General features: G+C 47.8%; 35 protein-coding genes and 1 riboswitch. Of the genes, 6 read left to right on the top strand and 29 right to left on the bottom strand.

Going from position 1 to position 41,431, the window contains the following annotated elements:
- Positions 1-207 precede the first annotated feature (207 nt).
- The 9 genes from GPL15_RS14885 to GPL15_RS14845 form a co-directional block, all read right to left on the bottom strand.
- Positions 208-960, bottom strand: coding sequence for a CpsB/CapC family capsule biosynthesis tyrosine phosphatase (locus GPL15_RS14885; protein WP_215699473.1), 753 nt, complete (start codon positions 958-960; stop codon positions 208-210).
- 184 nt (positions 961-1,144) lie between these two features.
- Positions 1,145-1,351 carry a helix-turn-helix transcriptional regulator gene (locus GPL15_RS14880; protein ID WP_215699472.1) on the bottom strand — a complete coding sequence of 69 codons (207 nt, stop codon included), beginning with the start codon at positions 1,349-1,351 and terminating at the stop codon, positions 1,145-1,147.
- Positions 1,352-1,637: 286 nt separating this feature from the next.
- Entirely contained in the window at positions 1,638-2,498 is an 861-nt protein-coding gene (locus GPL15_RS14875) for a tyrosine-type recombinase/integrase (RefSeq protein WP_215699471.1), read from the bottom strand.
- A 301-nt stretch (positions 2,499-2,799) separates the two neighbouring features.
- The gene (locus tag GPL15_RS14870) at positions 2,800-3,864 is read right to left on the bottom strand and encodes a TRAP transporter substrate-binding protein (protein ID WP_215699470.1); all 1,065 of its coding nucleotides are present in this window, start codon (positions 3,862-3,864) and stop codon (positions 2,800-2,802) included.
- A gap of 76 nt (positions 3,865-3,940) precedes the next feature.
- A complete protein-coding gene (locus tag GPL15_RS14865) occupies positions 3,941-4,630 on the bottom strand; it encodes a radical SAM protein (RefSeq protein WP_215699469.1) in 690 nt (229 codons plus the stop codon).
- Positions 4,617-5,192 carry an ECF transporter S component gene (locus GPL15_RS14860; protein ID WP_252198432.1) on the bottom strand — a complete coding sequence of 192 codons (576 nt, stop codon included), beginning with the start codon at positions 5,190-5,192 and terminating at the stop codon, positions 4,617-4,619. Before GPL15_RS14860 ends, GPL15_RS14865 begins: the two co-directional genes overlap by 14 nt.
- Positions 5,182-6,180, bottom strand: coding sequence for a nucleoside hydrolase (locus tag GPL15_RS14855; RefSeq protein WP_215699467.1), 999 nt, complete (start codon positions 6,178-6,180; stop codon positions 5,182-5,184). The genes GPL15_RS14860 and GPL15_RS14855 overlap by 11 nt, the downstream gene beginning before the upstream one ends.
- A 247-nt stretch (positions 6,181-6,427) precedes the next feature.
- A riboswitch (PreQ1 riboswitch) is annotated at positions 6,428-6,472 on the bottom strand.
- A gap of 180 nt (positions 6,473-6,652) precedes the next feature.
- Positions 6,653-7,528, bottom strand: a complete 876-nt coding sequence (locus tag GPL15_RS14850; RefSeq protein ID WP_215699466.1) for a methionyl aminopeptidase — start codon at positions 7,526-7,528, stop codon at positions 6,653-6,655.
- On the bottom strand, positions 7,503-8,915 hold the full coding sequence (locus tag GPL15_RS14845) for an MATE family efflux transporter (protein ID WP_215699465.1): 1,413 nt from the start codon (positions 8,913-8,915) through the stop codon (positions 7,503-7,505). Before GPL15_RS14845 ends, GPL15_RS14850 begins: the two co-directional genes overlap by 26 nt.
- Positions 8,916-9,326: 411 nt before the next feature.
- Here GPL15_RS14845 and GPL15_RS14840 point away from each other — a divergent pair, with 411 nt between their 5' ends.
- Positions 9,327-10,214: a LysR family transcriptional regulator gene (locus GPL15_RS14840; protein WP_215699464.1), complete on the top strand. Its 888-nt coding sequence runs from the start codon at positions 9,327-9,329 to the stop codon at positions 10,212-10,214.
- Between the two features lie 17 nt (positions 10,215-10,231).
- Here GPL15_RS14840 and putP read toward each other — a convergent pair whose 3' ends face one another.
- Positions 10,232-11,782 carry a sodium/proline symporter PutP gene (gene putP / locus GPL15_RS14835; RefSeq protein ID WP_215699463.1) on the bottom strand — a complete coding sequence of 517 codons (1,551 nt, stop codon included), beginning with the start codon at positions 11,780-11,782 and terminating at the stop codon, positions 10,232-10,234.
- Between the two features lie 168 nt (positions 11,783-11,950).
- Here putP and glgX point away from each other — a divergent pair, with 168 nt between their 5' ends.
- Positions 11,951-14,041: a glycogen debranching protein GlgX gene (gene glgX / locus GPL15_RS14830; protein WP_215699462.1), complete on the top strand. Its 2,091-nt coding sequence runs from the start codon at positions 11,951-11,953 to the stop codon at positions 14,039-14,041.
- Here the strand turns inward: glgX and GPL15_RS14825 are convergent.
- Both GPL15_RS14825 and GPL15_RS14820 read right to left on the bottom strand, forming a co-directional pair.
- On the bottom strand, positions 14,016-14,375 hold the full coding sequence (locus GPL15_RS14825; RefSeq protein ID WP_215699461.1) for a hypothetical protein: 360 nt from the start codon (positions 14,373-14,375) through the stop codon (positions 14,016-14,018). The genes glgX and GPL15_RS14825 overlap by 26 nt on opposite strands.
- 25 nt (positions 14,376-14,400) lie before the next feature.
- Positions 14,401-14,964, bottom strand: coding sequence for a UbiX family flavin prenyltransferase (locus tag GPL15_RS14820; protein ID WP_215699460.1), 564 nt, complete (start codon positions 14,962-14,964; stop codon positions 14,401-14,403).
- A gap of 118 nt (positions 14,965-15,082) precedes the next feature.
- On the opposite strand from GPL15_RS14820, the gene GPL15_RS14815 reads away from it, so the two are divergent.
- Positions 15,083-15,961, top strand: a complete 879-nt coding sequence (locus GPL15_RS14815; protein WP_215699459.1) for a LysR family transcriptional regulator — start codon at positions 15,083-15,085, stop codon at positions 15,959-15,961.
- 1 nt (position 15,962) lies between these two features.
- Here the strand turns inward: GPL15_RS14815 and GPL15_RS14810 are convergent, their stop codons facing one another.
- The 6 genes from GPL15_RS14810 to GPL15_RS14785 form a co-directional block, all read right to left on the bottom strand.
- Positions 15,963-17,423 (bottom strand): UbiD family decarboxylase, encoded by a 1,461-nt coding sequence (locus GPL15_RS14810; RefSeq protein ID WP_215699458.1) that lies wholly within the window; start codon positions 17,421-17,423, stop codon positions 15,963-15,965.
- A gap of 105 nt (positions 17,424-17,528) precedes the next feature.
- The gene (locus tag GPL15_RS14805; RefSeq protein WP_215699457.1) at positions 17,529-19,058 is read right to left on the bottom strand and encodes a response regulator; all 1,530 of its coding nucleotides are present in this window, start codon (positions 19,056-19,058) and stop codon (positions 17,529-17,531) included.
- Positions 19,033-20,823 (bottom strand): histidine kinase, encoded by a 1,791-nt coding sequence (locus tag GPL15_RS14800; RefSeq protein WP_215699456.1) that lies wholly within the window; start codon positions 20,821-20,823, stop codon positions 19,033-19,035. Before GPL15_RS14800 ends, GPL15_RS14805 begins: the two co-directional genes overlap by 26 nt.
- Before the next feature lie 148 nt (positions 20,824-20,971).
- Positions 20,972-21,817 (bottom strand): carbohydrate ABC transporter permease, encoded by an 846-nt coding sequence (locus GPL15_RS14795; RefSeq protein WP_215699455.1) that lies wholly within the window; start codon positions 21,815-21,817, stop codon positions 20,972-20,974.
- Complete coding sequence (locus GPL15_RS14790) at positions 21,817-22,722, bottom strand: sugar ABC transporter permease (RefSeq protein ID WP_215699454.1); 906 nt, start codon at positions 22,720-22,722, stop codon at positions 21,817-21,819. The genes GPL15_RS14795 and GPL15_RS14790 overlap by 1 nt, the downstream gene beginning before the upstream one ends.
- A gap of 73 nt (positions 22,723-22,795) precedes the next feature.
- A complete protein-coding gene (locus GPL15_RS14785; protein ID WP_215699453.1) occupies positions 22,796-24,235 on the bottom strand; it encodes a sugar ABC transporter substrate-binding protein in 1,440 nt (479 codons plus the stop codon).
- Positions 24,236-24,506: 271 nt separating this feature from the next.
- On the opposite strand from GPL15_RS14785, the gene GPL15_RS14780 reads away from it, so the two are divergent.
- Complete coding sequence (locus GPL15_RS14780) at positions 24,507-25,781, top strand: glycoside hydrolase family 28 protein (RefSeq protein WP_215699452.1); 1,275 nt, start codon at positions 24,507-24,509, stop codon at positions 25,779-25,781.
- 356 nt (positions 25,782-26,137) lie between these two features.
- Here the strand turns inward: GPL15_RS14780 and rd are convergent, their stop codons facing one another.
- The 7 genes from rd to GPL15_RS14745 form a co-directional block, all read right to left on the bottom strand.
- Entirely contained in the window at positions 26,138-26,299 is a 162-nt protein-coding gene (gene rd / locus GPL15_RS14775; RefSeq protein ID WP_215699451.1) for a rubredoxin, read from the bottom strand.
- A 232-nt stretch (positions 26,300-26,531) separates the two neighbouring features.
- A complete protein-coding gene (locus GPL15_RS14770; RefSeq protein WP_346344984.1) occupies positions 26,532-27,518 on the bottom strand; it encodes a patatin-like phospholipase family protein in 987 nt (328 codons plus the stop codon).
- Between the two features lie 170 nt (positions 27,519-27,688).
- Positions 27,689-29,725 (bottom strand): PTS sugar transporter subunit IIA, encoded by a 2,037-nt coding sequence (locus GPL15_RS14765; RefSeq protein ID WP_215699450.1) that lies wholly within the window; start codon positions 29,723-29,725, stop codon positions 27,689-27,691.
- A 125-nt stretch (positions 29,726-29,850) separates the two neighbouring features.
- A complete protein-coding gene (locus GPL15_RS14760; RefSeq protein WP_215699449.1) occupies positions 29,851-30,159 on the bottom strand; it encodes a PTS fructose-like transporter subunit IIB in 309 nt (102 codons plus the stop codon).
- A gap of 36 nt (positions 30,160-30,195) precedes the next feature.
- Positions 30,196-31,263 carry a PTS fructose transporter subunit EIIC gene (locus GPL15_RS14755; protein ID WP_215699448.1) on the bottom strand — a complete coding sequence of 356 codons (1,068 nt, stop codon included), beginning with the start codon at positions 31,261-31,263 and terminating at the stop codon, positions 30,196-30,198.
- A gap of 5 nt (positions 31,264-31,268) precedes the next feature.
- Complete coding sequence (locus GPL15_RS14750; RefSeq protein WP_215699447.1) at positions 31,269-31,721, bottom strand: fructose PTS transporter subunit IIA; 453 nt, start codon at positions 31,719-31,721, stop codon at positions 31,269-31,271.
- A 335-nt stretch (positions 31,722-32,056) separates the two neighbouring features.
- Positions 32,057-33,598, bottom strand: a complete 1,542-nt coding sequence (locus GPL15_RS14745) for a metallophosphoesterase (RefSeq protein ID WP_215699446.1) — start codon at positions 33,596-33,598, stop codon at positions 32,057-32,059.
- Between the two features lie 371 nt (positions 33,599-33,969).
- Here GPL15_RS14745 and GPL15_RS14740 point away from each other — a divergent pair, with 371 nt between their 5' ends.
- Complete coding sequence (locus GPL15_RS14740; RefSeq protein ID WP_215699445.1) at positions 33,970-34,806, top strand: Rpn family recombination-promoting nuclease/putative transposase; 837 nt, start codon at positions 33,970-33,972, stop codon at positions 34,804-34,806.
- Positions 34,807-35,076: 270 nt separating this feature from the next.
- On the opposite strand, the gene GPL15_RS14735 is transcribed toward GPL15_RS14740, so the two are convergent.
- The 4 genes from GPL15_RS14735 to GPL15_RS14720 form a co-directional block, all read right to left on the bottom strand.
- Entirely contained in the window at positions 35,077-36,366 is a 1,290-nt protein-coding gene (locus GPL15_RS14735) for a galactokinase family protein (RefSeq protein WP_215699444.1), read from the bottom strand.
- 441 nt (positions 36,367-36,807) lie between these two features.
- Entirely contained in the window at positions 36,808-37,083 is a 276-nt protein-coding gene (locus GPL15_RS14730; RefSeq protein WP_215699443.1) for a 4Fe-4S binding protein, read from the bottom strand.
- On the bottom strand, positions 37,070-39,022 hold the full coding sequence (locus GPL15_RS14725; protein WP_215699442.1) for an FAD-dependent oxidoreductase: 1,953 nt from the start codon (positions 39,020-39,022) through the stop codon (positions 37,070-37,072). Before GPL15_RS14725 ends, GPL15_RS14730 begins: the two co-directional genes overlap by 14 nt.
- Positions 39,023-39,045: 23 nt before the next feature.
- Positions 39,046-40,461 (bottom strand): sodium:solute symporter family protein, encoded by a 1,416-nt coding sequence (locus GPL15_RS14720; protein ID WP_215699441.1) that lies wholly within the window; start codon positions 40,459-40,461, stop codon positions 39,046-39,048.
- Between the two features lie 195 nt (positions 40,462-40,656).
- Between GPL15_RS14720 and GPL15_RS14715 the strand changes: the two genes are divergently transcribed.
- On the top strand, positions 40,657-41,301 hold the full coding sequence (locus tag GPL15_RS14715; protein WP_215699440.1) for a GntR family transcriptional regulator: 645 nt from the start codon (positions 40,657-40,659) through the stop codon (positions 41,299-41,301).
- Positions 41,302-41,431 lie beyond the last annotated feature (130 nt).

Below are 41,431 nucleotides of genomic sequence, written 5' to 3'. Positions count from 1 at the left end.
TTTTGAATTCAAACAGAAGTTCCCGTAAGTCAATTTCAATTTCGTCCTGATCCTCGTCAAATCTCTTTTCCATAAATGTTCTAGTTCCTTTACTCAGTTTCTCTCTATTTTCCGCTGCCGGAGGCCGTTCTCTCCAGAGCGTGGCGGGAATGAATTTTACGACACGCTCTTATCTGCTGTAGTTTGTCCCGGCCGTTTATCTTTTTCTCAGCTCCCACACCCGGCCATGCTCCCATCTCCGGCATCCCCAATCAGGATCTCCAGCGGGTTTCTCAGCATTATATGCTCTGCCTCTTCTTCTCCGCATTTCTTATAAATCCATTCCACTGCCTTCCCAGTCTCCGGCGGCCGGAAATCCACCCGGTGCATGTCGGTCCCCAGAAACTGGATATTTCCTTCCTGGACCATCCTCCTGCACCACAGGTTCTCCCGCACATGCCGGATCCCACCGGCCAGACTGCCAAAGTTCATCTGCATATACGCCCCGGATTTTCTCAGTTCCTCAATCCTTCCCGGCGTTCTCAGGCACTGGTACCTCTCGATATGGGCCAGCACCGGACGGCAGCGCATCAGGGCCATCTGTCTCACCGCCTGATACACCGTCTCATAGGAAACATCCGTCTGGAATTCCATCAACAGGCAGTCGGAGCCTGCCATGGGCACCGTTTTCCCGGCCGCAACCGCATCAAAGATCCCGTTAAAGTAGATCAGCTCCTGCCCGGCATAGATATTCATATCCGGAAACAGCTTGTCCGCTTCCCTCTGTACCTTCTGCGCCAGCTCCATAATCCCGTCCGGATCCACGTAATGCTTCCCCCTGTGGTAATGCGGGGTGGCTATGATCGTCCGGATCCCCTGCCCATACGCCTGTTTCATCAATTCCCTGGTCTCCCACATGCGCCTGGCCCCATCGTCAATGCCCGGCAGGATATGGGAATGCACGTCGATAATCGGTTCCATGGCCCTTTCCTTTCTGTTTTTGTTCTTACTTCCATTCACTGCAGAGCGTCTGGAATTTCTGTTTAAAACTCTTTGTGGCGGAATCACTCCAGTCTCCCTCCAAAGTAACCAAAGTAACGTTTCCCCGCGGCTTTATTCCGCAGCAGCCCCCGTCCTTCCCGTCACGCAAAAAAGGGAAGCGGATTTACCGTACTTCCTCCACTTCTATCCCCAGCTCTCTGGCAATCAGCTCCATGGTCCTGCTGCTGCTGTTCCTTCCAAATATCACATCGCTGATGGTGGAATTGGAATATCCCAGTTTTTTTGCCAGCTCCTTATTTGACATGTTCCGTTCAATTAATGCGATTTTTACCCTTACCCCAAAATTCGTACATTTCTTTAAATCTGCCATCCCGGCACCCCCGTTTTCCTCTTGTTCCTTTCTGTTCCGGACCGGCCGTCACAAAATTACGTCCTCTCCGGCACAAAAATAACCACATAATCTGAATTATGTGGTAATATCGATGGACACTGACAGATTTTCCAGGAAAAAATAACGGTAGAAGAGAACCTTTTACCGCTTCTTTTGGTGTCAAAATATAATTTTTTAATAAATTTACGATTCTACTTGAAATTTCTGGGAAAAGATAGCATAATAGCTAGTAGGAAAATACAGATCCATTACTACATAATTCAGATTATGTCCTTATTTTTCGGTCATTTTGACAGACAAGTCCTAACTTCGACAGGATTCTCTTATGTTCCCAGCCGCTTGAAACCGTATAGATTCTCGTCGTATCCACGCTGGTATGCCCCAGAATATCCGCCAGACGGAGCAGATCCTTTTCAATCCCGTAAAATGTAAACGCAAACAGATGCCTCAGATTATGAGGATACACTTTTTTCCGGTCCACTTTTGCATCGTCACACAGTGATTTCATCATGCTCCAGATGTTGCTCCGGTCCAGAGGACGGCCGCTTTTTGTGACAAATACCGGGCCCCGTTCAATCCCGGCCTCACGGCAGTACTGTTTCAGCACCGTAACCAGTTCCGCAGGAAGAAACACGATTCTGGACTTTCCCTTATTGTAAATCCTCAGGCAGCCTTCTCTCAGCGCCTCCACGGTGATAAACCGGTGCTCGCTCACCCGGATCCCGGTGCTGCAGATCGCCTGCATTAACACGCAGATTCTCTGGTTTTTCTTGTGTTTCGCAGCCCCCAGCAGCCGGAAATACTCCTCCCTTGACAGCTCCCGTTCCTGCTGGCAGAACAGTTTTTTCTGAACCCGCACCTGCTTTACCCTGCACTCCCCCGCTCCCGCAAACTCTAAAAAATGATTGACCGCAGCCAGGATCGAGTTCACGCTGGCCGCCTTATAATGGTCCGTCAGCTCCTGTTTAAACCTGATCATTTTCTCTTTGTTGATCTCTAAATCTTCTGAAAGATATAAAAACAGCTTTTTCAAATCCCGGATATATTTTTCGATTGTCGCGCCGCTGCGTTCCTGCTCGTAGAGATAACGCTCAAAGGCAGGAATCATTTCCACATTTAATATCATTTTGCCCACTCCTTGCTTTTTCGTAATATTATGGTTTTCCTTTCAAAATATCCTATTTCGAAGAAAAAAACAAGGTTAATAAAAGACTGAATTTATAAACTTATATTCAATATGATCAGCTGCTGCCCCGCCCATATCTTGATCCGCGGTAAGTTATGGGCATGAGCGCCGTTTTAACCGTTAGAAAATCAGAAAAAGCTGACGGCAATTATATATCTGCCATCAGCTTATCTTTCACATAATCATTCCATAAACATAATAGTTCAGACGGATTATTTTCTTAACCGAAAACTATCCGCTCTCATTTACCGGCTTCTATGACCGCTTCCACAATGTCCATATCGCCGCCGCAGTATTCTTCATACATAGGTTTAACAGCTTCCCGGAATCTTTCCTTCTCTTCCGGGGTCAGTTCTGTGATCTCACAGCCGGAAGAACGCACAATTTCTTCCGACGCTTTTTCCCGTTCAGCCCAAAGCGCCTTCTCGTATTCTGCGGATTCCTTCGCACATTCCCTGATCATTGCCTGATCCTCTTCAGACAGTTTGTCCCATGTATGCCGTGATACCAACTGCAGCTCAGGAATGCGGCTGTGTTCATCAATTGTAATATATCCGGCCACTTCATAATGACCGGCGGATTCATAAGAAGGCCAGTTATTTTCAGCTCCGTCTATCGCTCCCGTCTGAAGCGCGGAATAAACTTCCCCATAAGCCATGGGAGTTGGAACGGCTTCCAGATATTTAATCATTCCCTTCATCATTTCCGATTCCTGAACCCGGATCTTTAATCCCTTTAAATCTTCCGGTTTTTCGATCGGGCGGACGGAATTATAGAAATTCCTCGCGCCTGCGTCATACCAGGATAAAGCAACCAGGTCCGAACCATCCAATGAATCCATAAATTCTTCGCCGATTTCCCCGTTCAAAACAGCCCACATATGATCTGCGTCCCGGTATAAGTATGGAAGCTGCAGCACACTCAGTTTGGGCACAAACTCAGCCAAAGCGGTCAGGGACACCCGGGTAAAGTCAACGCCGCCGAACTGAAGCTGCTCACAGACCGATTTCTCATCCCCCAATACGCCGTTTGCCTGCACTCTGATCTGAATCCTTCCATTGGTCTTTTCATTGATCAGTTCCGCAAATTTATAAGCGCCCTGAGTGGTCGGATAATCCTCCGCCTGGTTTTCAGCATAGGTGAATACGAACTCCGGAATTCCGGAATTCGCCCCCGCAGCTTCGGCCTCTGCCGCCGCTTTCCCGCCATTTTCCGTTTCAGCCCGCTTTCCCGCCCCCGCACAGCCTGACAGGGCTCCCGCTATGGCTATACATAATGCTGTTTTTATTGCAATCTTCTTTCTCATATAGCGTTCCCTCTTCACAGAGCCTGTTCTTTCATCCCGCCTCCTGCTTACGTCCAGTATACCATAACGCACAGGATCAGTCACCTACGCCGAAGTCCGTATTTTCATATAATACTTCCACTGCCGGATCATCCTTCAGCCAGCCGTACTCTTTTACAAACCATTTTACTAATTCCGGATCCTGTTTAACCGGGGTGGTATTATTGGTAAACACATTTATGGTTCCCAATTTAAAATGTTTTTTTACCATCCGGATGTCATAATCGATCATCTCTTTTGTCTGCCCCTTGATCCCCACCATGATGCATGGAGAATCAAAATACCGGGCCACCTCCTCAGGAGATCGGAAATCCGCATGTTTATTCAGCACTTTTTCCCTGAATTCCTCGTTAAAGGTTTCCACCCCAATCTTAAATGTAATGGGCACCCCCATATATTCCTTCATCCATTCCAGTTTCTTCCTATAAATCCAATGGCTCTCAAAAAACAGCCTCTCTATCTTTTTTTCCTTAATGATCTCCCTGATTTCCGCCAGCGTAGCCCTGGGAAGCTCAAAACAGCTTCCCGAATTGATCACTTCCAAAACTTTGGTTTCTCCGGTGACCCGGGACAGGATCTGTGAATTTAAGGAAACCATTTCCTCCTCATTTTTCGAGTTGTCGCCGATATAATCGCAGAATGTGCATTTCCCCCATACACAGGGGAATGCCTTTAACAATACGATTTCCCTCGGATTTTTATCAGCAATCACATTATACCGTTCCACGGGTACGCCCTCCTCTCAGATACATCTTCATGTCGCTGGTCATACAGGAAAGCAATACCAGCACGATTGACACAGAAATAAACCGGTCCGCGTATTCCGTTATAATCTGTACCGCGAATGCGCTGGCCACCATTCCCAATCCCAGATGTTTCAGCCCCTGTACAATGATAGAGGACCCGGAAGAGGTAACGCCGCCAAAAACATAAGCGGATATAAAGGAACTGACCAGAGTTCCAGGAAAAGTAATTGCCGCAGTTCCAAACAGCACCTTTATTCCATGAAAAACAGGGGTTTTAAACAGAATCCCAGCCATAATCCCGGTAATCATGCCCGCAGGCATAAAATAAAGGGCATACACATCCGATGTGATTCCGCTGATAAATGCCCCTCCGGCTCCTGCCGCCAATCCATACCACGGGCCGAAAAGAGCTCCCGCCAGTACTGTTCCAATGCTGTCCAGATAAACAGGCAGCTTCAGGCAAAGGGCAATATAGGCGCCTATAATGTTGAGGGCGATGCAGAATGCCGTAACCGACAGGCGCATAACACGATTATTTCTCATAGTCCGCCTCCTCCGAAACCATAATCTGATCCAGTACCTTCCGTATTTCATCACAATTTCCGCCGAAAATCCGGTTCAGAAACATGACCATGAACTCTTTTGCGTTCACTCCTGTCAAGATATGGCTGTTAGGGCTCTTATGCCAGAAATCCATTCCATCCACCACGGTCTGCCCGATACAGATGCCCTTAGTTTCTACCGCCGTATAAGCGTCAAACCCACTGCACAAATCTGGCTTTATGAAATAGGCTGCCGCCAGGGGATCATTGATCACACATCCGATGACCCCTTCATATTTCCAATGAAAATCAAAATAAAAACGGGTTACCGCCTCAATCAGCTCTCCTTTTTTCTTATCCAGGATCTTCATATATTCCAGAATATTTGGAGTCAGCACGATTTTTCTGGTCACATCAAGGCCCACCATATGAATCTTTGTGCCTAGATTTTTATATACATACTCAGCCGCGTCCGGATCACACCAATAATTATATTCGGCTACAGGGGAACAATTCCCATGGCTTTTATAGCTTCCTCCCATAGAAACAAATGTGTCAATCCGTTCAAATGCCGCCGGATCTTTCATAAGCGCTTTCGCAATATTCGTCAACGGCCCGATGGCGATTATGGATAACTGTTCTTCCGTCCTCAGTGTTTCCAAGATGAAATCCACAGCGCCATCCTTCCACTCCGCCTCTGTCACCGTTTCAAGCCCGGACTCTCCAAGTCCGTCCATTCCATGAGTGTCCTGGGCGCTGACATATTCCCGGACCAAAGGCATTGCTTCCCCGCAGTATACCGGAATATCCAGCCGGTCCATAAATTTCAGCAGCTTCAGCGCATTTTCCGCACCCATATGAGGCGGTACATTGCCGCATACTGTGGTGATTCCCACCACATCCAGTTCCGGTGACGAGAGGGCCATCATGAGGGCCAGGCTGTCGTCAATTCCCGGATCACAGTCGATTAGTATCTTTCTTTTTCGCATTGTTTCTCTCCTTTTCCTCTTAAAATTCAATCCGCCGCAGCGGACCTGCACGGATGCATCGCCCAAAAACGCCTTCCGCATCCGTCGAAGACTTGATTAAGAAAAGAAAAACAGAAAAAAGCCGCATCCTCTAAGGATGCGGCAATAAAAACACACCTTATTTCCAAGGCATGCCTATTTTTCTGCATACACAAAAACAGAATGTATACAAGGTAGTCGATACTGTATACACTGTTCATCTGCGTTTCAATCCTTAGTTTTTTATACTGGGAAGTTTTCGAACCAGTCCAGGAAATAAAAGTGCGGTGGCGAAAATAATTTTCAAACACGCCCTATCCCTGATTTCCAATGCAGAAAAAGTATATCAAAATTTATTCTGTTTTGCAAGCCGAACTGCCTTCAAGCGGAAAATCCAGCCCAGATATCCATTGTGAATTTTACTGGCAAATTCACAATGCATATAACAGCCCTTTTAATAAGCCAAAATCTCATACCCGTCTTCCGTAACCGCCACAGTCACTTCCCACTGGGCGGACATGGAATCGTCTTCCGTATAAACCGTCCATCCGTTGCCGTCATCCACAAATACCTCTTCCGATCCCATATTGATCATCGGCTCAATGGTAAATACCATGCCCGGCACCAGGAGCATCTCAGTTCCCCTGGCCGTCACATAGCTCACATAGGGTTCTTCATGGAACTCCAGCCCCACCCCATGGCCGCCGATATCAACCACAACGGAATAACCGTTTTTAACCGCATGTTCATGAACCGCCTGGCCCATGTCGCCTAAAAATCCCCACGGTTTCACTTCTTTTAACCCCAGTTCCACACACTCTTTTGTCACATCCACCAGTTTCTGCACTTCCGGCTCAACCTGGCCGATACAGAACATTCTGGACGAATCTGAATAATACCCCTTATATATAGTAGAAACATCTATATTGACAATATCCCCGTCCTCCAAAACATCTTCTTCCGACGGAATTCCGTGGCATACCTGGTTGTTAATTGAAGTACAGACGCTTTTTGGAAACCCTTCAAAATTGAGGGGCGCCGGAATTCCTCCCAGCTCTGTGGTCTTCTCATACACCATCCGGTCAATCTCTTCTGTGGTTATCCCTGCCTTTATATTGGCCGCCACGTAATCCAGCACAGCGATGTTGATCTTTCCGCTTTCCCGGATTCCGTCAATCTGCTCTTTTGTTTTAATGATCCTGTGAGGCGGCACAATATGTCCCTGCCTCTTATAATCCTTAATTTTTTCATCAAATTCAGCGTGGCATGTTTTGTATTTCTTTCCGCTGCCACACCAGCACTTATCATTCCGTCCTAATACTTTCAGCATAGTTTCCTCTCTTTTCATTCGATACTACTATAGTATCACGTTTCTCTTCAATTGCAACCATGCTTTTTCTCATCCATTTACCCTTTTTATAGAAGCCGAATGACAGAATCGTTCCAATAACCCAGCCAATTGGCCATGACATCCAGATTCCATTGGTTCCAAAAGGTATCATCAACGCATAGGCCAGAATCACCCTCAGGATCAGATCGCTGAATGTGGATATCATGAATTCCTTCATGGCTTCTGATCCTCTCAGCACCCCGTCTGCCAGCAGTTTAATAGATATCACAAAATAAAACGGAGATACAATTCTGAGAAAGGCGGAACCTGTTTCCATAGCAAGCTGGCTGTCCTGGTTCATGAACAGCCCCAGCATTTCCCTGCTGAACACGAAAAATGCAGCGAAAAATGGAACCGCAATGATATATGCCAGCTTCATTCCGGCCCCCAATCCCTTTTTCACCCGGTCATAACGGCCTGCCCCTATATTCTGGGCGGTGAAACTGGACACGCCGTTTCCCAGAGTTGTAAAGCTGGTAATTGTAAATGTATTCAGTTTCGCAGACGCAGAATAACCGGCAATAACAGAAGATCCGCAGGAATTTACCAAACTCTGCACAAAGATATTTCCCACTGAAATGAAGCTCTGCTGCAAAATGCTTGGAACTGCGATAAAACTGATCTTCTTCAGCATCAAGGCTGAAAAAAGCGGAACCGCGCCTTCCGTTTTCACGGTTTTTAAACGGCTTCTCAAAGTTATCAGTGCCAGCACACAGGCAGCTCCCTGAGCCACAAAGGTGGCCCAGGCCACGCCTGCAACTCCCCAGTGAAATACCGCTACAAACAGGGTATCCAGCACGATATTTCCAACGGAAGAACCGATCAGGAAATAGAGCGGGGTCCTGGAATCTCCCAGAGATGTAAAAATACCGGTCGCCACATTATACAAAAACAGGAACAGAAATCCTCCTATATAAATCCTGAGATAAAGGTCTCCGTCCGCAAATATATTCTCAGGAGTGTTAATCATACCCATCAATCCCCTGCTGCCCAAAAGCCCGGCCACAGAAATCACCGCCGACAGAACCAGGGAGGCAATCATCGTAGTGGAAACAGCCGTTTTCATCTGCTCATACTGTTTGGCGCCAAACAACTGTGAGATCACAACCGAACACCCAATATTGCTCCCCACCGCCACCGCCATAAAAATCATGGTAATCGGATAAGAAGCCCCCACCGCCGCCAATGCGTCCTCACCTGCAAACTTTCCCGCAATTACACTGTCGGCAATATTGTAAAGCTGCTGGAAAATGACGCTGATGAACAATGGAATGGTAAACTGCCACAATACTTTTTGAGGATTCCCCTCCGTAAGATCTTTTATCATATTTCCTCTTTTCCGCCGCCTGAAGGCGGCATTTAATACTGATGAGTTTGGAATGCTTTTTCCAAACTCTATGAGTGAAAGAACGCTCTTTCTTTCACTTTTTCCTCTTTTCCGCCGCCTGAAGGCGGCATTTAATACTGAGGAGTTTGGAATGCTTTTTCCAAACTCTATGAGTGAAAGAACGCTTTTTCTTTCACTTTTTCCTCTTTTCCGCCGCCTGAAGGCGGCATTTAAACCCATAATCCTAAATTGCTTTTTGTTCCGAAATGGATTATACTATGGATAAGTCAATAAATAAAATCAATGGTTTCTATACAGTCCATAGATATTATAAATGATATTTACTGAATTCCCCTATCGCAGACACCAAGAGCCTGAACGATAAATAGTTCCAATCAAAAAGGAGTTCCCATGGCCGTTAACTTCGAACTGTACCGCACCTTCTACTTTGCAGCCAAACACAAAAACCTCACCACCGCTGCCAAGGCCCTTTATGTGACCCAGCCTACCGTAACCCATGCAATCCAGCTCTTAGAACGGGAACTGGGATGCGTCTTATTCCAGAGATCTCAAAAAGGGGTAACTCTGACACCGGAAGCGCAGATGCTGTTTGACCACGTTTCCATCGCCTACGAACATTTAATGGAAGCGGAAGAACATTTGAACTCACTGAAAGAGCTGTCCACAGGCACGGTCTCCATCGGCGCCAGTGAAACCACACTGCATCACTACCTGATCCCCTATCTGGTGCGTTACCGGAAAACATTTCCCCAGATCCGCCTGAAAATCTCCAATTCCAACACGCCGGAAACGTTAAACGCCATACGATCCGGAAACCTGGATCTGGCCGTTTTAGTCATGCAGAAGGGCTGCCTGAATCCCGATCTGAACGTCACCCATCTTTCTGCTTTTACAGACATACTGATCGCAAATAATGATTACAAGGAGCTGAAGGGCCGCCTGGTTTCACTAAAAGAACTGCTATCCTATCCTCTGGTCTGCATGGGAAACGGTACAGTCACCCGGGAATATTTAGACCTTTTGTTTTCTGATCACCATCTGGAACTGGAACCGGATATCGAGCTGGCAACTTCCGACCTGATCCTGCCCATGGTATTAAATGGCCTTGGAATCGGTTTTGTGCCCGAACCATTCGCAGCCAATCATCTGGACGGCAGTTCCATTTTCCAGATAAACTTAAAAGAACAGCTCCCCAAACGGGAAATCTGTCTGATCTGTAAACAAGATTCCCCTCTGTCCATCGCAGCGGAAAACTTCAAAAAAATGCTGTGCGGATAAACGCACAGCATTTAGCATTACACTTCCTTATAATTCTTTACTCTCTCAAATTCCTTCTGAATCTCCTCCGACGGCTCCTTGGTCGCCAGGCTCACAACGGCGATCATCGCACAACTGATGGCAAATCCCACAACCAGAGAATATAACCCGGTCACTGCTCCAAGAGTGGAACCATTTACCAGCGGTATGTAATCCCATATGATTACAGTCAACCCGCCGCTCACCATACCGGCAATAGCGCCTGCCCGGTTACAACGTTTCCAGAACAGGGACAAAAGCACCAGAGGGCCGAAGGCAGCGCCAAAACCGGCCCACGCATTGGATACCAGTCCCATAATGCTGTTGTTCGGATTCAAGGCGATGAAATAGGCCAGCACAGCTACAATAATAACCGTAAAACGGCTTAACGTGAGCACTTTGCTGTCTTCCGCTTTTGGATTCACCACCCCTTTGTAAATATCTTCCGAAACAGAAGCAGCCGTAACCAAAAGCTGGGAATCAGCAGTTGACATAATAGCCGCCAGAATACCGCAGAGGAAAATCCCCCCGATAAACGGGAATGCCAAATCTTCTGTGAACAATTTCATAATGATCCTGATGAAAACATTTTCAGCAGAACCTGTCGATTCTGTCCCTAAAATTACAGGCATCAGATAAGCCCGTCCGATCACTCCTACCGCGCACGCGAATCCCAATGAAATCGCAACCCATACAATACCGATCACTCTGGATTTTTTAAGCTCCTTTTCGGAACTGATTGCCATAAATCTGGTCAGAATATGAGGCATGCCGCAGTATCCAAGCCCCCATCCAAGGCTGGAAATGATGCTGACTGCGCTCAGGTTTTTGCCGCCGCTCTGGAACAGGTTCAGGTAAGAAGCCGTTCCCCCTGTCACACCGCTCTCACCGATCAGCGCCGCCAGATTTGACGGCGAAATGATTACAAGCGCCAGGATCGGCACCAGGAAAAGCCCGGATAACATCAGCATGCCCTGAATAAAGTCCGTCACACAAACAGCCATAAAACCGCCTAAAAATGTATAGACCAGAATAACGATGGCTCCGATTGTCAGCGCCACCTGATAATCCAGCCCAAACACCACATTAAAAAGCTTACCGCCTGCGGCCAGGGCGGACGCCGTATAAACCAGGAAAAATATTACAATAAATATAGAAGAAACAGCTAAAAGCACCTTTGATTTATCCCTGAAACGGTTTTCAAAATAAGCCGGAAGGGTCAGGGAATTATTGGCCTCAATCGTATATCTTCTCAATCTGGAAGAAATCATCATCCAGTTAAATACCGTACCGATAAACAGGCCGATGGCAATCCAGCACTCTCCGGTCCCCGCCAGATAGATCGCCCCCGGAAGGCCCATCAGCAGCCATCCGCTCATATCCGACGCCTGGGCGGATAAAGCGGCGACCCAGCCGTTTAACCCCCTTCCCCCCAGAAAATAATCTTCCGTATTTTTAGTCTTTTTTGCATATCCTGCCCCAATCATGATCATTCCGATCAGGTACACCCCAAATGCAATCAAGACCCAGACAATTGATTTACTACTCATATTGGATCCTCCTAAAGTGAAATTTAAAAACTATTCTACCATATTGCGGAAAAAATTTAAACTAAAAATTATTTATCCGCGTCAATTTACTATAATTTATCCCCCAATCTGCGCTATAATAGAAGATATAACCAGTAAAAACAGCCACCTAAAGAAAGGATCGGATCCATGCCCAATACTTCGCCAAAGCTCCTGCCCCTCAATACCATATCCGGATTCTCTGTCCGCCCCGGCCTCTATGAAGAATACGGAGCCAGCCTCATACCCGGAGGAGTCAGCTTTACCATTCACTCCCATAAGGCTGCATCCTGCGAACTGCTTCTGTTCCACCACGAGGCCATGACGCCTTATGCCCGGATTCCCATCCCGGAAAGCTACCGAATCGGAAATGTGTACTCCATCATAGTCTTTGACCTGGACATTGAAGATCTGGAGTATGCGTTCTCCATCGACGGGCCCTGGGACCCGCAAAACGGCCTCATTTTCGACAAAACAAAGTATCTCTTAGATCCCTATGCCAGGGCGGTGACCGGCCAGGGCACCTGGGGAAGCAAACCAAAAAGCGGATTTCAATATAAAGCCCGGGTTGTAACCGATAACTTTGAATGGGATGACAGCAAACAGCCTCAGATCCCCATGGAGGATTTAATCATCTACGAACTCCATGTCCGCGGCTTCACCAAACACGAATCTTCCGGCCTCCATCCATCCGTCCGCGGCACATTTGCCGGAATTATGGAAAAAATACCTTATTTGAAAAGTCTGGGAATCAATGCGGTGGAATTAATGCCCATATTTGAATTCGATGAGATGCGGGATCAAAGAACCTGTGACGGGGAGGTGCTTTTAGATTACTGGGGATATAACCCGGTCTGCTTTTTCGCTCCAAACACCAGCTATTCTTCCGTAAAAGAGTATAACCAGGAGGGACGGGAGCTGAAAGAGATGATCAAAGCTCTGAACCTGAATGGAATTGAGGTTTTTTTAGACGTGGTTTTCAACCATACGGCCGAAGGCAATGAACACGGGCCCTTCTTTTCTTTTAAAGGATTTGACAACCAGATTTATTACATGCTGACCCCCGAAGGTTATTACTACAACTTCAGCGGCTGCGGCAACACGTTAAACTGCAACCATCCCATCGTGCAGCAGATGATTTTAGACTGCCTCCGCTATTGGGTCATCCATTACCGTGTGGACGGATTCCGGTTCGATCTGGCGTCCATTTTAGGACGCAGCGAAGACGGGACCCCTTTACATAAACCGCCTCTTCTGGAAAGCCTGGCCTATGACCCGATACTGGGGCAGGTTAAGCTGATCGCAGAAGCCTGGGATGCGGGCGGCCTCTATCAAGTGGGCACGTTCCCGTCCTGGAACCGCTGGATCGAATGGAATGGGAAATACAGGGACGATGTCAGAAGTTTCCTGAAAGGGGATGCAAATAAAACCCATGACGCGGCTCTGCGCATCACCGGTTCCCCCGACCTGTATCCGCCCAAACAGAGAGGCTCCAACGCCTCCGTCAATTTCCTGACCTGCCACGACGGCTTCACTCTATACGATTTATATAGCTATAATGGAAAACACAACGAAAAGAACGGCTGGAACAACACCGACGGGGACAACAGCCCAAACAGTTGGAACTGTGGGGAAGAGGGAGAAACTTCCAATCAGGAAGTCTTGGATTTGAGAAAGAAAATGATTAAAAACGCCTGTGCCGTCCTCCTTTGCAGCCGCGGAACACCTATGTTTTTGGCTGGAGACGAATTCTGCAACACCCAGTTCGGCAACAATAATGCTTACTGCCAGGACAACATTATCTCCTGGCTGGATTGGAACCGGCTGGAAGAATACGGGGATATCTTCCTGTTCTTCCGCAAAATGATCGCATTCAGGAAATTCCACCCGGTCATTACAAGGGATACCCCCTCTTGTTCCATGGGATTTCCATCCGTCAGCGTCCACAGCTCCAAACCATGGCGCAGGCCGGAAAATTATGAACGCACCATGGCCATACTGTATGCAGGAAAAAATGCCTCCGGCGAGGATGACGCCGTATATCTGGCAGTCAACGCTTACTGGGAAGACGTGGAGATAGAACTTCCGGCCCTTCCAAAGGAATACTGCTGGACGCTGGCTGTCAGCACCGGCAGCCAGGAAGAGGAAAATGCCGGCCCACTTCCGCTGCCCGGCCTCTCATACAATATGGCTCCCAGATCAGCCGCGGTTTTCTCTATGGCAGAACGCCAGTCTCATTAAGAGAACAGATCATCTCATCCGTTAACCGCTCACATAATTCCATGACAAGGCGGATCTGCCCGCCGGTGATCCCGTCGATGTGGATTCCGCCTGTCACACATACGCTGCATCCGGCCACTTTTCCCAGCCGCTCTGCCATTATCTTCATCACAATCTGGTCTTTATGGCCCGGCAGGGCCGCTTCCTTCACATTTCCTTTTCCATCACAGCAGACGGCAGCGCCTATGTGGGGCATGTCTCCTCCGGTTAAAACCACCAGCAGATCATTTCCCGCCTTTATCAGGCTGGCTTCTGTTTTGATCCCCTCCTGTTCCGCCGTATAATGCATGTTCATTCCGTTTCACGTCCTTTCCATCCGATCATTCCCATCGCACAAATTTCCGATACTCATACCCCATACTGTCCATGATCTTTCCTACAATATGATCAGTCGCATCCTCTACCGATGCGGGGTGGTTATAAAAACTCAGCACAGGCGGCAGAATTGTCACGCCCATCCTGCTCAGTTCCAGCATATTTTTCAAATGAACCGTGTTAAAAGGGGTCTCCCTTGCCACCAGTATAAGCGGCCTTCTTTCCTTCAGCATCACATCGGCTGCCCGCAGCAGAAGATTTTCACTGAACCCGTTGGCAATCCCGGCCACGGTCTTCATGCTGCAGGGAACCACAACCATACCGCCGCACTTCCAGGAACCGCTGGCCATAGCCGCGCCCAGATTTTGATTGTCCCAGATTTTATGGGCCCATTTCTGCAGCTCCTCTTTCTGCATCCCGCATTCCTGTTCCAGGGTCATTTCCCCTCCCTTTGTCACCACCACATGGAGTTCTGTTTCCCCGGCCTCATGCAATGCCTTTAGAAGCGATACTGCCATAGGCGCCCCGCTTGCCCCGCTGATTCCAATAACCCAACGTTTTTTATCCATAAATGCCTCCTGCTTTACAAAGAATAAAAAAACACCTACAATATATTCCATAACGGAATACAAACAGTAACTCCTATTTTTAAACACGTTCTATTACTACCAAAACGGAGGTTTCCCTATGAACATACTCAGGCTGAAACACTTTATCGCCGTAGCTGAAAACGGCAGCTTTTCCGAGGCCGCCGAACGCCTCTACACCACCCAGTCATCCGTATCCAAACAGGTCATGGCCCTGGAAAAAGAGTTGGGCGTCCGCCTGTTTAACCGGACCAGCCGTAAAATTGAGCTGACGCCCCAGGGCGGAATCGTCCTTGAACATGCCAGAAAACTGGCCGCTGGTTACGATGAGATGATGGCCCGGCTCTCTGCCTATGAGCAGAGCTGCAAAGGATATCTGTCCATCGTATCCATCCCTGTGATGGCCCAGTACGGGATTACTTCCATAGTGGCCGACTTCAACCGGCTTTTTCCCCACATCACCCTGAATATAGAGGAAATGGAAACCTGCGATATCCCCGCTGCTTTGGAAAACGGAACCTATGACCTGGCGTTTATGCGCAGTGAGATGGTGGACGCCTCCTATGAAACCATCGCCGTCTGCCGGGATCATTTGGCCGCCGTCCTGCCTTTTGGCCACCGGCTGGCTGCAAAAGAGGTGATTTCCCTGAAAGAACTGAAAGACGATCCTTTTTTGCTTTTAAACAAGGGAACTCTTCTCTACTCCACCTGTCTGGATGCCTGCCGAAAAGCCGGATTCACCCCCAAAGTAGCCTATACCGGAACCAGAATGGAAACGATCGCCGAACTGGCAGCTCAGAACATGGGCGTTTCCCTGATGATGGCACAGGCTGTCTCCTACCTGCAAAACCGGGAAATCAGAATTATACCGCTTTCGGAACGGATTGAAAGCTGCATTTCCCTGATCCGCCTGAAAAAGAGGGATATGACGCCTGCAGCCGCCGCGTTCTGGAATTATGTAAAAAAACGGGACTTCTGATTTATTCCAGCCATTTTTTGTAGTTCACTTCCAAAAATTCAGCCCGTTTAAACCGTTCTTTCTGGCTATAAGGAACGGTACAGTCGAAAATGGTTTTGCAGCTGATTCCACGGTCTGCAATTTCCTGAGAGTACAGAGGGGACTGGCTCGGATCCAGAGGATGGCACCTGACGCCGGGAATCATAACCGTATCCAGATTTCCCTGATACCTGGTATTTAACGCCCACAACACATCGTTGGTATCGAAGATATCCACATCCTCATCTACCAGGAATATGTGTTTCAGTTCCGGAAATGCGGAAAATGCCAAAAGCGCCGCCTGCCTCTGCCTTCCCTCATCGCTGGGAACGCTCTTCTTAAATTGGAGTACCGCCATGTATTTGCCGCCTCCCGAAGAATGGGCATAGACATTCAACACTTTACCCGGCATAGCCCGCTCCACCAGATCCAGGATGCTGGCTTCTGTGGGGATTCCCGCCATGGTGACATGCTCTTCACTGGGCCCGATGCAGGTCTGCATCACCGGATTCTGCCTGTGGGTCACGGCTTTCACCTTTATCATCCAGCATTCACTGCTGGCCGGGCCGGTGTATCCTGGAAACTCGGGCATGGCATATCCGGTATGGCTGTTTCTGTCCTCCTGAACCCGGATTCCCGGCTGTACTTCCCCTTCAATCACATATTCCGCATTGGCAATGGCGTTTTCAGCCACCGTAATGCACGGGGCCAGCTCCACAGCCTTTTTCCTGAGAGCTCCCGCAATGGCCAGTTCATTATAGCCAAGGGGGGTTGTGGGCGGTTCAAAACAGGACGAAATCTCAATCGCAGGGTCCACGCCGATGCTGACGGAAATCGGAAGAGGTTTTCCAAGTTCCTCCGCCCTCTCCGCCATGGCCCCGATGTGCCTTGCCCCCGGGGTGAAAAATATGCTGAGTTCATCCTTTCCCTGGATGCACAGGCGGTGGATTGTCACATCCGAAATTCCCGTGTCGGGATGGGTGGCATAGCACATCCCCATGGTGATATAGGGCCCGGCATCCTGGGGCGTATTGGTGGGAGCAGGCACCAGTTTATTCAGGTCAAAACCGGGTTCAGAGGCCAGATGCACCACTTCCTGGCATTTGGGCTTTTCCGTAATGACCACTGGCTGTATGGGGTGATTGACGCTGTCACGCAGAACCCATGCCAGTTCTTCCGGCCTGCATCCCAAAAACATAGCGGCTCTTTCACGGCTGGCTAAAAGCCCGATGGCAACCCTCGCTCCCGGATGGCCTTTTATCTGGTTAAATACCATGGCCGGCCCTTGTCTGGTAGGCCGTTTGACCGTCCCACCCGCCCCTATATACCGGTAAACACCTGATAACTCCGCCATGGGCTCAACAGGAACGTCCGTCTCCACCAACTGGCCGTCCACTCTCTTCAAATATTCCAGCGCTGATCTCAAATCATAGATGGGCTCCATTCAATACCTCCGTTTTTTCGATTTTTTATTTCTATTATAAATTTCCCGTTCACCGGAGACAATTCCATTTTTTCACTAATCTATTCTCATATGGAATAGATCTCTCTAATCCCTGTATTCACTGGGGCTCCTTCCGGTTTCATTCTTAAAAACAGTGCTGAAATAAGCGGAATTCCTGCCGAATCCTACACGCCTGGACAGTTCCGTTATCTTAATCCCCGGCTCCATTTCCAACAGCCGCTTTGCCTCCGCCAGCCTGATTTTCGTCACATACGCGGAAAAACGCATTCCCGTATACTGAATAAATAGTTTTCCCAAATACTCCTCGTTCATAAACAGATGGTTCCGGGCGATCCATTTTAAGCTCAGTTCCTCTTCCGACAGATTCTCTTCGATCAGCGCTTTCATCCGTTCAATGGTTCGCTGCTTCACCGACACCTCCGTTTTCCTTCCAGCCCGGTAGTCCTCAAACAGATTGTCAAACATCTTCTCCACAACGCGGAACGATTTGGCCTGAAGGATGTAATCCACATCGTAAATATCGATTTCTCCGTGATTTAGTTCCAGGTACTTCTTTGCCATGATATAGAGCTGCAGCACCATCTGCTTCCCCTCTTCCACAGTGCCGCCCCCTTCTTTGATCTCCGCAAGAAAGGCGGCTATCACGTCTTTCATGACCTCCACCGTGCTGACGGCCATCCGGGTTTTGTACCGATTCAGATCCACCGCCCCGCCTACCGGCGCATGGTTACTCCGGCGGCTGCCGGGAAGGATGATCTCGTCGTCCGCCGACCAGAAGTTCTTATTTAAGGCGGACGCCGCCTTTTCATACATCCGCGGCACCATCCAATACGTTCCCGCAGAACTGACTGAAACCATCACATGTTTCCCGAAATAGCTGTGAAAGAGCTGTTTGATCTGCTTTAATGCCGTCAGAAGTTCCCGGTCAGGGGCGTGCTCCACGATCACTGCCAGCTGGTTTCCCATAATCACACAGCAGACCCGGTACAGAGGGCTTAATATCTCATAGGTTAAATACTTGAGGATAAACTGCTCAAAATACGGCGCCTTTTCTTCTATATACATGGCCGCGCACACGCACTCCCGGTTCTGTTCCTCCTGGGGCACATAACAGGAAAATTCGGCGGCAAAAAAACGGTTGAATTTCAGGCATTCATACCAGTACTGCTCAACCGCTTTTGTGGCCACTTTCTCAAACCGTTTCTGCATATTCTCCCTGGATGCGGCTTCTTCCTGCTCCGCCGCCACATCCTCCATCTCTTCTTTCAGCGCCTTTATCAGCAGTTCCGGGTCCGTGGGCTTTAGAATGTAATGCTTCACCCCGTAACGCATAGCCCTTTTTGCATATTCAAACTCCTTGTATCCCGTCAGAAGAATAAAATGACAGGAATGCCCTTTTCCGCTGCAGGCTTCAATCAGCTCCAGCCCGTCCATGACAGGCATACGGATGTCCGTAATCACGATATCCGGTTTCATTTCCCCAATCCGCACAAGGGCTTCCTCTCCGTTTTCCGCATGTCCGGCGGACGTTAGCCCCAGTTTCTCCCATGGGATCATGGCCGCCAGCCCCTTGCAGATCAATGGCTCATCATCCACAATCATCACAGAAAGCATCTTCTCCCCCTCTTTCCCCAATTGTAAGCTCTATCACAACCTTAGTCCCTTCTCCCGGACTGCTGATGATCCTGAACAAACTCTTCCCTTTGCACATGATTTCCAGCCGCTCCATGATATTATGAAGACCGATGCCATTTCCTCTTCCCTTTATAGTGCCGTCATAGATGGACTGTACGGTGGCTTCATCCATACCCGGCCCGTTATCCGAAACTTCAGCGGTCAGGCGGCTTCCTTCCTTTCTTATCCTTATGGCGACGCGGCAGGCTTTTCCCGTGGCCTCAATTCCATAGACCACCGCGTTTTCCACAATGGGCTGTAAAAAGAATTTGGGCACTTCCCAGCCCAGAACCTCTTCTTCCGCCTCCATTTCAAAGGAGAGTTTGGAATCGAAACGTATGGACTGTATGGCCAGGTACGCCTCGATCAGCCCCATTTCCTGTTCAACCGTATGGAAAATCTCCTGGTTGCTCATGGCTTCACGCAGCAGATTCCCCAGGCTTTTCACCATCACGCTGATATCCGGCTGGTGGGCGATGACCGCCATACAGTTTACCGATTCCAGAACATTATATAGGAAATGAGGGTTGATCTGGGCCTGGAGGGCGCGCAGTTCCGTCTCCTTAATCACCAGCTGCTTCACATAGTTTTCCTGCACCAGCTGGTCGATTTTCTGTGTCATCAGTATGAAGTCCCTGCACAGATCACCGATTTCATCCTCCCGCCCCTCTTCCAAAAGCTCCCTGTCCGTAATCTGGAAATGGCCTGTTTCTACGGCTTTCATAGCTTGGGCCAGCCTTGGGATGGGCTTCATAATCTGTTTGGAAATCTTGTCTGTCCCCAGCACAACCATAAATAGAATGAAAACAAACACCCCGATCAGCGCCAGTATGAACTGCTCCACAGGCCTGTAAATCTTCTCTGCGGAAACCAGCATGGTATACTCAAATAAATCACCGCTTTTGTATGTACAAACCAGATAGGATTCCCCATCCAGATCCATCCTGCTGCCGTTTTTCAGGCCGGAGAACAGATTCCCTTCCAATCGGGGATCACTGGAAAACAGCAGCCCTCCCTCCCTGTCCTTCATGACCAGTATGCTGCCTTCCACAGGCATGCTGTCATTGGCTGTCCTCATGATCTTTCGCATATCCACCCACATGACAAAGGTTCCCAGCGGGCTGTCTGTCATTTTAGCCTTCAGCCCCCTTATGCTTCTGGCGTGGACAATATAGTTGGAACCGGAATCAGAAAGCCAGACGGCAGCGCCTCTTCCCTCCTCCGCCGCGTCGATGACCCGTTCCATGTTCTCATGATCCTTAAACCCGGAACCGCCGGAAGAAGACAGGATGGTACCATCGGGAGTAATGATTGTAATATGGCGGATCTGTCCGGCAAGGGCCATGTTATTGAAAAGGATTTGTTCCACATTTTTCTTAATTAAGAGCTGCCGGTACATCAGATCCATGCTGTCCGCTTCCGCCGGAAATTCCTGTCCGGAAAGCTCTCCCCATTCCCTGAGCCGGTCCTGAATATTGCTGTCTATGATGATTCCAAAGCCCTTCTGGCTGGTTTCCTCCAGCTTGCTTTCCACAATCTGGGCATACATTTCCAGATATTTCATATAACTTTCCTGCACCTGGTCCTTCATGTAAAAGAACAGATAGTAAAATGCCCCGATTGCAGCTATGGCGGTAAATGCCAGTGAAGAAATCACCACAATGCTGATTTTCTTTAAAATGGACCTTCTTTTTCCCCGTTTCATACCTTCCTCCATGTCACAACCTTTGTTTCAGCCTTCCTCCGCTTTCTCCTATCATAACACAGCCGGGCCCCGTACGCAAAAAGCCAGAGTTGAAAGGCGCCCATGTACGCCTTTTGCTCTGGTTTTCACTCATTTTATTTCAGTCCAGTCAGCCTTTAACCGAGCCGGCGCTCAGCCCTCCAACCAGATATTTTTGGATGTAAGCGAACAATGCCACCGGTATGCTGAGTGCGATCATGCTGCCCGCCGCCAGATTGCCGAAATTCACGTCAAATTCGCTGATCATATATTTTAAAGCTACCGGTATTGTGAAATACGCCTGTTTCTGGATAAAGGAAAAGGACACCAAAAACTCATTCCAGCAGTGGACAAAAGCCATTGCGCTGCCTGCCACAATGCCAGGCACCAAAAGAGGCATGACGATTTTCAGCATACAATCCCCCCTGCTGCAGCCATCAACCTTGGCCGCCTCCTCTATTTCCAGAGGAATCCCGTCGATAAACCCTTTCATCAAAATCGAGGTAAATGCGATGTTGTTGACGATATAGAAAATAATCACCGATGTTCTCGTATTGACCAAATTGATCCCTTTAAATATGACGAACAGGGGGATGATCAGCATGGACACCGGCAGAAGCTGGGTGCACAAAAGAATCACAGTGGTCAGCTTTTTCCCTTTAAAATTGAACCGGCTCAGGGCATATCCGTTGCAGATGGACAAAAACATAATTCCTAAAACCGAGATCACGGAGATCATCAGGCTGTTGCCAAAATACGTCTGTATCTTGCTCTGGGTCCACACATTGACGTAATTTTCAAATACCACCGGATTGGGGAAGATGCGGACATCCTCTCCCCTGATCTGTCCGGTAGTTTTTACTGAAGTGAATAATGCCCAAACCAGCGGAAAGACGATGAATATGACAGCAGCCCCAAGCGGTATATACAGGGTCAGAACCCGTTTCCAGGTAAACCGTTCCTTTCTCTCTTCCATCAGTCCACTTCACCTCCAAACCTGCTGGCCTTCATATAAACTGCTGCAAATACCAGCAGCGTCAGGAACACAACCACTCCGATGGCGGATCCATAGCCGTAATTTCCGCTTATCACAGATGTTTTCATCATATAAATCGACAGGGTGGTGGTCATTCTTACCGGCCCTCCTCCTGTAAGCGTATACAGCATATCAACCGAATTAAATTCCCAGATAAACCGCAGCATGGTGGTCAGCACGACGGTCTGTTTCAGATAAGGCAGGGTAATAAAACGGAATTTCTGCCATGATCCCGCCCCGTCTATCTCACAGGATTCATAAATTTCCCGGGGCACATTCTGCAGGGCCGCCAGTATATTGATGGTGAAAAATGGAATCCCCCTCCACAATTCGGCCAGCGCCACGGAAGGGAACACCAGGTTCACGTCATTGAGCCAGGAGGGAAGCGCCGGTAACGGAACTCCCGCCTTTTGCAGCAAAAGGTTAAAGAGCCCCACGTTCTGGTCGAATATCATCAGCCAGAGCATGGTGGTTAAAACTCCGGATACTGCCCACGGCACCAATGCCAGAGAACGGATGATCCCCCGTCCTCTAAACTTCCTGTTGAGAAGAAGGCCCAGGATCACGCCGAAAAACAACTGCAGCCCCACCTCAGTGATCACCCATTTCAGGGTAAATCCGATGGCAGGCAGGAAATTTTTATCATTTAAAAATAGCTTTTTAAAGTTTTCCAGCCCTATATAGCCCTGTTTTGCAAAATTATTATAATCATAGTTTTGAATGCTCAGATGAAATACCTGTAGTATGGGAAACAGCATGAAACCCACGATTAAGATCATAGAGGGAGCAATCAACATATATGGGAAAACCTGCTCCATCTGTAATTTTTGTTTTTTTCTATGCATTGAAATCCTCCATGCCGGAGCGTTTTTACAAAAATTTGTGGCTCCGGCACAAATTTGGGTGTGGTTTCTGGATTTATTTCATCAGTTCGTCATAATCTTCCTGCAAAAGCCTGGCCCACTCATCCAAGAATTCCTGGGCGGTGGTCATACCTAACATCACTTCCTGCATAGCCGGCTGTGCGTAATCATTTCGGATTGTAGTATAGTTAGGAAGATAAGCGGGGGTATGAGTCATCACCGTATTGGCATCATTGATATAGTCGGACGCCACCTTCATATAAGGGCTTTCCTGGATCCATGCCTGTGACTGGGCATCGGAAGGGGCTGGGATCTGGCCCGTCAGTTTGGCGTATCCGCCGGCTATTTCAGGGCTTTCCAGGTATTCGATCACCTTCCAGGCAGCTTCCTTATTCTTGCTGCTTTCCGTTATCATATATCCGTTCAGGGTTGCGTCAGGCACTGTGATCTTGCCGGTATAGGTGCTGGCCGGGTAAGGACATGCCGCAACTTTTGTCTGATCTCCTTCAAATGCATCCAGATTCGCCTGCCCTGAACCAGTGTTATGTACCAGCATGGCCGCTTTTCCGGACTGGAACTGGGAACTCATCTCCGTCCAGCTCTTATTTAAGTCGTCCGCTGAGCTGAATTTCTTGTATCCGCCTAAATATTTCTCCACAAATTCTACATTTTTCGGATCATTGAGGGTGCAGACGCCGTCCACAAAATACTCCGTGATGCCGGAATAGGAATACATCAGTTTCTCCAAAGCCTCTGCTCCGCCAGAACCTCCCCGGATGATATAACCGAAGATTCCCTCATCCGCTTTTGTGGTCTTCTCCGCAATATTGAAGAAATCGTCCCATGTCTTATAAGCTTCCAATCCGGCTTCTTCTATATAATCCGGTCTTGTGTAAATCATCTGAATATTCATGGGGCCCGGTACCGCATACAGATTCCCGTTGACATAGTCGGCCACACGGAACGCATCCGTATATTTTTCATCAATCCGGTCCTTTAATTCCGAATTGGCGTACATCTCGTCCAGCCTGGCTGGGATCCCCCGGGTAATATACCCGGCTGTCAGCGTTCCCTGAATGATATCAGGCGCCTCATTTCCTGCCAAAGCCATATCCACCTTCTGGTTGAACTGGGCCACATCCCCCGGAACCCCCAGGTATTCTACTGTAATATCCGGATTCTGCTCATGGAATTTCTCAAATATCTCTTCCATAAATGCATTTCTCTCTTCCGAAGCGGCTGCCATCCAAAAACTCACCGTAACCGGCTCGCCCGATGCGGCTTCCCCTGATGCCTTCTCCTGTACCGCCTTTTCCTCTGCCCCGGTTTCTCCCTGTGCCGTGGTCTCTCCTGACACAGGCTGTGAAACCGCCTGTTCCTTCGTCTGTGCAGCCGTCTGGCTGTCCTTTCCGCCGTTTCCACATCCTGCAAGTGATGCGGCCATTACTGCTGTCAGAGTGATCGCAGCGCTCCTCTTTAAAAATCTCTTTTTCATAAATACCTCCAACCATACATTCCTGTTTTCCAATTGTTAACGGTTACTTTTTATCCGGATATATTTGCCAGAACTTACCTAACATTGATTGCCCATAAGTTCTGGACCTTATACTGGAATTATACAGTTTTTTTCATAAATTCCTATTTAAAAAGACGACACGAACCTTCAAAAAGCAGAGAATTCCCGTTTTCTGCCTGTAAATCCCCCAAAAAACATTGTATATTGTAATCAAACGAAATGAAACGCCATATGGAAAGGAAAAATTATCATGAACAGTTTTTATGATGTAACGGAATACGGTATCAACCCGGGCAGCGGCGAAAACCTGACAGCTCCCATAAACCGCCTGATTGAAAAAATCCACATTCAGGGAGGCGGAACCATCTGTTTTCCCGCCGGTGAATATCTGACCGGCTCCGTCCGGCTTCTCAGCAACATCACCCTCTATCTGTCGGAAGGGGCCGTACTTTTGGGAAGCGGATGTTATGACGATTATCCCATGATCACCCCATCTGTAATCCCCGGCTGGGGAATGGATACCCACTCCGGCCTGATCTGTGCATATCAGGCGGAGAATATCGCCATACGGGGCCGGGGCCTTATCAACGGGCAGGGCTGGCACTGGTGGCACAAGAAATTTGACGACAGGCCCCGCTGTGTGGAATTCATCGGCTGCAGCCGCATATTGATCGAAGACATCAAGATCGTAAACTCCCCCATGTGGACCATACACCCGGTTCACAGCGACATCATCACCATTGATAATGTAACAATACAAAACCCTGTGGATTCACCCAACACAGACGGCATTAACCCGGAAAGCTGCCGCAGCGTACATATCAGCAACTGCCACATCAGCGTAGGGGACGACTGTATCGCAATCAAATCCGGCAGGGAATTTGATACCTATATGAAGGAGTGGGCCTGCGAGAATATAACCATCACCAACTGCACCATGGCAGACGGCCACGGCGGCGTGGTCATCGGCAGTGAGATGTCGGGAGGCGTGAGAAATGTAACCGTCAATAACTGTGTCTTCCAAAACACCGACCGCGGCTTCCGCATCAAAACAAGAAGGCTGCGGGGAGGCGTGGTAGAAAACATACGGGTCAACAACATCATCATGGAGCACGTCTTCTGCCCCCTGATTGTCAACTGCTTCTATCCCTGCGCCACCCTCCCCGGCGACGAAGAATACTGCTCTTCCAAGGAAAAGCAGCCGGTCACCCCGGCCACTCCTGTATTCAGAAACCTGTATTTTTCCGATCTGGTTGTCCAGGACGCCACCTCGGCAGCCGGCTTTATAAGCGGCCTTCCTGAAATGCCCATAGATGGCCTCTATATTGACAACATGACCGTAACCATGGCTCCTTCCCCACAGACGCCCCAGGAACCGGCCATGACCTATGAACGCAAAAAGATGGCTGGGGAGGGAATGATAATCGAATATGCGGATCATGTGGTTTTGACAAATGTGACGGTCAGAAGTGAAAAAGAGGAACACTTTTCCGTTCAGAATTGCAATGATGTGATCATACGGTAATTTTTTACAGAACTAATTATCTGCCGAATGTTTTTGAATGTATCCCCTTGTTATACTCAGAATATCATAATTGAGGGACAATCAGCGATGTTCTCTTGGGGCACCATTAATCAAACGCTGAAAGCCCAAACTGCCAATGCTGAATCAATAGTCTGGGCTTTTTCAGTTTTAAATTTTCTGTAAGAGCACCTTATCAGGAAGATATAAACTATATTCTGAGACATATTTATCTAAGATAAAATAAGAAATTATACGATATTAAACACTTTGTCTCATTCCAAGAAACAAAAAAAAGACTGCCGCCCTGCCAAAATCTCTTCGGCAGGCCCAGCAGCCCTTCAAAATCACTTTTCTATTTACTCTTCTACTACAAACACATCTTTACCCAATCCACAAATCGGGCAGACCCAGTCGTCCGGAATATCCTCAAATGCAGTTCCCGGTGCGATTCCGCCGTCCGGATCACCTACTTCAGGATCATATACATAACCACATGGTTCACAAACATATTTCTTCATATTTTAAATACCTCCTGTTATCTACATTTCATATCTTGCTTTGATGTTTATACTATAACAGAAACATCCCGATTAATCTGTTGCATTTGCAACAAATTGTTAATTTATTATAACAATTCAGACGGCTGGAAAATTGGTTAAGAAAGCAGCGTCAAGCTCGCTTGTAAGCAGCTTTCTTAACCAGTTTTCCCATCGGATGGATATCCGATGCTTCTTGACCGGTCTTTTTCGGTCAAGAAGATGAGCGGTCTGAACTATTACAATTTACTATAATTTTTTTATCATCACCTATTATCTGCCTTTTCCCTGTTTTTATACTCCTGCGCCCGTTTTGCGTCAACGCAGCCCTGATTTCCGGTATTTTTTCTTTGGTGTGGCGGTATCCTGCGTCCATGCAGGCCCGCATTTTATCAAAAGTAAGCAGGCCCGCGCCTTCCGGCAGTTCCGGATTTAACAAATAAATTTCACCTCTGGACATGCAGTCCTTTAAGCCGGTGCTCATAATGGAAAATGAATGGGACACCACCTCCGTTATGGTATCTTCATGAGGCATGGTATAATCAACACCAAGATCCACTCCAACCACTCTGGCTTCTCCGGCTGCCCGCAGAAGATCCACAGGCAGATTATTGGTCACACCTCCGTCCACCAGACAGTAATTTCCTATCTTTTTCGGCCGGAATACTCCCGGTACGCTGCAGCTGGCCATGATGATATCACAGAGCCTTCCTTCAAATTCCCACTTCACATGTTCCCTGGACGACGACGCCGGGCTGTTTGTATAAGCAATGGTCATCCCGCTGCATAAATCCACAGCCGGGATCACCAGTTTCATTTTGATATCCCTGATGCTGCACCGGTTTGTCAGGCAGGAAAAGTATTCCGTCAGGCTTCTTCCTCCGATCAGGCCCTTTAAACCGGCTTTTCTGTGAAACAGCAGTTGAGGAATAAATGTGAGAATGCCTATGTAATCCGGATCCAGCAGATACCACCCGTATTTTTCCATATCTTCTATGATTTCTTCCAGTTCACCGGCGCTCATCCCAAATGCAAATAAACCGGCAGCAATGCTTCCCGCACTGGTACCGGCTATGGATGTTGGCAGCAGATTTTCCTCTTCTAACGCTTTTAACACGCCTGCATGGGCAGCTCCCCTGGTTCCGCCCCCTGCAAGCGCAAGTCCATATTCCAGCATGCGCACCTCCATATCCGCAGACATTTAAAACTTCCCATTCCGGGCTGCGCTCACTGATACGAGGATGACTATGCTGCAAAACAGGGCCCGCAGGCGGCGGAATGAATTTTTAAACACACTTCAATGTATGCGGAAACCAAAAGCCCTATGTATGTATCTTTACCTGCCCGCCCTGAAACGCATTAAAACGTACTCTAAGACACTTCAAATTCATATCTTAAAATTGTCTGATAAATTTCCTCTTCCGACCTGCACCGTTCCAGCTCACGGATCAGAGGCGTGGTCTTCACCATGCGGACCAGGGTGACCACCGCAGGAATATGCTCTTTGGAATCCCTGCTTGCCAGGAAAAATACCACCCGAACGGATTTATCCCCGAACTGTACCGGATGCTTATTGACCAGCAGGCTTATGCCCGTCCGGCGAATCCCTTCATTTCCCTTGCCATGCAGCAGGGCAAATGCACCGTCAGACACCGCATAAAAACCCTGTTCTTCTATGAAATCGATGGTATTCTGTACATAACTTTCCTCTATAAATGACCGGTCCTGCAGCAGCCTGCCGCTTTGGATCACCGCCTGCCGCCAGCTCAGCTTTAAATCCACCAGGCGGATGCAGTCGAATTTCAGGAAATTGGTGAAATTCTTCGAACGGTTGACCGATTTTACCGTCTGATAGCCTAACTCTTTCTCAATCACTTCCATAACCCGTCTGCGGTTAGTTTCATCCAGAAATGTCAGCTTTTCTTCTATAGAATAGTAACTGGACAGGATCATTTTTCTGGGAATTCCCAGTTTATCCAGAGCAGCCCGGTCTTCCAGCTGCAATATCGGATTTAACAGGATGCAGGGCTTCGGCAGTTTATTGTTGAGCTTGACCGTGGTCAGGACATAATCAATAGCCGCCCAATCCGGATAAGACGTGATCTTATAAAGCGGAATTGTATCGATGATATGAAGCTGGTATTCACTGAGCAGCGATTCCTTCAGCATGGTGGTAGTGCCGTACCCATGGCCGCAGACCAGAAGCACCCGTTTATAAGGCGCCCCCTTCATCCGCTTAATGCTGGCCATAAAACAAATGGTCAAATACACCAGTTCATCCTCGCTGGTGATCTCACAGAGAACGTCCAGTTCCTTACAGACCTTAGCCAGCACCCCATACAGCTTTTTTTCTTCCTCCCCCATCAACTGCATCATGTTGTCCCGGATGTCGATGTGGTTTTCAATTCTCTGAAGCAGAGGGACCATATGGTTTAACAGCCCTTCCAGCAAAGTCTTGTCCTTGTCCAAAGGCATATCCAGTTCCTTGGACATTCCAGATATCAGGGAAAATGTGACCGATTCCGCGCGGAGCAGATCCACATTTCCATTTAAACCTGCAAATTTGTTGGTAAAATCGAATAATTTGGCCATGAGGCGGATGTTATTTTCCCCAACCGGCATTCCCAGAATCTGTTCCAGCTTTTCAGAGAACCTGTCGAATTTATCCTTGTCATATTCCGTTTCCACAGGAAGATCCAGCGGATATTCTTTATTGTGGATGATAAACCAGATGACTGCCATGATATTGGACATATACCAGGAATAGGATGCCTGGGTCAGGGTACATTTCAGTTCCTCCAAAAGGGCATTTACCGCCAAAACCACATTGGGAATTGAGATCCCCTCAAATGCCTTGTGGATGATGTGTATGCAGTAAAACTCATAAGAGTTATAATTGGTAAACGGGTTGATCAGATAATTGATATACTTTTTAAATTCCTGGTTCAGCAGGCTGGTTCTCTTCTTCCTTGGCCCGGCCAGATAAAAATGATCCGAGTACTCAATGCTCAGCCCTTCTTTTTTCAGCTCCTCTTCCAGCGCCGCCATGTCATTTTTAATGGTGGATCTGGACACTTTAAAAAGCTCACTGAGCTGGTTAATCTTTAAATCTTCATTTCTCATCATCAGAATGAGAAGCAGAATGGAAATCCGCTCCTTACCGGTATAGACCACTTCCGATTCCTCTTCCAGCATGCTGATATCCAAATCCTTTGGATAAACCAGCACCCCCTTAGATCCTTTTTCAATGACCGGAAGCTTCTCCAATGACAGCGCGTCATTGATCCGGTCAACATCGTACCGGATGCTGCGTTCCGACATCTTCAGTGCCGCTGCCGCCTCTTTATAAGTCGTCTTCTGACTGATGCTCAAATACCTTACAACACTAAGCATTCTTCCACTAAACATAAAATTCCGCCATCCCGTTCTGTTCTAAAATAAGTTTCTCCCATTCACGCCTAAAAACACGATAGAAAGAGGAGAATGCTCCCCATCTCCTCTTTCCTAAATACTCCCCTTATTCCATATGTTCCTTACTGAAATGTATCCTGGATCTTCTTCATCACAGCATCCGATTTTTTAATTAAATCAGAAACTCCCATTTTTAAAACTTTTTTACCCTTAAAGCGGTCCAGCCCTTCCAATGCCACGTCATTTACCAAAACCACGCAGACAGCCTCTTCAATGTCCTTTGGGTTGAGCTGGTTCTCAACTCCCGCCCCTCCCTGGGTCTCAATCTTCACGTCAATTCCAAGCTTCTGTCCGGAAAGCTTCAATGCCTCCGCTGCCATATAAGTATGTGCCACTCCTGATGGGCAAGATGTAATTCCTACTACTTTCATATTTTTTCTCCTTCCGCCTTCTTAGGCTGATTAAATTTATAATTCATCAAATGTGATTTCATCCAATCCGTCATCTCCGGTATCCACTTTTTCAGTGGAATCATCCGTGTTGTTCTTCTTTAATAAGTTTACCATAACTGCTGTCACTAATCCACCGGCTAAGACGGAAATTATGTACCAGATACGTCCTTCCACTACCGGCAGAACGATGAGGCCGCCCCAAGGCGCGTGATTCAGCACTCCCGTGAGAAATGGGATGATATTTCCCACAACCGCACCCACGATCAGGGAAGGGATAACGCGCAGCGGATCATTTGCCGCAAACGGAATCGCTCCTTCTGTAATGCCCACACATCCCATAAGGATTGCAGCTTTACCCGCTTCTTTTTCTTCCGCGTTGTATTTTTTAGGCGCTAATAAGGTTGCGATTCCCATACCGATAGGAGGAGTACAGATTGCTACGCCTACACCGCCCATTAAGTAAGGAAGGGTATCCACCTGTGTCTGTGCAAATAAGGTCGCTACTTTATTGATCGGGCCGCCCATGTCAAATGCCGTCATAGCGCCCAGAATGGAAGCCAGCGGAACCTTGCCCACATCGCCCAGTCCCGATAACCATGCGGTCAGAGACTGCATAATAAATGCGATCGGAGTGCCGATCCCCCACACGATGATGCCGCCTGTAATAAATGTTCCAACCAATGGATAGATGAAAATGGAACCCAGTGTTTTCAGTGAAATCGGAAGCTGAATCTTCTTTAACTGTTTAACCACCACACCGGCAATCAGACCTGCAGCCATGCCGCCAAGGAATCCCGCTCCCATGCTGTTTGCCAGATAAGCTCCAATCATACCGGGAGCCAGGCCGGGTTTATCGGCTATGGAATAAGCGATATAACCTCCCAGAACCGGAACGAACAGCGTCAGTCCGCCAAGACCAATCTGCGCCAGGCCGGCCAGCCAGCCTTCCGTAGGAGTAGCAGCTCCTGCCGGGTTCAGCATAACGGAAATGGAGAACAAAATACCGCCTGCTACGATAAATGGAATCATATGGGATGTACCCGTCAATATATGTTTTTTAAGTATCCTGATCTGTTCCTTCATGTCTCCTAACCCTCCAATACTTCCACAAGAATTTCATAAACCTTTTCTTTGGTACTGTTTCTCAGCGATTCCCTGAAATCCTCATGCATCAGTTTTCTGGAAAGGTTCGCTAAAATCTTCATATGAGTGTCCCCCGCTTCCTTTGCCGGAACCGCGATGAGGATCACCAGGTCCGCTGTCTCGCCGCTCTCTTCATTCCAGACAACCGGTTTCACCGTTCTTCCAAAGCAGACCGAAGCCTCCAGCACATGGTCTGTCTTTCCATGAGGCAGGCCCATTTCAAAGCCTACGTAAGTCGGTGCGACGGCCTCCCTCGCCAGCACATCTTCAAAAAATGTCTCTTCATCCGTAATCTTTCCGGCCACATGAAGTTCCTTTACAAGAGCTTTAATTACATCTTTTTTCTCAGCCGCGTCAATATCAAATACAATACAGTTTTTACTTATTAATTGATTCATACCTTACCTCCAATTTATTCTACCATTTATTTTCCAGCCTATTTCTTACCAAGCGCTTTGGTATCTCTCGTTCTTACATGTCTTATCATAATCTTCCGGCGGCATTTTGAACAGATAGAACATTTGCAAAAAATTTTTACACAAATTTGCAGCCGTAAAAATTTCCAATAAATGCCCGCAGTCACGGTAAGAAATAACAAATAAGGACCCGTGTACAGGATGGGGGAAATAAAACAGCGGAGGTTTGAAATCGATAAATTGATTTTCAAACCTCCGCTGTCTCCGGCTTATCTGTGAATTCCCGGAACCGTTCTGCTCCGGTTGGCTGTTCCAGTTCACCATTCCGGTTCACTTTCCCAAACAAAATTTTCCTTCGTCATATCACCCAGCATATCGTCTATATCCATACGGTACCTGTGATCCGGACGGTTTCTCTCCCACAACTGATATGCCCTGCTTTTTTTCACTTCTTTTCCATCCACCGCTTCTCCACGGCAGTAATCGTAATAGACTTTTGCATACAGCTCTGTCATGGCATCCCTGTGCTCATCCGGCAGATGTTCCAATTCCCGGTTCACCTTCCCGGCCATCACTTCCTTTAAAAACCTGCGGCTGTAGTCATCAAAATGAAGCAGGTTTTCATCCACTTCCCCCTCCTGGCGTCCGGCCCAGGCTTCCACATCCACGGTTTTCACATGATAGCTGAGGCTTCCATCCTCCGCCCACTTCATCACGCCGTACTGGCACGGGGGCATGGCAAAGGAGGTATTGATGATTTCGCTGATTCCATACGCCCCATCGTCCGCTCCCGGCTCCGGTTTATGCTTTTTTATTCTCTGCAAATGCATATGGCCGCTTAAAAACACCGGAACCCCGTTATCCTCTAAAAGCTCCACCACATCCAGATTATCATCCATTTTACACTCTGTGGTATACAACCGGCTCTGATCCAGGATATTGTGATGGGCAACCGGAACCACCCGGATTGCCTGCTCTTTCGCCGCATCAAACTGGTCCTGCATCCACAAAAGAGTTTCCGGCTTAATCCTTCCTGTCACCAGGTTTTTCGGTTCATACTGACAGGAATCCAGCATCATCAGCCAGTTTTTATCATCCAGTTCCCATATGTAGCTCAGAGAATTTTTATCCCTGCTCAATGCCTCTTCGTAACCGTAATCTTTGTAGATTTCCACAAACTCTTCCGGCCCTGTATCCTCCGCGTCTTCCGCTTTTTTTCCAATATAAGATTTGGCGTTCTTCGTATTAATATCATGGTTTCCGGGAATCAAAACCACATCGATTCCAGCTTCCTCCACTCGTTTCAGCTTTTGGGCCAGCTGAATATGGCTCTCTTTTTCCCCATAAAAGGTCAGGTCACCGCCAAGCACCAGCGCAGAAGGCTCCGCCTCAATCACCTCATCCAGAAATGCTTCAATCACCGGTGAAACATAAGGGATGATCTTACCATCATCAGCCGCAACCCGTTTCTGAAATGCCTCTCCATCATCAAATAGAGAATCCGCCAGCAGATGCAGATCACTTGCAAATATAATTTCCGGCGGGCCTTTTGGCTCTTCCACCACTGATTCCGGTTCTGTCTTCTCCGTTATCCACCACTTGTTTTTCCCGGCCGGAACCGTTTCCTGTAAAGCCGGCGTCTCCGCTCCATCAGAAGGCGTTGCCTCCCCTGTCTCTTCTTCCGTCTCTTCCCCGGCATCGGAGGGTGTCGCCCTCTCAGTTTCAGCCGTTTCCACCGTTTCTTCAACCAAAATCGGAAGTTCCGGCCCTGCCAGCTTAGATACAAGACAGACAATTCCAATACATCCCGCCAACAGAAAAATATAGATGAGAAGAGTTAAAATTCTATGTAATTTCATATTTTTCCTTCAATCCAATACGTTTCAGCACTCACTCTCTGCCTTTCCAATTTAAATTCCAAGGTATAATCTTAACATACAACAATGGGTTAGTCAAAAAATATGGCGGGTATAAAACTTAATATTTTTTAAAGATTTTCGGAATACTCTTTACGGTTCAAAGGATCCCCTCTATCCTTATTCCTTCTGCCGTTCTAACAGCTCATAATTCAGCAAAATCATTTATCCTCTTTTTCCCGGCCATTCCGGCTGGCAAAGTCCCCACATTTTACCCCATCAGAAAGCGATGTGATGCCTATGAAAACCGCCTGATTTTCTCCCTTACCCCTTGAAGCAAAACTTAATATCCACTATAATAAAAGGAGAAACCTATGAATCAAACGACAAAAATGAAGCCGCTGCAAGATTTAACGCTGTTGGATCGTTTTCTATTTTCCGTTGCGATGGAAGATTCCGCGATCTTTGAAAGTGTTTTGGAAATTATTCTGGGAGAAGATATACACCTTTTGAACTCTGTCCAGACAGAAAAAGAACTCCGCACCTCTCCCCTGCTCCGTTCTATCCGCATGGATGTATACTCGATGGACGAAAAAACAAGAATCTATAACATGGAAGCCCAGAAAAAGAACACAGGCAATCTGCCAAAACGAAGCCGGTATTACCAGGCTCTGTTGGACAGCAATCTATTGGAGCCGGGAAGTGTGGACTTTAACCGTCTCAATCCCTGTTATCTCATCATGATAACACCCTTCGATTTGTTCGGCCTCAGCCGTTATCGCTACACGTTCCAAATGAGCTGCCTGGAACACCCTTCACTTTTACTGGAAGACGGTTCTGTAAGGATCTTTCTGAATACTCATGGCACAGACCCGGAAAATAACACCCCTGAACTGATCGACCTGTTAAACTACATGGAACATACCAACCAGCAGTGCATCAAAGATACCACCAGCAGCAAAATCAAAGAGCTTCATAAGAGAATCTGCACAATTAAATCAAATGAAGAGATTGGAGTGAGATATATGCAGGCTTGGGAAGAAAAAGTAATGGAGCGGGAAGAATGGCAAGAAGAAGGTGCACAAATAGAATCCACTCGTTACAGCCAACTGATCTTAAACCTGGCCAGGGATGGCAAAAATGAATTGATAATCCAGGCCGCTGCCGACCCGGAACTTCTAAAAAAACTATATCAGGAGTATCAGCTTTAATAAAATTTTGTATTCAGGTACACACCCATGAATCATCGAAAAGCGGTGTAAACCGCCGGCAAACGGACAGGGTTCCTCCGGAAACCGTATTAGCAGCTTGATTCTCAGAGGCAAAAAGAGGCGGGCACACACTGAATTCCGTATCAGTGTATGCCCGCCTCTTTCATCTCTGGATATCTGGAATCACCTATGGTTGGAAACCGGTATCTGCCCTCTTGTCAGCCGCTCACCCCGATTTCCGATGTTTCCGGCGTTATCCCCGCCAATAAGTTAAATCAGCCGATTCACACAAACCGCCCCATAAGGCCTGATGCTCATCCGGTATACATTCCCCTCTCCAAGGGCCTTTTCCATATAAGCCACATACTCATCCACAATTTCATTTGGCAGCATAGCCATAATAACTCCCGCAAAACCGCCTCCATGGACTCTGCAGGCCCCCGCCTGTTTCTCTGCGATGAACAATTCCGTCAGCGCCAGGGCAACGGTAATTCCCTGTTCCTGATAATTGCTGTTGGTAAAGCAGTTCTGCAGCCACTTCCAGGAAGAATTTCCGGACGCGGTTATATTTCTAAGGAAATCGTCAAAACGTTCTTCCTTTAACGCCGCTACTTCTGCTTCAACCCGTTTGTTTTCCTCGAAGAAATGAAGAGCACGTAAAACAGAACGATCACCTGCATATTCACGCACCTTCTGAAGATTTTCAATAACATCCTGTTCCGATATTTCCGAACAATATTCTTTTCCAAAGTACTCAGCCACCTTTTTCATCTCAATAGGTACAGAAGAATAATCTTCACTCAAATCCGCATGGCCTTTTCCTGTATTCACAATAATGAGACTGTAATTGTGGGAACTGAAGTCAAATTCGATCTTTTCCACCACAGGTACTAAAGGCTCCATAAAGTCAATGGTAATCAAACCGCCCACCGCACAGGCCATCTGGTCTAAAAGGCCTGAAGCCTTATTCCAGTATTTATTTTCCGCATATTTTCCAATATGGGCATAGGCAACGGTGTCGATTCTTCCCTCATTGAAAAATTCATTAACCATGGAACAGACAAGCATCTCAAATGCCGCCGAAGAGCTGACCCCGGCTGAACTGATCACATTGCTGGTGATGTAGGCGTCAAACCCGCCGATTTCATAACCGCTGTCCTTAAACCCGGCCAGCAGCCCCTTAACCAGATCAATAGTTCCTGCCATCTTCTCGCTGGGTTCTAAATGATTTAAATCAATGGTAAAACTCTGATTGAACGTCTCACTGACCACATTAACCTTTGAAGAATGATTCTTAGCGGCCACACCCACGCAGTCCAGATTGATGCTTCCGGCCAAAACCTTTCCATGGTTATGGTCCGTATGGTTTCCGCTGATCTCCGTCCGGCCCGGTGAACTGAATAAAAGCATGTCCTTAGAGGCAAATGTCTTTGTAAACTTATGTACCAGTTCTTCATAACGGGCTAAATTCTCCCCGGCCTTCATTTCTCCGTATAATTCCGCCATCAAAGCCTTTGCCCGGTCTCCCTGCAATAACTGGATCAACTCATTCTCTTTCATGTTAGATTCTCCTTTTCCCAGAATGCCAATTACGTCTGACTCAAGTCATTGACAAAATTATATCACAGCCGGTCTTATGAGGACAATATAATATTCTCCTAAATTGATACAAATTTTAATCATTCATCATGATTCACAGACTGCCGCCTGCATACAGGCGCTGACCGGCTGTATACAAACGGCAGATGGAAAAAAATTACAATCGTTTCGTTTTTCATTAGGATTTCTTAATCAATTTTATTTTTTATTTATACCGTAGTCAAACTTTCGCCACAATTTACAGGTATACTTGTAAATGTAATAAGGAAGCCAATCCTTTTCAATTATATAAGTTCCGGCGTATTACATCAGACCCCCGCCGGAACCCCCTTATCTTCATAGAAGATAAACTTTTTCATACTCAGCCCGCAAGGTCCCCCACCTTGCGGGCCCTCCTTATGTTCAGGCCTTTTCTTTAACCGGTATGAATTTTGCCCGGTTCATCAACGGGTGCTGCAGTTTGATGGCTCCTTTGCTGGGGCAGGCCATCACACAGCTTCCGCAGTAATAACACTCTCCCGGATAAACTACAATCGGATGTTTTCCCTTTTCAGGGTTGGGCAGAAAGATGTCTACCTGGCAGACATTTGCACACTGGTTGCATCCTATGCAGAGGCTGTCGTCAAATATAACAGGCCGGGCGCTGCATGGAACCACCGAAGCTTCAAATTCTTTCATCCTGCTTTCCCCCTTTCCCTATATAGTCCTGATTTCTCTTTTCATATTCCGTTTCCACGTCTCCAAAATACCCAAGGGGCACCCGTCCCCGCACCGGTTTCCCGTCTTCCATGCGGATGGTATAAAAACAGCGGTCACCTTCCGGATCTTCCTGCGGGAAATCGCTTCTTTGGAAACAAAGGGGTTTGGAACTGGATTCCCGGAACAGACAGGCCTGTAATATCATCTTAGACACTTCCAGGATATCCATCACCTCATGAGCCCTCATCAGTTCATGGGGATTCTTACAGGAAATCTGAGGCACAATCTCTTCCTCATAGCTTTTCAGCACATCCAGCCCCTCTTTAAGAAGTTCTCTGCACTTGACTTCCCCACAATAATTCTGCATCGCCTTGGCAATGGCCATGTTCAGTTCTCTCCACTCCAGGCCATCTTCCACATAGAGGGGAGCATAAAGCCGGGCTTTCTCTTTCTCAATGTCCTCTCTGTCCGCTTCAGTCAGTTCCATCCCTTCAATGGCGTCTGCCGCCTTTCTTCCCGCATAATATCCCGTAGCTGCGGCAAATCCACAGCAGTCGGATGCAAAAAGCTGGTCGCCCGCCGCATAGATTCCATCAATATTGGTCTTCAAATCCCAGTCGTGCATAATGCCGCCCGGAGCGCCGAACAGCTGCCGTTCCTGTCCTAAAAAGCTGGCGGACTGCCAGCCGGTGCCATAACTTTGAAGCATGTGTTTCACCGGATCAAATCCCCGTTCCGTGTAATTTTCAAGAATCGGAATCTTGGTCTTGCCTTCCTCTCCCACCATCATGCCCCAGATCACCTTGCGCTCCATTTCCGGCATCCTGCTCAAATCCGCGTAAAAGGGCAGTTTATATCCCCGTTTCATCAGCTCTGAAAATTCCAGGGTTTCAGGCCCCCGGTACTCGTATTTGGCCTCGTCAATCACTCCGCCCTTTAAGAAAAATTTCTGTCCCGGAGCCGGATAATACCGTTCCGACACAGTTGTCAGCTCATTTCCGTCCCGGTCCACATAAGGGATCTCCACTCCCCTGGCATCCACCATGGTGGCCGCATACCAGGTATTGTGGTTATTGCCCGCTCCATAAGGCGGAAAACTTCTTCCTGCGGCGGAAAACTCCCCTTTCACGGATTTTTCCATCATCGTAAACTCAATCCCGGCCCGGTATCCCATGGCATGGCCGCTTCCGATGCTCTGTGTCGGACGGAATTCACACAGTCCCACCAAATCCGGGTTAAACAGCCACACCCGTGCCGGACGGGACATGGTCAGTATGGTGGCCTTGGCCTGGAAAATCATAAATTTTCCGGTGCGGACATTCATTCCCATAGCGCCGATTCCCCGTTTTTTCCCCTCTTTCACCGCCGTTAAAAGCCCGGTGGCCTCCGTCCGGTCATACACTTTTACCCCCAGACGCAAAAGTTCTTTATAAAGAGCCGGTTTAAAGGTGCTCCCCCATACCCGCAGGGTAAAACGGTTTTTATAATCATAGGCGAACATCAGCTTCGTCTCGTCATCCCTGAATTCCGCCCCCTTAAATTCATCCTCCGTATCCCGGATCTTTCCGCCAAATGTCTCCATATCCAGCAGGCGGTCATACCCTTCCCTGCATTCAATGTAATGGGCGATCCCATTGCTGTAATAATCCTGTTCCTCGATATAGGCTTCTGCAATCTCTTTCGGCGTCACCTTCGAACATGGATTGGTGCAGGCCGATTCCCAATGGTCGAACCCGCTTCCCGCCGAACCGCTTCTCACAGTCGCGCCCTTTTCCACCAGAACAACGGATTTTCCCTTTCTGGCCGCCGCAATGGCCGCGTAACATCCTGCCAGTCCGCCGCCCAGCACCAGCACATCACTGCTCACAACCTCTTCCTGATCCACTTCATTGCCATAAGGCCATTTGTATGTACTCATTTCTTCTATTCAACTCCGCTCTTCTATTTTCTGATCTTGGCCCCTTTATCATTGAGACTGACTGCCACCAACACAACAGTGGATACCAGGTAGGCGATCATCAGCGCCAGATCCACATTGATAATCCCATATAAGGGTCCGGGAATCCCGATAAAAAATGATACCACACCTACGATGCCGCCCGCCACCGCAGACGCAAAAGCCCCTTTCCTCGTGGCGCCCTTCCAGAGCAGACCGCCCAAAAGAGGAATCAAAAGACTGCCCATATATGGATAATTGAAAATGATCATAGCATCCAGAATATCGGTCATCTTAAACGCGAACAAAATTCCCGCAATGCTTCCGCCAAATACGGCGATCTGCGAAATCATTTTCGCCTTTGGAAGTTCATCCAGGTTATCCACCTCAGGATGAAGGAATTTATTATATAAATCCCTGGAAAATGAAGCACCCAGCGAGAGGATTACGCAGTTTGCGCTGGACATAGCCGCTGAAAGTATGGCCGCAATCACAACACCCGCCAAAACAGGAGGCAGGACTCCCGTAGCCGCTATGGTGAAAATCCCGTCCGTAACGCCCGGGAACAGTTTCACTGCCGCAGCCCCTATGGTAGAACACAAGGTTCCGATGATGATTACGATGATACCGCCGCCGATACAGCCTCTGGTAGCCGTTTTAGCGTCTTTTGCAGACTGTATCCTGGCATAAGCGTCATAGGACACTGAGATGGACAGGAAAAACGGCAGAACCAGATAGATGAATTTGGTAAACATCCCGGATGGTATAAACGGCGTGGCATAGATTTCCCCAATGCTTCCCCCCGCCTGCACATACTGGATCAAAGTTGCAATCGCCAAAATCGGTATTCCGATCACAATTATGCTGGTCTGGATGACATCGGTAAGCACAACTCCCCACATCCCACCAATGGTACAGTAGATCAGAATAACCACCGCGGTGATCACCACGCCCCATTGAAATGGAATGCCGAACCCGGCCAAAATCCCGCCGCAGGCCAGAAGCTGGGCGATAAAAATGCCCAGCAAACTTGGTACATTGCTCATCCACGCCCAAAAACGGATGCCTTTGCTGTCCCCATACCGCTGCGCAAAGAAATCCAGAGGCACATACCCTTCCTGTTCCCTCAATTTTCTTGTGGTTAAAAGCCCGGCTAAGATGAGACCGCCTCCGCAGCCGATGGAATAATAGATCCCCGGCCAGATTCCCATATTATAGCCATTGGTGGCGCTGCTCAGCACAATTCCAACCCCAATCTGTACTGCTGCCAATGTGATGGCTGTCATAACACTGTTCAGTTTCCTGCCCGCCACTAAAAAATCTGATGCCTTTTTATTCTTTCTGCCGGCATAGATACCCGTACCTATCATGGATAACAGATAGATCACACAGACGGTCACAATAATCGTATTGCTGCTCATAAAAAATCCCTCCTAAAGTTTTTATAATTTTACCATTTAACGCGTTAAATTGCAATAGACATTTTGCAAAATGCATAATGCACAATACACAATACAATCCTCTTGATCCCCAATTTGGGGTATGTTACAATAAACACAGTCAAATTTACATTTATCTGAATGCAGCACCTAAAATTCGCTGAAGTGAGGGATTTCATGGCATTAAATAAAAGCACATTATCAGAACAGATTTATCAGATTTTAAGAGATGATATACTGAAACAAAATATCCGCTGCGGGGAAAAACTGACGCTGAAGCTTCTAATGGAGCGCTTCCAGGTCAGTTCCACACCGATCCGGGAAGCTCTGACCCGCCTTTCCCAGGATCATCTGGTCAGCTATTATTCCAATATCGGCGTCAATGTCATCGACCTGAAACCCAAAGATTTGAAAGAGATCTACCAGTTTATGGGGGATTTGGACGGTTTAGCCATCCGCTATGCTTCCTCTTATCCCCGTCAGGACGAAGTGGTGGAAGCGGTCAGACAGGTCATAGATCAAGCGGCAGACGCCGTAAAAGAAGGGGATACCGCTGGCTGGTGCCTTTATTCCGATCAATTTCATCTGGAATTTTATGCCTTCTGCCGGAATTCCCATCTGGCCGAATCGGCGGAACGGATGCGCAGCCAGCTCACTATTTTTTCCAATCAGTATGGAAAGAAAGAAGAGATACAGATGGAAATCCAGACAGAACATGAAGCTATTTTTCAAAAATATCTGGACGGAGATGTGGAGGCAGCGGTACAGATGATGAAGGTTCATTTGGAACATTCCCTAAAACATGCTCTGGATTTGATCTGACGCCGGGATTTATTTGAAGGGGATTTGCTTGGAGGGGATTTTTACATGAAGGGATTTGCTTGGAAGGGATTTTTACATGAAGGGTGAAGGCATTTTCGAAAATGCCTTCACCCTTCATGTAAAAATCCCT

This window comes from Clostridium sp. MCC353 (genome assembly GCF_018785315.1).
Classification (GTDB): Bacteria; Bacillota; Clostridia; order Lachnospirales; family Lachnospiraceae; genus CHH4-2.
This window is presented reverse-complemented; position numbering and strand designations above follow the sequence as displayed.

Excerpts from the sequence above, each read along its gene's own strand:
- GPL15_RS14885 (WP_215699473.1), bottom strand. The coding sequence starts at position 960 with ATGGAACCGATTATCGACGTGCATTCCCATATCCTGCCGGGCATTGAC.
- GPL15_RS14880 (WP_215699472.1), bottom strand. The coding sequence starts at position 1,351 with ATGGCAGATTTAAAGAAATGTACGAATTTTGGGGTAAGGGTAAAAATC.
- GPL15_RS14875 (WP_215699471.1), bottom strand. The coding sequence starts at position 2,498 with ATGATATTAAATGTGGAAATGATTCCTGCCTTTGAGCGTTATCTCTAC.
- GPL15_RS14870 (WP_215699470.1), bottom strand. The coding sequence starts at position 3,864 with ATGAGAAAGAAGATTGCAATAAAAACAGCATTATGTATAGCCATAGCG.
- GPL15_RS14860 (WP_252198432.1), bottom strand. The coding sequence starts at position 5,192 with ATGAGAAATAATCGTGTTATGCGCCTGTCGGTTACGGCATTCTGCATC.
- GPL15_RS14855 (WP_215699467.1), bottom strand. The coding sequence starts at position 6,180 with ATGCGAAAAAGAAAGATACTAATCGACTGTGATCCGGGAATTGACGAC.
- GPL15_RS14850 (WP_215699466.1), bottom strand. The coding sequence starts at position 7,528 with ATGCTGAAAGTATTAGGACGGAATGATAAGTGCTGGTGTGGCAGCGGA.
- GPL15_RS14845 (WP_215699465.1), bottom strand. The coding sequence starts at position 8,915 with ATGATAAAAGATCTTACGGAGGGGAATCCTCAAAAAGTATTGTGGCAG.
- GPL15_RS14840 (WP_215699464.1), top strand. The coding sequence starts at position 9,327 with ATGGCCGTTAACTTCGAACTGTACCGCACCTTCTACTTTGCAGCCAAA.
- putP (WP_215699463.1), bottom strand. The coding sequence starts at position 11,782 with ATGAGTAGTAAATCAATTGTCTGGGTCTTGATTGCATTTGGGGTGTAC.
- glgX (WP_215699462.1), top strand. The coding sequence starts at position 11,951 with ATGCCCAATACTTCGCCAAAGCTCCTGCCCCTCAATACCATATCCGGA.
- GPL15_RS14825 (WP_215699461.1), bottom strand. The coding sequence starts at position 14,375 with ATGAACATGCATTATACGGCGGAACAGGAGGGGATCAAAACAGAAGCC.
- GPL15_RS14820 (WP_215699460.1), bottom strand. The coding sequence starts at position 14,964 with ATGGATAAAAAACGTTGGGTTATTGGAATCAGCGGGGCAAGCGGGGCG.
- GPL15_RS14815 (WP_215699459.1), top strand. The coding sequence starts at position 15,083 with ATGAACATACTCAGGCTGAAACACTTTATCGCCGTAGCTGAAAACGGC.
- GPL15_RS14810 (WP_215699458.1), bottom strand. The coding sequence starts at position 17,423 with ATGGAGCCCATCTATGATTTGAGATCAGCGCTGGAATATTTGAAGAGA.
- GPL15_RS14805 (WP_215699457.1), bottom strand. The coding sequence starts at position 19,058 with ATGCTTTCTGTGATGATTGTGGATGATGAGCCATTGATCTGCAAGGGG.
- GPL15_RS14800 (WP_215699456.1), bottom strand. The coding sequence starts at position 20,823 with ATGAAACGGGGAAAAAGAAGGTCCATTTTAAAGAAAATCAGCATTGTG.
- GPL15_RS14795 (WP_215699455.1), bottom strand. The coding sequence starts at position 21,817 with ATGGAAGAGAGAAAGGAACGGTTTACCTGGAAACGGGTTCTGACCCTG.
- GPL15_RS14790 (WP_215699454.1), bottom strand. The coding sequence starts at position 22,722 with ATGCATAGAAAAAAACAAAAATTACAGATGGAGCAGGTTTTCCCATAT.
- GPL15_RS14785 (WP_215699453.1), bottom strand. The coding sequence starts at position 24,235 with ATGAAAAAGAGATTTTTAAAGAGGAGCGCTGCGATCACTCTGACAGCA.
- GPL15_RS14780 (WP_215699452.1), top strand. The coding sequence starts at position 24,507 with ATGAACAGTTTTTATGATGTAACGGAATACGGTATCAACCCGGGCAGC.
- rd (WP_215699451.1), bottom strand. The coding sequence starts at position 26,299 with ATGAAGAAATATGTTTGTGAACCATGTGGTTATGTATATGATCCTGAA.
- GPL15_RS14770 (WP_346344984.1), bottom strand. The coding sequence starts at position 27,518 with ATGTCTGCGGATATGGAGGTGCGCATGCTGGAATATGGACTTGCGCTT.
- GPL15_RS14765 (WP_215699450.1), bottom strand. The coding sequence starts at position 29,725 with ATGTTTAGTGGAAGAATGCTTAGTGTTGTAAGGTATTTGAGCATCAGT.
- GPL15_RS14760 (WP_215699449.1), bottom strand. The coding sequence starts at position 30,159 with ATGAAAGTAGTAGGAATTACATCTTGCCCATCAGGAGTGGCACATACT.
- GPL15_RS14755 (WP_215699448.1), bottom strand. The coding sequence starts at position 31,263 with ATGAAGGAACAGATCAGGATACTTAAAAAACATATATTGACGGGTACA.
- GPL15_RS14750 (WP_215699447.1), bottom strand. The coding sequence starts at position 31,721 with ATGAATCAATTAATAAGTAAAAACTGTATTGTATTTGATATTGACGCG.
- GPL15_RS14745 (WP_215699446.1), bottom strand. The coding sequence starts at position 33,598 with ATGAAATTACATAGAATTTTAACTCTTCTCATCTATATTTTTCTGTTG.
- GPL15_RS14740 (WP_215699445.1), top strand. The coding sequence starts at position 33,970 with ATGAATCAAACGACAAAAATGAAGCCGCTGCAAGATTTAACGCTGTTG.
- GPL15_RS14735 (WP_215699444.1), bottom strand. The coding sequence starts at position 36,366 with ATGAAAGAGAATGAGTTGATCCAGTTATTGCAGGGAGACCGGGCAAAG.
- GPL15_RS14730 (WP_215699443.1), bottom strand. The coding sequence starts at position 37,083 with ATGAAAGAATTTGAAGCTTCGGTGGTTCCATGCAGCGCCCGGCCTGTT.
- GPL15_RS14725 (WP_215699442.1), bottom strand. The coding sequence starts at position 39,022 with ATGAGTACATACAAATGGCCTTATGGCAATGAAGTGGATCAGGAAGAG.
- GPL15_RS14720 (WP_215699441.1), bottom strand. The coding sequence starts at position 40,461 with ATGAGCAGCAATACGATTATTGTGACCGTCTGTGTGATCTATCTGTTA.
- GPL15_RS14715 (WP_215699440.1), top strand. The coding sequence starts at position 40,657 with ATGGCATTAAATAAAAGCACATTATCAGAACAGATTTATCAGATTTTA.